Raw genomic sequence first — 56204 nt, forward strand, 5'->3', positions numbered from 1 at the left:
CCGCCTCCCATCTTCACCCCGGCGTCTACTGGACGCACAACGACAGCGACGACGGGCCGTACATCTACGCCGTCGACAGCCGCACGGGGAAGACCGTCGCCACCGTCACCCTGCGGGGGGTCGGGACGCCGCGGGATGTGGAGGCCATCTCCATCGGGCCCGGCAATCAGATCTACGTCGGGGACATCGGGGACAATCTCGGGGGCTCATGGCCGTACGTGTGGATCTACAAGCTGCCCGAGCCCAAGGTGCTCGAGGATCAGACGATCCGTGCCACGCAGTACGTCGTGAAGTACTCCGACGGCGCCCGCGACGCCGAGTCGCTCGTCGTGCACCCGAAGACCGGGCGCGTCTACATCATCGACAAGAAGGAGAACGGCGGGCATTTGTACGAGGGGCCGGCCCGACTGTCCGCCTCCGGGACCAATGTGTTCAAGCCCGTCGCACCCGTCGACCTGTGGGCCACCGACGCCGCCTTCTCGCCCGACGGCACGCAACTCGCCGTACGGGGGTACTTCGGTGGGATCTACTACGACTGGAGCGGCGGCCACATCGAGCGTCGCGGGCGGCTCAACGTGCCCTTGCAGGGCCAGGGCGAGTCCGTCAGCTACTCCGCCGACGGGACCAAGCTGATGTTCGGCAGCGAGGGTGCCGGCAGTGCCGTGGAGGCTCAGGACGCGCCAGGAGGGGCCGGCAACAGCCCCAAGTCGCCTTCCGGAGGTGGGAGTTCCGCCGTGATTGGGGGCGGGGACAGCAGCGATCGGTTCAAGGTCGGTGCGGTCGCCGTCGCCGTTGCCGCCGTCGCCCTGTTCGGGCTGCGCCGGCGGCGGAGACGGGACTGAACCGGGTCACCGCTCCGGCGTCTTCGGCCTCGTTCGTGACCCGCACGGCCAGATGAGAGAAGGGCGCCCGGTGAGCACCGGGCGCCCTTCACCGTCGTACGGCGACGAACGCGGTCAGAGCTTCTCGATCACGAAGTCGACGCACTTGGTCAGGGCCTCGACGTCGGCCGGGTCGATCGCCGGGAACATCGCGATGCGCAGCTGGTTGCGGCCGAGCTTGCGGTACGGCTCGGTGTCGACGATGCCGTTGGCGCGCAGCACCTTTGCGACGGCCGCCGCGTCGATGTCGTCGGCGAAGTCGATCGTGCCGATGACCTGCGAACGCTTCGCCGGGTCGGTGACGAACGGGGTGGCGTACTTCGACTCTTCCGCCCAGGAGTACAGACGGGTCGAGGAGTCCTTGGTACGGGCCGTCGACCACGCCAGACCGCCCTGGCCGTTGAGCCACTCCAGCTGCTGGTTCAGCAGGAAGAGGGTGGCGAGGGCCGGGGTGTTGTACGTCTGGTTCTTGCGGGAGTTGTCGATCGCCGTCGGGAGGCTGAAGAACTCCGGGACGTGGCGGCCGGACGCGTGGATCCGCTCGGCCCGCTCGATCGCGGCCGGGGAGAAGACGCCGATCCACAGGCCGCCGTCGGAGGCGAAGGACTTCTGCGGGGCGAAGTAGTAGACGTCCGTCTCGGCGACGTCGACCGGGAGGCCGCCCGCGCCGGAGGTGGCGTCGACCAGGACGAGGGCGCCCTCGTCGGCGCCGGCCACGCGCTTGATCGGCATGGCGACACCGGTCGAGGTCTCGTTGTGCGTGAAGGCGTAGACGTCGACGCCCGCCTCGGCCTGCGCCTCCGGGTGGGTGCCCGGGTCGGTGGCGATGACGGTCGGCTCGGCCAGCCAGGGGGCGAGCTTGGCCGCCTTGGCGAACTTGGAGGAGAACTCGCCGAAGCTGAGGTGCTGCGACTTGTTCTCGATCAGGCCGTGGGTGGCGATGTCCCAGAACGCGGTGGAGCCGCCGTTGCCGAGGATCACCTCGTAGCCGTCCGGGAGGGAGAACAGGGAGGCGATGCCCTCGCGGACCTGGCCGACCAGGTTCTTCACCGGGGCCTGCCGGTGGGAGGTGCCGATGAGGGACGTACCGGTCGCGGCGAGGGCGTCCAGCGCCTCCGTCCGCACCTTGGAGGGACCCGCGCCGAAACGTCCGTCCGCGGGCTTGATGTCAGAGGGAATCCGGATCTCAGCCACGACTGGAGACTAGCCGTTGGGGGAAATCTGGGCGAAACCTCGTCCGGCGGGTGAGACGGCGTTTGGGTGACTGTCCCTGGGGGGCCGCGGCTCCCGGACCCCCGCGTCGGCCTGAACGGTCTCGTCCTGGAACGCCGACGGGCTGTTGAGTGGACCCACGGACGGGTTGTTGAGTGGACGTATGTCGGAAATCAATGCGGAACTGCGCGCGGCCGTCCGGGGCGAGGTCGCGTTCGACGTGACCTCCCGGGCACTTGTCACCATGGACGCGTCCAACTACCGGCGTGTCCCGGCGGGGGTGGTCGCGCCCCGCGATGCCGACGACGTGGCCGCCGTACTGGAGATCTGCCGCAGACACGGCGTACCGGTGGTCGCGCGGGGCGGGGGGACGTCGATCGCCGGGCAGGCCACCGGCACAGGCGTGGTGCTCGACTTCACGCGGCACATGAACCGGCTCCTGGAGATCGACCCCGGCACGCGTACGGCCGTCGTCCAGCCGGGGCTGGTCCTCGACCGGCTCCAGGAGGCGGCCGCCCCGCACGGGCTGCGGTTCGGCCCCGACCCCTCCACCCACGGCCGGTGCACGCTCGGCGGGATGATCGGCAACAACTCGTGCGGGTCGCACTCGGTTGCCTGGGGTACCACGGCCGACAGCGTGCGGGAGCTGGCCGTGGTGACCGCGCGCGGACAGCGGCTGTGGCTCGGGCAGGACTGGGCCGGGGCTCCGGAAGGGCTGCGGGCGCTTGTGGAAGGCGAGTTGGCGCTCCTGCGCACCGGCTTCCCGGAGCTGCCGCGCCGTATCTCCGGGTACGCGCTGGACGCCCTGCTCCCCGAGAAGGGCGCCGACGTCGCCCGCTCGTTCTGCGGCTCGGAGGGCACCCTGGGCGTGCTCACCGAAGCGGTCGTACGGCTCGTCGAGGCGCCACGCGCGCGTGCGCTCGCCGTGCTCGGGTACGCCGACGAGAGCGCGGCCGCCGACGCCGCGGCCGGTCTGCTCCCGCACGGACCGCTGACCGTGGAGGGCATGGCGGCCGACCTGGTGCCGTCCGCCGCCGGGCTGCCCCGGGGCGGGGCCTGGCTGTTCGTGGAGACCGGTGGGGAGACGGCGGACGAGGCACGCGCGGGTGCGGAGGCGATCGTCCGCGCGGCCGACGTCGTGGACGCGGCGATCGTGACCGACCGCGCCGCCCAGCGCACCCTGTGGCGCGTCCGGGAGGACGCGAGCGGTACGGCGACCCGGATGCCGGACGGCAGCGAGGCCTGGCCCGGCTGGGAGGACTGCGCCGTCCCGCCGGCCCGGCTCGGCGCGTATCTGCGAGACTTCCGGGCCCTGTTGTCGGCGCACGACCTGCGCGGAACGCCGTACGGCCACTTCGGTGACGGCTGCATCCACGTCCGCATCGACTTCGACCTGCTCACGGAGGCGGGGATCGGCCGGTTCCGGCGTTTCTCCGAGGAACTGGCCGACGTGGTGGTGGCGCACGGCGGTTCGCTGTCCGGGGAGCACGGGGACGGACAGGCCCGCGCCGAGCTGCTGCCGAAGATGTACGGCCCCGAGCTGGTCGCCCTGTTCGAGCGGGCCAAGCGGATCTGGGACCCGGACGACCTGCTCAACCCCGGCATGCTCGTCCGCCCGGCGCCCCTGGACACGAACCTCCGCTTCTCGGTCCTGCCCCGGGAGCCCGTGCCGGTCACCTTCGGCTACCCGGCCGACGGCGGCGACTTCTCGGCGGCGGTGCGCCGGTGCGTGGGGGTCGCCAAGTGCCGTACGCCATCGGCGGCCGGCTCCTCCGTCATGTGCCCCTCCTTCCGGGCGACCGGCGAGGAGGAGCACTCCACGCGCGGGCGGGCCCGGCTGCTGCACGAGATGCTCGCGGGCGAACTGGTCACGGACGGCTGGCGCTCGCCCGAGGTCCGGGACGCGCTGGACCTGTGCCTGTCCTGCAAGGGCTGCCGCTCGGACTGCCCGGTCGGCGTCGACATGGCCACGTACAAGGCCGAGTTCCTGCACCACCACTACGCCGGCCGACGACGGCCCGCCGCGCACTACGCGATGGGCCGGCTGCCGCTGTGGCTGCGCTGGGTGGCCCGGACCCGTACGGCGTCCCTGGTCAACGCTCTTGCCTCCGTACGGCCGTTGGCATCCCTGGCGAAGCGACTGGGCGGGATCGCACCCGAACGGGAGATTCCCAGGCTGGCGCGGGAGACGTTCAGCCGCTGGTGGCGCAGGCGCCGCCCGGCCCCGTCCGAGGGCGACCTGGTCGTGCTGTGGCCGGATACCTTCACCGAGCACCTCTCACCAGCGGTGGGCCGGGCGGCCGTACAGGTACTGGAAGCGGCGGGCCTGAAGGTGGCGCTGCCGCCGACCCTGCGCCTGTCCGCACCGCCGATCGGCGGCGGCAGGTCGGCTGCCAGGGATCCGCTGCGGGCCCTGGCCCGCCGGGACCGGGTCTGCTGCGGACTGACGTACCTCTCCACGGGCCAGCTCACCCACGCCCGCGCGGTGTTGCGCCGCACCCTCGACCTGATGGAGCCGGTACTGGAGGCCGGTGCACCGGTCGTCGTCCTGGAACCCAGCTGCGCGGCTGCCCTGCGCACCGACCTGCCCGAGCTGCTGCACGACGATCCCCGGGCCGCCCGGCTGGCGTCGGCCGTCGTCACCTTCGCCGAGGCACTCGAGCGGTACGCCCCCGGCTGGACCCCGCCCGCCGTGAACCGCCCCGTCGCCGGCCAGACCCACTGCCACCAGCACGCGGTCCTCGGCGACGACCCCGACCGCCGCCTGCGCCGAGCGGCGGGCCTGACCGGCGACCTGACCGGCGGCTGCTGCGGCCTCGCGGGCAACTTCGGCTTCGAGAAGGGGCACTACGAGGTCTCTACGGCCTGCGCGGAGGAACAGCTCCTGCCGTCGGTACGGGAGGCGGCGGAGGGGACGGTGGTCCTGGCGGACGGCTTCTCGTGCCGTACGCAGCTGGAGCAACTGGCCGGGATGCGTGGGCGGCACCTGGCGGAGGTACTGGCCGAGGCATTGGAACCGCAAAGGGACGGGCGCCTTTCCTGAGGAATCTCTCAGGTTTTTCGAGCAATTCCCAGTCATTCTCAGGGGATTCACAGTGGTTCTTTGCTCTTTTCGCGCTGTGTACGGGTGAACGGTGTGTACGTTTCTTGGTGTCGGGTTCCGGAAAAGGAATTCGGCACCACAGGAAAAACACGCGTACAGTGCGAACGAAGGAGAAGGAAATGAGCCTCAAGAAGCTCGCCCCGCTGCCCCCCAAGGCCAAGTCCAAGCAGCTTCCCCCGCCGCCGAAGCCGAAGGCGAAGAAGAAGCACCAGCCGAAGCCGCTGCCCGGCCAGCACCGCTGATCCGGCTGAGCGGGACGATCGGGGAGATCGGGACATGAAGGGGGCCGGCGGCGCGCCGCCGGCCCCCTTTCCGTCGGCCCGTTGGTGAATTCAGAGAATACCTGAGGAGAGAATGCGGGCATGTCGCACATGAATGAAGACGAAGAACCGGAACACGAGGGCGAGGATACGCCCACCATTCCCGCCCGTACCGCCTTCCGTCGTTTCTGGCCGCTGACCAGAGGCCTGCGCGGTTGGCTGCTGATCGTCTGGCTGTGCACGGTGATCGCCGCGCTCGCCGAGACCGGGGCGATTCTCCTCTTCAGCGAACTCACCGACAACGCCCTGCAGAAGGGCTCCCTGGCCGCCTTCTGGACCCCGGCCGCGCAGTGGCTGGGCATCGCGATCGTCGGCGCGCTCGTCGCGTACGCGGGCAACTCGCTCGCCGCGTGGACGACGGAACGCTTTGTGATGCGGCTGCGCGAGCACGTCTTCGACCACGTACAGCGGTTGCCGCCGCACTTCTTCCAACGGCACCGGCAGGGCGACCTGCTGTCCCGCCTGACCGGCGATGTCGAGGCGATCGAGACGATGGTCGTGTCCGGGCTGGTCGGCGCGGCGTCGGCCGCCTTCTCCGCCCTCTTCTACGCGGCCGCCGCGTTCTGGCTGCGCTGGGACCTGGCCGCCGCCACCTTCGTCCTCGCGCCCCTGTTCTGGCTGGCGGCCCGCCGCTTCTCCGGTTCCATCAGGGACGTCTCCCGCGCGGGCCGGGTCGCCGACGGTGCGATCACGTCGGTGGTCGAGGAGTCGCTGGGCAACATCGTGCTGACGCAGGCGTACGACCGGCGGGACGCGGAACGCCGGCGGCTCGGCGACGAGGCGAGGGCCTGGTTCCGCGCCTCGGTGCGCTCGTCCCGGCTGGGCGAGGCGTACGAGCAGCTCGTGCAGGTCATCGAGACGGTGTGCGTCCTCGCGGTGATCGGCATCGGTGCCTGGGAGATCTCCGCCGGCCGCATGACCCTCGGCCAACTCCTCGCCTTCGCCGCGTTCCTCGGCTACCTCTACCCGCCCGTGCGCGGCCTGGCCCAGCTCGGCCTCACGGTCACGGCGGCGACGGCGGGCGCCGAGCGGCTCATCGAGATCATGGACGCGCAGCCTTCGGTCACCGACCCGAGGCACCCGTCCGACACCGGCCGCCCCGACGGCACGGTCGAGGTGAGGGACGCCGGTTTCGCCTACCCCGGCGCGGACAGGGCAGCGGCCCCGGCCCTGCAGGGCCTGTCCTTCACGGTCGGTCCCGGCGAGCTGGCGATCGTCACCGGGCCGAGCGGCGCGGGCAAGTCCACGCTCTCCAAGCTCCTGCTCCGCTTCTACGACCCCGACTCCGGCGACATCCTCCTGGACGGCGTCCCACTGAGGGAGCTGCCGCTGGCCCGGCTGCGCGAGTACGTCACGCTGCTGCCCCAGGAGACCCTGGTCCTGCACGACACCGTCCGCGCGAACATCGCCTGCGGGCGGCCCGGTGCCGGCGAGCGGGCGATCGAGGAGGCGGCGCGGGCGGCGGACGCGCACGACTTCATCACGCGATTGCCGCAGGGCTACGACACCGGGGTCGACCCCAACTCGGCTCGCCTGTCCGGCGGCCAGCTCCAGCGGCTGGCCATCGCCCGCGCGCTGCTGCGCGACTCCCCGGTCCTGGTCCTGGACGAGCCGACGACGGGACTGGACGCGATGGCCGCGCGCCGGGTCGTCAAGCCGCTGCGCCGCCTGATGGCGGGCCGTACGACCGTCATGATCACCCACGACCTCAATCTCGCCCCCGACGCCGACCGCATCCTGGTCATCGACCGGGGCCGGGTCGTGGAGACGGGCCGGCACGAGGAACTGCTGACGAGGGGCGGCGCATACGCCAGGCTGCACCGGTCGCAGAACAACGCGGTGATGGACACGGGGGAGCTGCGGCTGCCGCTGACGTACGAGTCGTCGTACAGCTCGTAGTGGTGTGGGTCGTAGTGGTTCGGGTCGTGGTACGGCTCGATCTCAGCATCTAGGACAGTGGTGTAAAGGGTTCACACTCCTGACGAGGGTCTATTACCCTGGACTTGACAGTGCACTGAGATGCACGCTGACCCAAGCCGGCCCCAGGACGACCAGTGACGACCTCCACCAGTACGACCCCGACCAGTTCCACCCCGACCTCGCTCTCCCCGGCGCCGGTGGGTACACCGCGCCGTTTCGGCTCGCTGGGCCCGGTCGGGCTGGTGCTGGCCGGTGGGGTCTCCGTCCAGTTCGGCGGGGCGCTCGCCGTGACGCTGATGCCGCGCGCCGGTGCGCTCGGGGTGGTGACCCTGCGACTGCTCGCGGCGGCGGTGATCCTGCTGGTGGTCTGCCGGCCCCGGCTGCGCGGGCACTCGCGCATCGACTGGGGCACCGTGATCGTCTTCGGCGTCACGATGGGTGTGATGAACGGCCTCTTCTACGAGGCGGTCGCCCGCATCCCGCTCGGTCCCGCGGTGACCCTGGAGGTCCTGGGCCCGCTGGCCCTCTCGGTCCTGGCGTCCCGGCGAGCGGTCAATGCGGTGTGGGCGGGCCTCGCCCTGGCCGGCGTCTTCCTCCTGGGTGGCGGGGGCTTCGGCGAGCTGGACATGACGGGCGTGGGCTTCGCGCTCGGCGCGGGGGCGATGTGGGCGACGTACATCGTCTTCAGCGCCCGTACGGGCCGACGGTTCCCGCAGGCCGACGGGCTGGCGCTGGCCATGGCGGTGGCGGCGCTGCTGTTCCTGCCGCTGGGCATCGCGGAGGCGGGCGGCAAGCTCCTCAACCCCACGACCATCGCCCTGGGTTCATCGGTGGCGCTGCTGTCCTCGGTCCTCCCCTACACGCTCGAACTCCTCGCCCTACGCCGCCTCCCCGCGTCCACCTTCGCGATCCTGATGAGCCTGGAACCGGCGATTGCGGCGACGGCGGGCTTCCTGATCCTGGGACAGTCCCTTTCGGCCACGCAGGCAGCCGCGATCGCTCTGGTCATCGCGGCGAGCATGGGGGCGGTGCGGACTCAGGTGGGGCGGGGGAAAGCGGCCGGCTGAGGGGGTCCGCCGGTGGGGATGTGGCCTCGACCCGGGTGATTGGTGGTTTTGTGCCGCCCGGCCGGGGCGCCGGCCCGGCTGAGGTGGTTCTGGGGTGGCACAAACGCACCGATCACCGGTGCTGAGCCGTGGTGGCTCAGGCGAACTGGCCCACCTGGTAGTCGCCTGCGGGCTGCTGGACGATGACGTTCATGCGGTTGTAGGTGTTGATGAGGGCGATGAGGGAGACGAGGGCGGCGAGCTGGTCCTCGTCGTAGTGCTTGGCGGCGTCTGCCCAGGCCTCGTCCGTGACGCCGCCGGCCGCGTCGGCGATGCGGGTGCCCTGTTCGGCCAGTTCGAGGGCGGCGCGCTCGGCGTCGGTGAAGACCTTGGCTTCGCGCCAGGCGGCGATGAGGTTGAGGCGCTGCTGGGTCTCTCCGGCGTGGGCGGCGTCCTTGGTGTGCATGTCGGTGCAGAAACCGCAGCCGTTGATCTGGCTGGCGCGGATCTTCACTAGTTCCTGTGTGGCCGCGGGGAGGGTCGAGTCCGACACAGCCTTGCCGGCCGAGTTGATGTACTTCGCGAACTTGGCACCGACCTGGCTGCCGTACAGGTTGAGACGAGCGTCCATGGTGATCTCTCCTGGTCGTATCGACTGCTACACCCCCCTGACGAACCGACCGCCGAAGATGTGACAGCGCCGGCACCAGCAGTTCGGCACCGACCAAGAAGCAGGCGGCCCCACGGTCACTTCCCGGCGCGCGTAAGGCGGCCCACCCCCACGTCTCGTCCCACGTGAGGGTCGGCCCACCGCTAATTCATGCAAGCGCGCTTGATTGTTTCTGTCGGCGCTGCCATGCTCCCCCCCATGGCCGACCCGACGCCCGTGATCGACGACCTGCGTGTGGAAGGTGACGAACTCGATGCGCTCGTCGCCGATGTGAGCTCGGATCACTGGGTGCTGCCCACACCAGCACCCCGCTGGACCGTAGCCCACCAGATCGCTCACCTGGTCTGGACCGACCGCTCCGCCCTGCTGGCGGTCACCGATGCCGACGCGTTCCGTGAGCTGGTCGAGAAGGCGATCACCGCTCCCGACTCGTTCGTCGACGACGGCGCCGGGGAGGGCGCCCGACTCCCACCCCGGGAGCTGCTGTTGCGCTGGCGTACGGGGCGTGCCCGGCTCGAAGCCGCCCTGCGCTCCGCTCCACCCGGCGCTCGTTTCCCCTGGTACGGGCCGCCCATGTCCGCGGCCTCCATGGCCACCGCCCGCCTGATGGAGACCTGGGCGCACGGACTCGACATCGCGGACGCCCTCGGCGTGACCCGGCCCGTCACCGATCGCATCCGGCACATCGCCTGGCTCGGCGTCCGTACCCGTGACTTCGCCTTCGGGGTGCATGGCGAGCCGGTACCCGCCGAGCCGTTCCGGGTCGAACTGACCAGTCCCGTCGGCGCGTTGTGGGCCTATGGTCCCGAAGGCGCCCCCCAACGCGTCACCGGCCCCGCCCTCGACTTCTGTCTCCTCGTCACCCAGCGTGCCCATCGCGCCGACCTCGGTCTGCACGCCGAAGGGCCCGAAGCCGACCGGTGGCTCGACATCGCCCAGGCCTTCGCCGGGCCGCCCGGCAGTGGGCGTCCGCGGAAGCACAAGCAGCAGGAGAGCGGCGCATGAGCGGTCCGGCCGTGAGCCCCCTCCGCATAGGCAACGCCTCCGGTTTCTACGGCGATCGCTTCGACGCCCTCAGCGAGATGCTCACCGGCGGTGAACTCGACGTCCTCACCGGTGACTACCTCGCCGAGCTCACCATGCTGATCCTCGGACGGGACCGGCTGAAGGACCCGGGTGCCGGGTACGCCCGTACCTTTCTGCGGCAGTTGGAGGACTGTCTGGGGCTGGCCCAGGAACGGTCCGTCAAGATCGTGACCAACGCCGGCGGCCTCAACCCCGCCGGACTCGCCGATGCCGTAAGGAAGTTGGCCGAGCGGCTCGGCATACCCGTGCGGGTCGCCCATGTCGAGGGCGACGACCTCACCGCCGCTCACCCCGGCAGCCTCGCCGCGCACGCCTACCTCGGCGGGTTCGGGATCGCCGCCTGTCTGCGGGAGGGCGCCGAGGTCGTGGTCACCGGGCGCGTCACCGACGCCGCGCTCGTCACCGGGCCCGCCGCCGCCCACTTCGGCTGGGGGCCGGGGGAGTACGACCGGCTCGCGGGCGCCGTCGTCGCCGGGCACGTGCTGGAGTGCGGGACTCAGGCCACCGGCGGGAACTACGCGTTCTTCGCCGAGCACGGCATCCAGCAGCTGCGTCGGCCCGGGTTTCCGCTCGCCGAGATCCATGAGGACGGCAGCTCCGTCATCACCAAGCACGACGGAAGCGGCGGGTTCGTGGATGTCGGCACGGTCACCGCGCAGTTGTTGTACGAGACCGGCGGTGCGCGCTACGCCGGGCCCGATGTCACCGCCCGGCTCGACACGGTCCGGCTCAGCCGGGCCGGGGACGACCGGGTGCGGATCGAGGGGGTGCGCGGGGAAGCCCCGCCGCCCACTCTCAAGGTCGGACTCAACTGGCTCGGCGGTTTCCGTAACGAGGTCGTGTTCGTGCTCACCGGGCTCGACATCGAGGCCAAGGCCGCGCTCGTGAGGGACCAGATGAGCGACGCGCTCGCCAAGTCGGCGGCCGGCGAGGTGCGGTGGGATCTCGTTCGTTCCGATCGAGCCGACGCGGGCACCGAGGAGACGGCCAGTGCGCTGCTGCGGCTCGTCGTGCGGGATCCGGACCAGGAGGTCGTGGGGCGTGCGCTGAGCGGTGCCGCCATCGAGCTGGCGCTGGCCAGCTACCCCGGGTTCCATGTGCTCGCACCACCGGGGAAGAGCGCGCCGTACGGGGTCTTCGAGGATGTGTACGTCCCCCATGGTGCCGTCGGCCATGTGGCCGTCCTCCACGACGGGCGGAGGATTCCTGTGCCCCCTCCCCACGAATCCCGTCCGCTGGAGGCCGTCTCCGACGAGCCTTCCGCGCTCCCCGAGCCCTTGCCTTCCGGGTCCACCCGCCGTGCCCCCCTCGGCCTCGTCGCCGGCGCCCGCAGCGGGGACAAGGGCGGGAACGCCAACGTGGGGGTGTGGGTCCGGTCCGACGACGCCTGGCGGTGGCTCGTCCATGAGCTGACCGTCGAGCGGTTTCAGCAACTGCTCCCCGAGACCCGCTCGTTGGACGTCACCCGGCACGTCCTGCCCAACCTGCGCGCCCTCAACTTCGTCGCCGAGGGAATCCTCGGCGCCGGAGTCGCCGCCCAGCACCGTTTCGACCCGCAGGCCAAGGCCCTCGGCGAATGGCTGCGCTCCCGCCACCTGGAGATCCCGGAGACCCTGCTGTGACGGTTCTTTCGTCCGCCCTGGACACCGCGAGCCCCGAATACGCGACCCACCGCGAGGCCATGCTCGCCAAGCTCGCCGATCTCGACGCCGAGCACGTGAAGGCCCTCGCGGGCGGCGGCGAGAAGTACGTCGCCCGGCACCGGGGGCGCGGCAAGCTGCTCGCCCGTGAGCGCATCGAGTTGCTCCTCGACCCGGACACGCCGTTCCTCGAGCTGTCGCCGCTGGCCGCCTGGGGCAGCGAGTACACCGTCGGCGCCTCCGTCGTCACCGGCATCGGTGTCGTCGAGGGTGTGGAGTGCCTGATCACCGCCAACGATCCGACCGTGCGCGGCGGTGCCAGCAACCCCTGGACCCTGAAGAAGTCGCTGCGCGCCAACGACATCGCCCTCGCCAACCGGCTGCCCTGCATCAGCCTGGTGGAGTCGGGTGGCGCCGATCTGCCGTCGCAGAAGGAGATCTTCATCCCCGGCGGGGCGATCTTCCGTGACATCACCCGGCTGTCCGCCGCCGGGATTCCCACCGTCGCCGTCGTCTTCGGGAACTCCACCGCCGGCGGCGCCTACATCCCGGGCATGTCCGACCACGTGATCATGGTCAAGGAACGCGCCAAGGTGTTCCTCGGCGGGCCGCCGCTGGTGAAGATGGCGACCGGTGAGGAGAGCGACGACGAGTCGCTGGGCGGTGCCGAGATGCACGCGCGCGTGTCGGGGCTCGCGGACTACTTCGCCGTCGACGAGCCGGACGCGCTGCGGCAGGCCCGGCGGGTCGTCGCCCGGCTCAATCACCGCAAGGCGTACGACGATCCGGGGCCGGCCGAGCCTCCCAAGTACGACCCGGACGAACTGCTCGGCATCGTCCCCGGCGATCTCAAGATCCCCTTCGATCCGCGCGAGGTCGTCGCCCGGATCGTCGACGGCTCCGACTTCGACGAGTTCAAGCCGCTGTACGGAACCAGCCTGGTGACCGGCTGGGCGTCCCTGCACGGCCGTCCCGTCGGCATCCTCGCCAACGCGCAGGGCGTGCTGTTCAGCGAGGAGTCGCAGAAGGCCGCCCAGTTCATCCAGCTCGCCAACCAGCGCGACATCCCGCTGCTGTTCCTGCACAACACCACCGGCTACATGGTCGGCAAGGAGTACGAGCAGGGCGGGATCATCAAGCACGGCGCGATGATGATCAACGCGGTCAGCAACAGCCGTGTGCCGCATCTGTCCGTGCTCATGGGGGCCTCGTACGGCGCCGGGCACTACGGCATGTGCGGGCGGGCCTACGACCCGCGTTTCCTGTTCGCCTGGCCCAGCGCCAAGTCCGCCGTGATGGGCCCGCAGCAGCTCGCCGGCGTGCTGTCGATCGTCGCCCGCCAGTCGGCCGCCGCGAAGGGGCAACCGTACGACGAGGACGCCGACGCGGCGCTGCGCGCCATGGTGGAGCAGCAGATCGAGTCCGAGTCGCTGCCGATGTTCCTGTCCGGGCGGCTCTACGACGACGGCGTCATCGACCCGCGCGACACCCGCACCGTCCTCGGCCTGTGCCTGTCCGCCATCCACACGGCTCCCTACGAGGGCGCGCGTGGTGGCTTCGGCGTCTTCCGGATGTGAGGCTCATGATGTCGACCCTGCTCGTCGCCAACCGCGGCGAGATCGCCTGCCGGATCTTCCGCACCTGTGGTGAGTTGGGAATCCGGACGGTCGCCGTGTACTCGGACGCCGACGAGAACGCCCTCCACACGCGCGTGGCCGACACGGCGGTACGGCTGCCGGGTGCGACGCCCGCCGAGACGTATCTGCGCGGTGATCTGATCGTGAAGGCGGCCGTCGTCGCGGGTGCGGACGCCGTGCATCCCGGCTACGGGTTCCTGTCGGAGAACGCCGGCTTCGCTCGTGCCGTCCTCGACGCCGGACTGGTGTGGATCGGGCCGCCCCCGGAGGCCATCGAGGCCATGGCGTCCAAGACGCGCGCCAAGGAGCTGATGGGGATCGCACCGCTCGGCGAGGTCACCGGGGCCGATCTGCCGGTGCTCGTGAAGGCGGCCGCGGGCGGCGGCGGGCGCGGGATGCGGATCGTGCGCCGGCTCGAGGAGCTCGACGGCGCCCTGGAGGGCGCGCGGGCCGAGGCCGCGAGCGCCTTCGGGGACGGTGAGGTGTTCGTCGAGCCATACCTCGGCGGCGACGCGCACGGCAGGCACGTCGAGGTGCAGGTCCTCGCCGACACGCACGGCACCGTGTGGACGCTCGGCACCCGTGACTGCTCGCTCCAGCGCCGCCACCAGAAGGTGATCGAGGAGGCGCCCGCACCGGGGCTCGATTCCCGAATCACCTCCGAGCTGTACGAGATGGCCGAGCGCGCCGCCCGTGCCGTCGACTACGTGGGCGCCGGCACCGTCGAGTTCCTCGTCTCCGACGGCACCGCCCACTTCCTGGAGATGAACACCCGTCTTCAGGTCGAACACCCCGTCACGGAGGCCGTGTTCGGCGTCGATCTGGTCGCGCTCCAGTTGCGCGTCGCCGAAGGCCACGCGCTCGAGAAGGAGCCGCCACGCGCGCGTGGCCACGCGATCGAGGCCCGCCTCTACGCCGAGGACCCGGCCCGCGACTGGGCCCCGCAGACCGGCACCCTGCACCGGCTCGCCGTACCGGACGGGGTTCGTCTCGACACCGGCTACACCGACGGCGACGACATCGGCATCCACTACGACCCGATGCTCGCCAAGGCGGTCGCCCACGCGCCCACGCGCGCGGAGGCGGCCCGCAAGCTGTCGGGCGCGCTGGAGCGGGCTGCGGTGCACGGCCCGGTCACGAACCGGGATCTGCTCGTGCGGTCCCTGCGGCACGAGGAGTTCACGGCGGCCCGCATGGACACGGGCTTCTACGACCGCCACCTCGCCGGCCTCACCGCGCCCGCCCCGGACCCGTACGCCCCTCTGGCCGCCGCCCTCGCCGACGCGCACGGCCGCTCCCGCTTCGGCGGCTGGCGCAACCTGCCGTCGCAGCCGCAGGTCAAGCGGTACGCGAGCGCGGGTGAGGAACACGAGGTCCGCTACCGGCACACCAGGGACGGCCTGGCCGCCGACGGGGTGCGTGTCGTGCACGCCGACGGGCGTCTCGTCGTACTCGAAGTGGACGGTGTGCGGCGGACGTTCGACGTGGCGCGGTACGGCGACCAGGTGTACGTCAACGCGACCGCCCTCACCGCCCTGCCGCGCTTCCCAGATCCGGCCGCACAGCTCGCCCCCGGCTCCCTGCTCGCCCCGATGCCCGGCACGGTCGTCCGTATCGCCGAAGGCCTGACGGACGGAGCCTTCGTCGAGGCCGGCCGGCCGCTCATCTGGCTGGAGGCGATGAAGATGCAGCACCAGATCACCGCCCCGGCCACCGGCACGCTCACCGCCCTGCACGTCAAGCCGGGCCAGCAGGTCGAGCCGGGCATGTTGCTCGCCGTAGTGCAGGAAAACCGTTCCTAGGAGCCCTCATGACCAGCGTCATCGAATCCGACGAGCACAAGGCACTCCGCGAGGCCGTCTCCGCCCTCGGCAAGCGTTACGGCCGTGACTACATCCTGCGCACCATCGCCGAGGGCCGCCCGCCCACCGAACTCTGGGCGGACGCGGGCAAGCTCGGCTATCTGGGCGTCAACCTTCCCGAGGAGTACGGGGGCGGCGGCGGCGGTGTCGCAGAACTCTCCATTGTGCTTGAGGAGTTGGGAGCGGCGGGCTCTCCGCTCCTCATGCTCGTCGTCTCCCCGGCGATCTGCGGCACGGTGATCTCCCGTTTCGGCACCGAGGAGCAGAAGCGCGCCTGGCTGCCCGGACTCGCCGACGGCACCCGTCTGATGGCCTTCGGCATCACCGAGCCCGACGCCGGTTCCAACTCGCACCGCATCACCACCACCGCGCGCAAGGACGGCGCCGACTGGCTGCTGACCGGCCGCAAGGTGTTCATCTCCGGTGTCGACATCGCCGACGCCGTGCTGATCGTCGGCCGTACCGAGGACGCCCGCACCGGACGGCTCAAGCCGTGCCTGTTCATCGTCCCGCGCGACGCCGAGGGCTTCTCGCGACGGCAGATCGACATGGAACTCAACGCCGCCGAGAAGCAGTTCGAGCTGGTACTCGACGACGTACGGCTGCCGGCCGACGCGCTTGTAGGCGACGAGGACGCGGGACTGCTGCAGCTGTTCGCCGGGCTCAACCCCGAGCGGATCATGACGGCCGCGTTCGCCATCGGAATGGGGCGCTACGCGCTGTCCCGGGCCCTCGAGTACGCCCGCGACCGCACCGTCTGGAAGGCCCCCATCGGCGCCCACCAGGCCATCGCGCACCCCCTCGCGCAGGCGCACATCGACCTCGAACTGGCCCGCCTGATGATGCAGAAGGCCGCCCATCTGTACGACGCCGGGGACGACATCGGCGCAGGCGAGGCCGCCAACATGGCCAAGTACGCGGCCGGCGAGGCCTGTGTGAGGGCGGTCGACCAGGCCGTGCACACCCTCGGCGGCAACGGGCTCACCCGCGAGTTCGGTCTCGCCTCGCTGATAACGGCCGCGCGCGTGGCTCGTATTGCGCCGGTGAGCCGGGAGATGATTCTCAACTACGTCTCCCACCAGTCCCTGGGCCTGCCCAAGTCGTACTGAGCCGATCTCTTGCACCCGCCGCGCGCGAGGAGGAACCGATGTTCCGGAGCGAGTACGCAGACGTCCCACCCGTCGAACTGCCGATCCACGACGCCGTCCTGGGCCATGCCGCCGAGTACGGCGACCGCCCCGCACTGATCGACGGCACCGACGGCACCACTCTCACGTACGCGCAGGTGGACCGGTTCCACCGGCGGATCGCCGCCGCCCTCGCCGAGGCCGGCGTCGGCAAGGGCGACGTGCTGGCCCTGCACAGCCCCAACACCGTCGCCTTCCCGACCGCCTTCTACGCGGCCACGCGCGCGGGTGCCGCGGTCACCACCGTGCACCCGCTCGCCACGCCGGAGGAGTTCGCCAAGCAGCTGCGCGACTCCGGCGCCCGCTGGATCATCACCGTCTCCCCGCTGCTCGAACCGGCCCGCAGGGCGGCCGAACTCGCCGGGGGTGTACGGGAGATATTCGTGTGCGACAGCGCGCCCGGACACCGTTCGCTGATCGACATGGTGGCCTCCACCGCGCCCGAACCGCAGGTCCCCGTCGACCCGGTCGAGGACGTCGCCGCGCTGCCGTACTCCTCCGGCACCACCGGCGTCCCCAAGGGCGTGATGCTCACCCACCGCCAGATCGCCACCAACCTGGCCCAGCTCGAACCGCTGATCTCGGCCGGACCCGGCGACCGCATCCTCGCCGTCCTGCCGTTCTTCCACATCTACGGCCTGACCGCTCTGATGAACGCGCCCCTCAGGAAGGGCGCCACCGTCGTCGTCCTGCCCCGCTTCGAGCTGGAGACGTTCCTCGCGGCCATCGAGACCCACCGCATCACCGGCCTGTACGTCGCGCCGCCGATCGTCCTCGCCCTCGCCAAGCACCCGGCCGTCGCCCGCTACGACCTGTCGTCCCTGCGGTACGTCCTCAGCGCCGCCGCACCCCTGGACGCCCAGCTCGCCGCAGCCTGCTCCGAGCGCCTGGGTCTGCCGCCGGTCGGCCAGGCCTACGGCATGACCGAACTCTCGCCCGGCACCCACGTCGTTCCCCTCGACGCCATGGACCCGCCGCCCGGCACCGTCGGCAAGCTCATCGCCGGCACCGAGATGCGCATCGTCTCCCTCGACGACCCCGGCAAGGACCTCGGCCCCGGCGAGACGGGCGAGATCCTCATCCGCGGCCCCCAGGTCATGAAGGGCTACCTGGGCCGCCCCGAAGCCACCGACGCGATGATCGACGCGGAGGGCTGGCTGCACACCGGGGACGTCGGACACGTCGACGCCGACGGCTGGCTGTTCGTCGTCGACCGGGTCAAGGAACTCATCAAGTACAAGGGCTTCCAGGTCGCGCCCGCCGAGCTGGAGGCGCTGCTGCTCACCCACCCGGGCATCGCCGACGCGGCCGTCATCGGCGTGTACAACGACGACCACAACGAGGTCCCGCACGCCTATGTCGTCCGCCAGCCCACGGCCGACGGCCTCACCGAGGACGAGGTCATGACGTACGTCGCCGAGCGCGTCGCGCCGTACAAGCGCGTCCGCCAGGTCACCTTCACCGACGGCGTGCCCCGCGCCGCGTCCGGGAAGATCCTGCGCCGCCGGCTGCGGGGGCGGGCGTGACCCTGATCGGACGCGCACGCGCGCGTGGCATCGAGACCCTCAGCCTCGACGCGACCGGCACCCGCAACGCCCTCTCGGCCGCGCTCGTGGCCGGACTCGCCGACGCCCTCACCGACTGCGCCAAGGACCCGGGCGTCCGCGCGATCGTCCTCACCCACACCGGCAACACCTTCTGCGCGGGCGCCGACCTGCGCGACCCGCCCCACCCCGACGCACTCGTCCAGCTGCTGCGGCAGATCGTCGAGCTGCACAAACCCGTCGTGGCCCGGGTCACCGGACACGTCCGCGCGGGCGGCCTCGGCCTGCTCGCCGCCTGCGACATCGCTGCCGCGTCCACGGAGGCCACCTTCGCGTTCACCGAGGTGCGGATCGGGGTGGCGCCGGCGGTGATCTCGATGCCGGTGCTGCCCCGCACCGACCCACGCGCAGTAGCCCGCTACTACCTCACCGGCGAACGCCTCGACGCGGTGGAGGCCGCCCGCATCGGCCTGCTGACCCTCGCCGGGGACGACGTCGACGAGGCACTCTCCCCGATCCTGGACGGTCTGCGCAGATCCTCGCCCCAGGGGCTGGCCGAGACGAAGGCGCTGCTCACGGCTAGGGTGCTGGAGACCTTGGACCGGGACGCGGCCGACCTGACCGCGCTCTCGGCCCGGCTGTTCGACTCCGCCCAGGCCCGGGAGGGGATGACGGCCTTCCTGGAACGACGGGATCCCACATGGGTGCTGTGACATGGGTGCTGTGACTCCGACGGCAGTGGAGCGCGTGGAGCGCGTCCCCAAGCAGGACCGCAGCCGGGCCACCCGGCAGCGGCTCCTGGAGGCCGCCGTGGCCTGCCTCGCCGAGCACGGCTGGGCGGGCTCCACGGTCTCCGTCGTCGCGGAACGCGCCGGCGTCTCCCGCGGCGCCGCCCAGCACCACTTCCGCACCCGTGAGGACCTGTTCACCGCGGCCGTCGAGTACGTCGCCGAGGAACGCTCCACGGCCCTGCGCGCCCTGTTCCCGGACGGCCCCGCCGACCGCCGCGCGGTCGTCTCGGCCCTGGTCGACCTCTTCACCGGCCCGCTGTTCCGCGCGGCCCTGCACCTGTGGGTGGCCGCGTCCAACGAGGACCAGCTGCGGCCCCGGGTCACCGAGCTGGAGGCCCGCGTGGGCCGCGAAACCCACCGGATAGCGGTCGAGCTCCTCGGCGCCGACGAGTCCCGCCCGGGAGCCCGGGAAACGGTCCAGGGCTTCCTCGACCTGGCCCGCGGCCTGGGCCTCGCCAACCTCCTCACGGACGACAGGGCCCGCCGCGAGCGCGTGGTCGCGCAGTGGGCGACGCTGCTGGAGAGCGCGCTGGGCTGAGGGGACTCCTTATGGAAACAGGGCGCGAAGCACCCGTGTTTTCAGGGGGGGCGGGGCTGTGCCGATGTGCGGCTCCGCCGCGTGGGTGCGACGAGCCACAACGCACCGCAGTCGCCCGCGCCCCCAAGACACCCCTCTACTGGGCGATATCTGCGTACCCTTCGACCTCGCGAGGACTGCGTACCCCAGGCCCCACGTACCGAGCTGAAGGCCGCACCAAGCGACCCGTCCGCTTCTGCTCGAGAATGTGCGCCGACCACCCAGCCGTACGCGCACACGTGAACATCGACGTGAACATCTGCGCCGGCACCTCGGCGAAGTCCAGCATGATCGCGGCCCAGAACTCCACGTTGGTGGCGAGCACCCGATCCGGCCGACGGTCGTGCAGCTCCTCCAGCGCCGCCTTCTCCAACGCCTCCGCGATCTCGAACCGCGGCGCCCCCAACTCCCGTGCCGTACGCCGCAGCACTCGCGCCCGCGGGTCCTCGGCGCGGTACACCCGGTGCCCGAAGCCCATCAGCCGCTCGCCCCGGTCCAGGGCCTGCTTGACGTACCCCTCCGCGTCCCCGGTCCGCTCGATCTCCTCGATCATCCCGAGCACACGGGAGGGCGCACCGCCGTGCAGCGGCCCGGACATCGCACCGACGGCACCGGACAGGGCGGCGGCGACATCCGCGCCGGTCGAGGCGATCACCCGGGCGGTGAACGTGGACGCGTTCATGCCGTGCTCGGCGGCGGACGTCCAGTAGGCGTCCACGGCGGCGACGTGCTTGGGGTCCGGCTCGCCGCGCCACCGGATCATGAACCGCTCGACGACGGAGTTCGCCTTGTCGATCTCCCGCTGCGGCACCATCGGCAGGCCCTGCCCGCGCGCGGACTGGGCGACGTACGACAGCGCCATGACGGCCGCGCGCGCCAGGTCGTCGCGGGCCTCCTCCTCGTCGATGTCGAGGAGCGGTTTCAGGCCCCACACCGGGGCGAGCATGGCGAGCGCGGACTGGACGTCCACCCGGATGTCACCGGAGTGGACGGGGATCGGGAACGGCTCGGCGGGCGGCAGGCCGGGATTGAAGGCGCCGTCGACGAGCAGCCCCCACACATTGCCGAACGAGACGTGGCCGACCAGCTCCTCGATGTCGACGCCCCGGTACCGCAGGGCCCCGCCCTCCTTGTCCGGTTCGGCGATCTCCGTCTCGAACGCGACGACTCCCTCGAGCCCGGGTACGAAGTCGGACATCAGGCGGCTCCTAATGATGAGTGCGGCGAAATGCCGGACGCGGGTGCGGGCCCGCCGCGATTCCACGGTCACTCTCAGGACTCGCGGTCCACGACGGTCACCCCGGTGATGCCCCGATCGGCCGGTGGTCACCCCGACCGTAAGGGCATCAGCACCATATCTCCGGGTGCCATCTTTGGGGAGTGTGCGCGGCACTGAGTGCCACACGCGGCCGTACGCGCGAGCCTCACACGCATACGGCAAGATGACCGCGTGACCGACCTCGACCCCATCCTCGACCCGGCCGCCATGCGCAAGCACTACCGGGTGGAGGGCTTCGACGAGAACGACCTGGCCGCGCACCCGATGGACCAGTTCAGGCACTGGTTCGAGCACGCCGCCCTGGCCGCGGCGCACGGCACGCTCTACGAACCGAACGCGATGGTCGTCGCCACGGCGGACCCGGAGGGACGTCCCAGCTCGCGAACGGTCCTGATGAAGCAGTACGACGAGCAGGGCTTCGTCTTCTACACGAACTACGAGTCCCGCAAGGCCCGCGAGCTGGCCGGGAACCCGTACGTCTCGCTGCTCTTCCCGTGGCACCCCATCGCCCGCCAGGTGGTCGTCACCGGCATCGCCCGCCGCACCGGCCGCGACGAGACGGCCGCCTACTTCCGCACCCGCCCGCACGGCTCCCAGCTCGGCGCCTGGGCCAGCGCCCAGTCGACGGTGACCACGCGCGCGGAACTCGACGCGCACTACGCCGAGCTGAACGCGCGCTACCCCGAGGGCGAACAGGTGCCGGTACCGCCGCACTGGGGCGGCTTCCGCGTGGCGCCGGAGACGGTCGAGTTCTGGCAGGGCCGCGAGAACCGCCTCCACGACCGCCTGCGATACGTAGCCGAGCCGGACGGCACCTGGCGGGTGGAGCGCCTCAACCCGTGAAGGGCCTCGCTCGCCCCGTGAACGCAGACGACCCGCGAGCTCTGGTCCCTCCGCCTTGCGGCGGGGGAGCCGGCCGGACGTACCGGCGAGCTCGCGGGTCGGGTGACTGCGTTGGATTAGGCCGGCCGCGTGCAACTGACACACGCTGGTCCGGCACCGCACTGTGTGTGGTGGCGGGCCGCTAGCCCGCAGCCACCTCGCGCGTCCGGTTTTCACTCATTTAACCGACCACCTCCTTTCTCACGTGGAACCCACCCTAAGAAGCTGCTGGGGGCGGGCTCAACTGTTTTTTGGAGAAGTTGGCGGAACGGCCTCCCCCACCTAACGTTCCGTGCATGACTGGTCTCCGGATCGTGGCCGTGGACGGCGACGACATGCTCGAACAGTGGCGGCACGTGCACAACGTGGTGGTGCCGCCCGCGGCCATGTCCCCGGGTGAGGCACGGGAGCGACGCGGGCGGTACCGGCTGGAGAACGCCTATGCCGGGGACGTCCTCGTCGGCTGCTCCACCGTGCGGCCGCCGCGGGCGGAGGACGGGGCGGCGACCGTGATCGCGCGCGTGCTGCCCGCACACCGGCGGCGGGGGTACGGCGCCGAGCTGTACGAGCACTGCCTCGCCCACGCGCGCGTGCTCGGCGCCGACGTCGTCGAGACGTGTGGGCTGGCGGCCAACGAGGACGGGCTGAGCTTCGCGCTGAAGCGGGGGTTCGTCGAGGCCGAACGGTATGTGCTGGACGGGGAGAGCGATCTCTGGGTCGACCTCAGGCTGGCGTACGGCGCTTGATGCAGGGCGAGCGCGGCGGCGTCGTACAACGATTCCTTCAATCTTGCGGGAACTGAGTGTGTGCTGTGTCACGTTCGAGTTGAATGAAGGGCAGTGAGTGAACCTTCGCGCCTTACACGCGGACGCAGCCTGCAGGGGGTCCAGGTGAGTGCTTCCAGGCGTAGTGGGACCACCGACGAGCTGGGGCCGGACGAGCCCGAGCGGGCCGGCGGTTCGGCCTCGGCCGGTCCGGAGGAGGCGGGCGGCTCCGTTCTGCTCGCCGCGCTGCTGGACGGCATGGACGCCGCCCTGTGCGCCTTCGACGCGGACGGTGTCGTCACGCACTGGAACCGGGAGGCGGAACGCATCCTGGGCTGGACCGCCGCCGAGGCCGTGGGGCGACACGGGTTCGCCGGGTGGGCCGTACGACGTGCGGACGCCCAGGAGGTCGAGGCGCGGCTGCTGTCCGCCATGCACGCCCCGGTGCGGCAGGTGCATGAGTTCGCGCTGGTCACGAAGGACGGAGGGCGGGTTCTCGTACGGACCCAGTCGGCCGCCGTGCGCGGGCCGGACGGGAAGCCCGCGGGGGTGTACTGCGCCTTCAGCGAGGTGCACGCACAGATCGACCTCGAGCGGTCCATAGCGCTGAGCGAGGCGTTGTTCGAGGACGCATCGTGGGGCGTCGTCCTGGTCGACGCGGACCTCCGGCCCGCCGTCGTCAACGCGCATGCGGCGCGGGCGCTGGGCGTCGGGCGTACGTCCGTGCTGGGGCGGCCGCTCGGTGAGCTGCTGGCCCAGGGTGTCGAGGAGCTGGAGAGCGCGCTCACACACGTACTGGCCGAGGGCGCGCCGCCCGCGCCCGCCGAGATGTGGGTGAGCGTGCGCACGCCCGAGGGCGAGAAGCGGCGTTGCTGGCGCAGCGGCTTCGTGCGGCTGGCCTCGCCGCTGGCCGAGGAACCGGTGCCGCTCGGGGTCGGCTGGCTGTTCCTGGACGTGACCGAGGCCAAGCAGGGCGAGCAGGAGGCGGCGCTGATGCGCTTCCGCGCCAACCAGTTGCACCGGGCGGCGCGGGCGGCGGCCGAGTGCGAGGACCCGGCGGAGGCGGTCACGGTCCACCTGGACTTCGCGCTCGCCGGCTTCGCCGACCACGCGCTGATCGACCGGGTGGCGGGGGGCTCGCTGACCGACGGGGCGGAGGGCCCCGTACGGCTGGTGCGGGTCGCCGCGACGCCGGCCGGGGCACCGGGACCGAGTCTGCTCACGGGGGCGGCGGGGCTGCCGGTGCGATACGAGGAAGGCCACCCCGCCCTGACGTGCGTCGACCGGGCCGGCTCGGTACGGGCGGACGCGGGGAACGTGTCGGGGGAGCGCGCTCGGACGTGGGCGCTGTCCCGCCAGTGGCCCGCGGACTCGGTACACGCGCTGTGCGCGGTGCTGCGGAGCCGGGGGCGGACGCTGGGGGTGGTGACGTTTCTGCGGGGGGCGGGGCGGAGCCGGTTCGAGCGTCCGGATGCGACGTATGCGGAGGATGTGGCGGTACGGATCGCTTCCGCGTTGGATCTGGCGGGGGCGGTGGGGGAACGGCCGTAGTGGGTCCGGCGCCCGGTGCCGGTGCTGGGCGGGGGTGGGTTCCGCTCGCACGCAGCCGTGGGGTGGCCGTGACCGTCTAGTGCTGTGACCGGCCGGCTCGCGACGCCCGGCACGGCACCTCGCGGCGTTGTCGCCTCACCCGAGTACATCCAGTACGCGGGTGACGCTCCGCCTTGCGATGCACCGCACCGGACGCCGCGAGCTTCCCGGCAAACCTTCCCGGCCACAGCACTAGCGGCGGTAGAAGATCCGGTCCCGGTAGTCGTTCATGATGCGGTCGTTCCACTCATGGCCCCCGTCGACGTTGCCCGAGCGCAGGAGCGGGGGTTCGATGCCGCGGTCGGCCAGGGTCGCGGCCGTCGTGGCCATCACCGCCTGGAGGAGCGCCGTGGTCACCACCGTGGACGCGGGAGCGAACGGCGCCGGGATCGTGTCCAGCGTCAGCTCCGCGTCGCCGATCGCGATCTTCGAGTCGAGGACGACGTCGCAGTGGTCCTTGAGATACGTCCCCGAGACATGCCGGGACGACGTCTCCGAGGCGTACGCCACCGACGTCACGCCGATGACCTTGAGGCCGAGCGTGCGGGCGTTCATGGCCATCTCCACGGGCAGGGCGTTGCGCCCGGACAGCGAGATGATCACCAGGGCGTCGCCGGCCCGCAGCGGCGAGGTGTCCAGGACGGCACCGGCGAGCCCTTCGACGCGTTCGAGGGCGGAGCCCAGCGTCGCCGGGACGACGTCCACGCCGACGACACCGGGGACGGCGAGCAGGTTCATCAGGGCGAGACCACCCGCGCGGTACACGATGTCCTGCGCGGCGAGCGACGAGTGCCCGGCGCCGAAGGCGAACAGCCGCCCGCCCGCCGCCACGGTGTCGGCGAGAAGCGTTCCGGCCGCCGTGATGGTCGCGGACTCCTCGTCGCGCACTCGTTGCAGCAGCCCGATGGCGGCGTCGAAGAACTGGTCGGCCGGCGTCCCGTCGCTCATACGGTTCCCCCTTCGCAACGTCTGTGTCGCGGATCACCGTGCGGTCTGGACCAGTGCGCTGTCAATACGGGAAGTGGGGCGCCGGCGTGTCGGCGCCCGGGCCTCAGTGGCCGGTCACGTCCCCGCGCCGGCCGTTGATCGCGGTGGCGAGCGCGAGGAGCGCCTCGACCTCGGCCATCGCGATCCGCTGGTCGTCGCTCAGCCGCCCCCTCGAACGCTCCACCGATTCCAGGTGCTCCGCGGCCTGGGCGGTATGCGTGGCGTAGTCCGCCATGAGTTCCCCCTCGCGTGTGATCGTCCGACCGGCAGCCGGGCGATGTGCGCGGCATCGTAACCCCGCGGTTTCGGCGGCGCGGCACGGTTGTCGGTGGTATCCGGCAGAATTGAATCCAGGGCCAGCGCACGCCGAAGCGGCGAGCTTCCGGCAGAGGTAATCGAGGGGCACGTATGTCCGGACTGATCGACACCACGGAGATGTATCTCCGCACCATCCTCGAGCTCGAAGAGGAAGGCGTGGTCCCCATGCGCGCCCGCATCGCCGAGCGGCTGGACCAGAGCGGGCCGACGGTGAGCCAGACGGTGGCGCGCATGGAGCGCGACGGGCTCGTGTCGGTGGCGACCGACCGGCATCTGGAGCTGACCGACGAGGGCCGCCGCCTGGCCACGCGCGTGATGCGCAAGCACCGTCTGGCGGAGTGCCTGCTCGTCGATGTGATCGGCCTGGAGTGGGAGCAGGTGCACGCGGAGGCGTGCCGCTGGGAGCACGTGATGAGCGAGGCCGTCGAGCGGCGGGTCCTCGAGCTGCTGCGGCACCCGACCGAGTCGCCGTACGGCAACCCGATCCCGGGCCTGGAGGAGCTGGGCGAGAAGGACGGCGCGGACCCGTTCCTCGACGAGGGCATGGTGTCGCTGACCGACCTGGACCCGGGGTCCGACGGCAAGACGGTCGTCGTCCGCCGGATCGGCGAGCCCATCCAGACGGACGCGCAGCTGATGTACACGCTGCGCCGGGCCGGCGTGCAGCCCGGTTCGGTGGTGAGCGTCACGGAGTCGGCGGGCGGTGTGCTCGTGGGCAGCGGCGGCGAGGCGGCCGAGCTGGAGGCGGACGTCGCCTCCCATGTGTTCGTCGCCAAGCGCTGACCGGCTCCTCGTCAACTTACGGGACTTCAGTGGCAGTTGGGGCTCCCGGCCGGACGCGTCGAATCCAAGATCCAGTGTGCCGAATCGCAGCGCTTCGACGTTTTGCGTGCGACGCTGTCGCGAGAGGCATATGACCTGAGGGGGCGGGGAGTATGTGCCGCAGACATGTGGATGGCCCCGGCGCCTTACGGCGCCGGGGCCTGTCCTCCCCTGTGCTGACCCGGAGCCCCGAGCTCCCAGGGTCATCCCCCGCGGACCGTTTTCCCCGAGCGGTCCGCCTCTCGCGTAAGAACTCCCCTCGACGCCGACGATCATTCCTGGTCCGGGGTCACACGAACGAGGGGTGTTGGCCACGGAAAGAGTATTTTCGAATGTGAGTTCGATAATCTGGGGTCGGATCAACGGCAACGCAGCGGTACGACGGCAGGACACAGCGGTACGGTCCGAGCGGAGCTAGGGGGGGTGCCAGGCCCATGGCACGGCGCATCGACGTGGTGGGAGCGGGCGGCGTGAGCCTCGCCGCCTGGGAGTTCGCCGACCCTCCCAAGACGGACCCGGAGAAGGATCCCGGGGTGTTGTTACTGCACGGCCTGATGGGCCGCGCCTCGCACTGGGCGTCCACCGCCCGCTGGCTCTCCGAGCGGTACCGGGCGGTCGCCCTCGACCAGCGCGGCCACGGCCAGAGCGACAAGCCCCCGCAGGCCGCGTACACACGTGAGGCGTACGTCGAGGACGCGGCCGCCGCGATCGAACAGCTCGGCCTCGCGCCAGCCGTCCTCGTCGGCCACGCCATGGGCGCGCTGACCGCGTGGCAGCTCGCCGCGGCCCGCCCCGACCTGGTGCGCGGCCTGGTCATCAGCGACATGCGGGCGTCCGCCCTCGGCGCGGCGTCGCAGCGCGAGTGGGCCGACTGGTTCAAGTCCTGGCCCGTCCCCTTCGCCACGCTCGCGGACGTACGCAAGTGGTTCGGCGAGGACGACCCGTGGGTCGAGCGGCCCAACCCCGCCCGCGGCGAGTTCTACGCCGAGGTCATGCACGAGTCTCCCGACGGCTGGCGTCCCGTCTTCGAGCCGGAGCAGATGCTCAAGTCACGGGAGACGTGGGTGTTCGACGCGCACTGGGAGGAACTGGCGCAGGTGCGGTGCCCTTCGCTCGTCGTACGGGGTCTTGACGGGGAGCTGGGGCGGGCCGAGGCGCAGGAGATGGTGCGGGTGCTGCCGTTCGGCGAGTATGCCGAGGTGGTTGATGCGGGGCACCTTGTCCACTATGACCAGCCGGAGGCTTGGCGGGGTGTTGTCGAGCCGTTTCTCCAGGGGCTGGGGGCGTGAGTTCGTGGTGGCTTGTCGCGCACTCGCGGCGGAGCGTCGTTTCCCCTACCCCTTGCTCACCGCCGTGAGGATCTCCGGGACGTGGGCCGCCGTGCGGGGCGCTGCCATGCGTAGGCCCAGGTACGTGATCGTCGCGCCGTAGGCCGCGCCCACCGGGAACAGGAGCCAGGTCCATGCGTCGCCGTTCGCGCTCACGTTCAGCCAGATCGTCAGGGCGATGACCGGGGCGCACAGGAGGGCCGCCGCCACCATGCCGCCGAAGATCGCGATCCAGGCGAGGCCCGCCTGGCCGGGGGCCACGTTCTTGTAGCCCTCCTGGGGGATGGAGTAGGGGAAGCGGGCCGAGGTCCACGCGCCGGTCGCGAGCATCGCGCCGAGGAGGGCGAAGGACAGGCCGAGGACGTCGGGGAGCCGTGGCCAGTCGCCGAGCATGGCCGTCGTCAGGACGGTCACCAGCGTGGCGTACGGCAGCGTGATCACCAGGAGCGCGAGCGCGCGGCCCCGGAGTTCGACGTAGGCGTCCCGGGCCGAGGAGATGGTCATGGCCACCGTCCAGAAGGCGGACGTGTCCTGCCCGAACTGGTTGTACATCTGGATGCCGAGCATCCCCGAGGCGAAGCACGCGAAGTAGAGGGAGCCGGTGCCCCGGATCGCGTTGAACACCGGCACGATCAGCCCGATCGCCAGCGACGTCACCCAGGCGGCCTTGGTCTTGGGGTCGCGCCAGACGTAGCGCAGGGAGCGTTCCATGACCGTGCCGGTGCGGCCGGCGGGGAGGAGCCGGCCGAGTCCGGTCGACGAGCGGCCGCGCACGCCCGAGGGTTCGGCGGCCTGGAGCGTGGAACCGTCCGGCGAGGTCATCAGCTGGGTCAGGCTGCGTGCCCACACCGCCACCAGCAGCACCAACGCGCCCGCGGTGAGCAGCAGTTGGGCGGTCGCCATGCCGTACGACCCCTCGCTCACCGAGTGCACCGCGCCCACCGCCGACGCGGGCGGCAGCCAGCGCAGCACATCGGCCACGGGGGCGAGCTGGCCGAGTCCGGCCGCACCGAGGCGCTGCGCGCCGAAGTTGACCAGCTGCGCCCCGATCGCGATGACCAGACCGCTGAGCACGGCCAGGTCGCGGCCCTTGCGGCTGGTCAGCAGCCGTACGTTGGCCGCGGCCACGGCCCGCGCGAGCGCCACGCAGACCAGCAGGGCGAGGACGACAGCGACGGCGGCGGTGACGTAGGCCGCCGCGTCGTGCGCGACCGACAGGACGCAGCCGAGCAGCAGGAGCAGCGTGAACAGCGGCCCGATACCGACCAGTGAGGCCGCGAGCAGGGCCCGTACCAGGGGGCGGGGGCGCAGCGGCAGCATGACGAGCCGGGTGGGGTCGAGGGTCTCGTCGCCGCTCGGGAAGAACAGCGGCATCACCGCCCAGCCGAGCGCAAGCACGGCCGTGCCGATGACGGCGACGGCGTCGATGTGGGCGTGGCCGCGCAGCGCGATCAGGCCGAGCAGCTGCGACGCGGCGAAGAGCAGGGCGATGACGGCCGACGCGACGAACGCGGCCCGCCGCCCGCCGGACTGCCGCAGCCCGTTGCGCAGCAGGGACAGCTTCAGCCGTACGACGGTGGGGGTGACGTTCGTCATCGGGCCCCGCCGCCCAGCCAGTCCAGATCGGCCCCGGCGTCGCGCCCCTGTGCGCCCACGAGTTCCAGGAACGCCCCCTGGAGGGTGGTGTGCGTCCCGCGCACCTCGGCCAGCGGGCCGGTCGCACGGATGCGGCCCGCGGCCAGCACGGCGACCCAGTCGCACAGCGACTCCACGAGTTCCATCACGTGGGAGGAGAAGACGACGGTCGCGCCGGACGCCGTGAACCGCTCGAGGACACCGCGGATGGTCTGCGCGGAGACCGGGTCGACGCCCTCGAAGGGCTCGTCCAGGAACAGGACTTCGGGATTGTGGAGGAGCGCGGCCGCCAGCCCGATCTTCTTGCGCATGCCGGTCGAGTAGTCGACGACGAGCTTGTGCTGGGCGCCGGCCAGGTCGAGCACCTCGAGCAGCTGCGTGGCCCGCTTGTCCACCTCGGCCCCCGGCAGCCCGCGCAACCGCCCGGAGTAGGCGAGGAGTTCGCGTCCGGAAAGCCGCTCGAACAGCCGGAGCCCCTCGGGCAGCACCCCGATGCGCGCCTTGACCGCAACGGGGTCCCGCCACACGTCGTGCCCCACGACCTCGACGGACCCCTGATCGGGCCGCAGCAGCCCGGTCACCATGGAGAGGGTGGTGGTCTTCCCGGCCCCGTTGGGCCCGACGAGCCCGATGAATTTCCCCGCGGGCAACTCGAGATCGATCCCGGCAACAGCGACCTGCTGCCCGAACCGCTTCCACAGCCCGCGCACCCGAACGGCGGCGGTATCAACACCCACAAGCTCCGTCATGGGAGAACCCTACGGTGGAACAAGCGTCCCGAAAGGGGCGCGGGGAACTGCGCGACGAGCCACACCTGACCCGCACGCGCCGTGGGAACCGAAACCATGCGGACGAGCAGGCGAACGGCTACCGATCCCGCCCGCACGCATAGGCGAGCGAAGACACCAGTTCCTCCGCATCCGGCAACCACCGATTCACCGCGGTCGGTCGGCGGACCCACTGCACCGCCCCCTGGGACCCGATCCGCGTGGGCGGCGCAGCCACATACGTCCCCTCACCCAGCCCCACGAGATCCAGTGAGCCCGGCGACCAGCCGAGCCACCGCACAAGGTCCGGCACCTTCACCGACGCCCCGGGCGCCACGATGAAGTGCATCCGACGGTCAGGCGTGAGCGTCACCGGCCCCAGCGTCAGCTCCATCCGCTCAGTACGGGCCAGAGCGAGGAACCCGGCCGACTCCGGGACGGACAGCGCGTCGAACGACCGCCCCGTCGGCAGCAGGATCGACGCCCTGGGCTGCTTCTGCCACATCCGCCGGGCGACGGTCGCGCTGCCTGTCGCCTGGGCCGCCCAGTCCGCGCGCGCCGGGTGCGCGCCGGGTGCGGCGCAGCGGGCGTCTCCGCACGAGCAGCGGTGCCCCCCTTCCACGGCTTCCAGCCAGGTGCCGGGGAACACGTCCCAGTGACGTTCCCCGGCGTAGCGAACAGCGGTCTCGAGCAGGGAATCCCCGCGCTGCTTCGGGATCTGAGCGGCTTCGGTGCCCGCGATCGTCTCTTCCACGCTCCACTCAACTCCCGCGCTCACCTGGAGTTACGGCCGTAGCGCGCGCGGGGGAGGGGCATCGATTCCGCACTTGGGGCGCATGGGTGCACGGGTGGGGGCGCGCGGGGGGAAGCGGGCGGGAGGTGGGTAGCCAGGAGGGGGGTCGGCATCAGCCTTTACCCCGGCAATCCTCACATGTGCCGCATTGTTGTCCCGGCAGCGGGGCATTGATCTTCAAGGATCTTCAGGGCCGGATCAGTTCGCATCAGGGATTCGCAGGGGGTAGCGCTCATGGCGGCAAGGCCTCTCGTCGCGCGGCAGCCGAACGAACGGTTGCAGGCGCTCATCCAGGAGGCAGGTTGCTCGAACGCCGGGCTCGCCCGCCGCGTCAACATGTGCGGCGCCGAGCACGGACTCGACCTGCGCTACGACAAGACGTCCGTGGCCCGCTGGTTGCGCGGTCAGCAACCGAGGGGGCGCGCGCCGGCGATCATCGCCGAGGCGCTGGGCCGGAAGCTCGGCCGCACGGTCACGATCGACGAGATCGGGATGGCCAACGGCAAGAACCTCGCCTCGGGGGTGGGTCTCCAGTTCTCGCCGACGGTACTGGGGGCCATCGAGCAGGTCTGCGAGCTGTGGCGCAGCGACGTGGGGCGGCGGGACTTCCTGTCCGGTTCGTCCGTCGCCGCGTCCGCGCTCGTCGAGCCCAGCCGTGACTGGCTGATCTCGGCGCCGGACCCGCAGGTGGCGCGGCAGGCGGGGCCTCGGGTGGGGCAGTCCGACGTGGCGGCCGTGCGCGCGATGACGCAGGCGCTGACCGACCTGGACCACCAGTACGGCAGCGGGCATGTGCGCCCGGTCGTCGTGCACTACCTCAACAGCGTGGTCTCCGGGCTCCTGGCCGGCTCCTACCGGGAGGCGGTGGGCCGCGACTTGTTCGCCGCGGTGGCCCGGCTGACCGAACTCGCCGGGTACATGGCCGTCGACACCGGTCAACCCGGCCTCGCCCAGCGGTACTACATCCAGTCGCTGCGCCTCGCGCAGGCGGCGGGCGACCGCGGGTACGGCGGTTACGTCCTCGCCGCGTCCATGAGCCATCTCGCCGCGCAGCTCGGAAACCCGCGGGAGATCGCGCAGCTGGCGCGGGCGGCGCAGGAGGGGGCGCGCGGGCGGGTGACGCCGCGCGCGGAGGCGATGTTCTTCGCGGCCGAGGCGCGCGGGCACGCCCTGCTCGGGGACGTGCGGGCGGCCGAGGTGGCGTCCGGGCGGGCGATCACGGCCATGGAGGGCGCCGACGCGGTCTCCGGGGACGACCCGGCGTGGATCGCGCACTTCGACGAGGCCTATCTGGCCGACGAGTTGGCGCACTGCCACCGCGACCTGGGACAGGCCGAGGCGGCGGCGAGGGCGGCGGAGCAGTCGCTGGCCGGTCACCCCGAGACGCGGGCGCGGCGACGGGCCATCGGCTATGTGCTCCTCGCCACGGCCCAGGTCCAGCAGCGCGAGATCGAGCAGGCCTGCCACACGGGTCTGAAGGCGGTGGAGCTGCTGGAGAAGCTCCGCTCCAACCGCGGCGCCGAGTACCTGGACGACTTCCAGCAGCGGCTGGAGCCGTATCGCGAGGAGCCGGTCGTGCGTGAGTTCGGGGCGCGCCTCGACCTCCGGCAGGCCGCGTGAACGCAGGCTCGATGAGTGCGTGAACGCGCGGGAAACGTGCCGCCGGTGCGCGGGAGGTGACATTAACAGCGCCGCACGGGGTGGTTTTGTTACTGCTGTCACAGGGCAGAAGATCACGCCCTGTGCGGCGTGGCACCTGGCTCGGGGGACCCGGTAGCGTGGGCCGATGATTCCGAAGGTCCCCCATTCGTAGGAGTCCCGGTGACGCAGAGTGGACAGGGCGAGCCAGCGCGCGAAGGCATCGTGCTGCCCTCCGACGGCGGCGAGCCCCTGCTGCCGGGCATGACGAGCGGATCCGCCGCCCCGTTGCCGGCCGCCCCGGCCGCCCAGCCCCCGGCCGCGGCGCCGACCGGCGGCCAGGCCTGGGGGCAGCCGTGGGGCCCCGAGCAGCAGGCACCCCAGTCCGGCCAGGACTGGGCCCCGGCGACCGGGGACCAGTGGGGCGCGACCCCGCAGCACCCGCAGCAGCCCGACGCGTGGCACGCGCAGAACACGTCCGGCGCGGGCCCGTTGCCTCCCGAGGACCCCTCGGCATCGTCGTACGGCGCTCCGGCCCCGCAGCACCAGGCATACGGCACCAGTGGTTACACCGATCACGGTCAGGCGGACGCGCATCAGCAGCCGTACCAGCAGAGCGGCCAGGCGTACGCTGTGCCCCTGCCGCCCGCCGCCCCGGACGCCTACGCGCCCGGCGCCGGTGCGCCGCTGCCGCCTGCCGTCGACAACGCGACCACCTACCTCCCGCCCGTCGCCGCGGCCCCCGCGGGCGCCGTGGACGAAGGAGCGACGCAGTACATACCGCCCGTCGCCGCCGCGCCCGTGGACGAGGGGGCGACGCAGTACATACCGCCGGTGGCGCCCGGGGCCCTGCCGCCCGAGGCCGGCGGTGAGGAGACCAGATTCCTCGGCCGGGTGCCGCAGCCCGCCGCACCGAACCCCGACGCCGAGGCCACGCAGTACATCGCCCCGGTGCCGGGCGGGTACGGCGGGGACCGGCAGCCGCCCGCCGAGTTCGACAACCTCTTCCGCGACGGCTCCGGCGCAGAAGGCGCCACCGCGTCCACCCAGCAGATGCCACGCTTCGAGCAGCCGCAAGCTCCCTACCAGGGCACGCCGCAGCCGTCGTACACCCAGCCGCCCGGCGGTGGCAGACGCGGCGCGGACGGCGGCGGGCGCAGCGGCTCGCGAGTGCCGCTGATCGCCGCCGTGGGTATCGGCATCGTCGTCCTCGGAGTCGGCGCCGGCGCCATGCTGAGCGGAGGCGGCGGTGACGGCCAGGACAACGGCAGCAAGAACGTCGCCGCCTCGGCGCCCGCGAGCGAGCAGCAGTCGCAGTCCCCGGCGGCCGATCCCGCCAAGGCGCAGGCCGTCGCACTTGACAAGCTGCTCGCCGACAGCGGCAGCAGCCGTGCCTCGGTGATCGGGGCCGTGGCCGACGTGAAGGGCTGCAACAACCTGTCCGGCGCCGCCGCCGACCTGCGTGCCGCGGCCAAGCAGCGCAATGGCCTGGTCACCAGCCTGTCGCAGCTGCCCGTCGACAAGCTGCCGGACAACGCCGCGCTGAAGGCCTCGCTCACCAAGGCGTGGCAGGCGTCCGCCTCGGCCGACAGCCACTACGCCGCCTGGGCCGACCAGACGGGCGGCCATCACGGCTGCCACAAGGGCCAGGCCCGCCACACCGGCCAGAGCCAGGCGGGCGACAAGGCGAGCTACACGGCCAGCGCCGAGAAGACCAGGGCGGCCGGCCTGTGGAACGCGATCGCCAGGAAGTACGGCCTGACTCAGCGCCAGCCGACCCAGCTGTGAGCCCGGCTCTTCGGTGAGGAGAGCGCGGACCGGCTAGTCGATGTTCGCGTTCTCCAGGGTCTTCGTCACGTTCACGAGCCCGCCGTTCTTGGCCGAGACCAGCTGGCCCTGCTTCACGACCTGGAGGGTCACGTCCGCGTTGACCAGCCGGGAGAAGCCGACCGCGGCGAGCCTGCCCTGGTAGGGCCACTGCAGGGTCGGCGTGAGCCCGCCCGTGGTGACCTTGAAGCCGTCGTCGAGGGTCTGCCGCACGGCGCGCGCGGACACCTCACCGTCGCCGATCTTCTCCAGGACCGCCTTCAGGACGGTGTACGCGATCCACGTGGTCTGCACTCCGGCGTCCGCGGGGTCGATGCGGTTGTCGCCGAAGGCCTCCTCGTTGATGACCTTCTTCATCGGGTTCCAGCGGGAGTCGGAGGCCACCGGGTACCAGCCGGTGATGTACGACCCCTCGTAGGGCCCGCTCGCGCCGCCCGTCGTGTTGATCGTCGTCTGGTCGACGCTGCCCAGCACGGTCGCCGTGCGCACCTTCGGGTAGCCGTCGCGGGTGCGCCGGAAGGAGTCCATGAAGATGTTGGTGCTGTCGCCGAGTGCGGGAACGACGCACCCCTGCTTGTAGGGGTCCTTGGTCGCGTCCTGCAGAGCCCGGTCGGCCTGCTCGGAGTACTCGGTGGCGTCCTCGGCGGCGAGCTGGTCGACGGCCTCCGCGTGTCCTCCGGCGGTCAGGCCCGAGTCGATCAGCGCGGGCAGCTCGTCGCCGGCGATGCTGTCGGGGCGTATCAGGGTGACCGGGCCGCAGTTGCCGGCGAGCGCCTTGCCGAGACCGGCCAGCAGGGCGGGCTGGCCGCCGTTGACCGGGTAGGACGTAGTACTGGTGAACTCCTCGTTCGTCACGCCGTACCCGCCTATGTACGGGATTCCGGCGCCCTCGAGCGGGGCGAAGTAGGAGTCGCCGAACTGGCTGTAGGAGCCGACCACCGCGACGACGTCCTCGCTGGCCGCGCGCCGGGCGCACTTGGCCGCGCCCACGCTGTCGTTGTGGTCGTTGCAGGTCAGGACCCGGAGCTTGCGGCCGTTGATGCCGCCGTTCTTGTTGATCCACTTGGCATAGGCAGCGGCCATGGCCGGCATGCCCGGCTTGTCGGTGGCGTTCGTGTTCGACGGCGCCCAGGTCATCACCTTGATCGTGTCGTCCGCGCCTCCGGTGCCGGGGATCACCCCGCAGCCGGCGATGAGCGACGCAGCGGCCACCAGTGCGCCCGCGGTCAACGCTGTCGCTCTGGCGGGCCTTCTGGAAAAGTGAAGGATGGTACTGGTGATGCGTCGCCTGCCGGTCATAGACATGCACGATTCCGTCACATAGCTAACCTCTGGGTGACCCTCAGTCAACGACAGGTGACCTGCAGGTGAATTGCGGGGGGCGGTGAGACGCCAGGGGTGGAGAACGTACGATCGATGACCGTGCAAGGTTCGGAGAACTCTTCCCGTCGCGGCCGTCGCTCCTCCACCATGGGCGGCATGCCACTCAACGACATGCCGTGGTGGCGCTGGCGCAGCAATGTGCGCTCCGCGCTGCACATGCTCTCCGACCCGGTGTTCCAGCGGGACGTCTGGCTGGCAGGCGTCGACGGGTACGGCGACGTCACCGACGCCGTCTACCGGCTCGTGGAGGACACCTGGCTGGACAACTGGTCCGCCGAGAAGTACGTCGGCACGATCTTCCGCGACTCGCAGGAGGCGGCGCTCGTCGACACGGCGGTGCTGAGGGTGCTGCGGATCATGCATCAGGTGGGCCCGGACGCGCCGGTCCAGACCTACCTCGAGAACCACGCCTGGCCCGAGGCGGTGCGGGCGGCGCGCGACGCGCACGTCCGTATGGCGGCGAGCGACGGTGAGGACCCGGACGCGTCGCCGCGGACCCTCGAGGTGCTGCGCATCATGACGCGGTCCGCGTAGCGGACGTCGCCCCGCACGCCAGGGCCGGTGTGGGACCCTGTCCTGATGAACGAGCAGTCCGCCCCCGCCGTGACCCTGGCCGACCAGTACGTCCTCACCGTCACCTGTCCCGACCGGCACGGCATCGTGCACGCCGTGTCCAGCTACCTGTTCATGACCGGGTGCAACATCGAGGACAGCCAGCAGTTCGGCGACCACGACACGGGACTGTTCTTCATGCGCGTCCACTTCTCGGCGGAGGCGCCGGTGACCCTGGACAAGCTGCGGGCGAGCTTCGCGGCGATCGGCGACTCCTTCCAGATGGAGTGGCAGATCAACCGGGCCGACGAGACGATGCGGATCGTCCTGATGGTGAGCAAGTTCGGGCACTGCCTCAACGACCTGCTGTTCCGCGCCCGGATCGGCGCGCTGCCGGTGGAGATCGCGGCGGTGGTCTCCAACCACACGGAATTCGCCGAGCTGGTGGAGTCGTACCACATTCCCTTCCACCACATCCCGGTGACGAAGGACACCAAGGCGCAGGCCGAGGCACGGCTGCTCGAGATCCTTCGCGAGGAGAAGGTCGAGCTGGTCGTCCTCGCCCGCTACATGCAGGTCATCTCGGACGACCTGTGCAAGCAGCTCAGCGGCCGGATCATCAACATCCACCACTCGTTCCTGCCGAGCTTCAAGGGCGCGAAGCCGTACCACCAGGCGCACGCACGGGGTGTGAAGCTCATCGGTGCGACGGCGCACTACGTGACGGCGGACCTCGACGAGGGGCCGATCATCGAGCAGGAGGTCGAGCGGGTGGGCCACGATGTGACGCCGGACCAGCTGGTTGCCATCGGCAGGGACGTCGAGTGCCAGGCGCTGGCGCGGGCGGTCAAGTGGCATGCCGAGCGACGGATTCTTCTCAACGGGCGCCGGACTGTGGTGTTCGCGTAGGAGCTCGGTGCGGTCTTGAGCAGGTGCAGTCGACCTGCCTGAGGGGCGCGGGGCTGTATCGATTCGCGGCTCCGCCGTGTGGGCGCGACCGGCCACCGGCTGCCCACAGCCGCTCACGCACCCGGACCCACCCCTACATCCGGCTCAACCCAGCCGCAGCGAACAGAACCTCTCTGATCGCGTCCCGGTCACCGACCTGCCCCGCCGCAGCCTCCGCAGGAGACACGTGGCCCGCTGCCAGGCGGCAGAACTCCACGCCGTCCAGGGCGACATGGGCCACCTCGGCCTCCGCGGAGCCCACCGCTCCCGGGGAGTCGAGCGGGATGAACCACTGGCCGCCGCCCATGCCCTCGATCTCCAGGCGCAGGCTGCGGCCGGGTGCGCCGGCCGGGACGAGGTGCGGGGTGAGGCCCGGCGCAGCAAGCCCGTCGCGGCGGCGGGCCGCCAGCGCGACCGGGAGCATCCGGGCCGCCAAATCGATCATGCTGTGCAGGTGCCGCGGCGAGGGTGGCTCGTACGGGTAGTCCACCGCGTCCGCGATGTCCTCCGCGTGCACCCAGCACTCGAAGGCCCGGTCCAGCATCGCGTCGTGCAGCGGCAGCTCGAAGTCGCCGTACGACACCCCGAGCTTCCCGGCACCGCCGCCCGTGAACGACACGGTCCGCACGACGTTGTGGCTCTGCTCCCGCCACGGTGCCCGTACGGTGCGGGTCGGCGGGAAGTGCGAGGCCCGCCAGTACGCCTCGGTGCGCGCGGCCGGTCCCACGGCGCCCTGCGCGATCGCCTCGGGCAGCGGGTCGTCCAGGCCCAGCGCCACCGCGACCAGCCCGTCGACCGACAGCAGGTGGGCGATCACCCCGGCGACGGTCGTACGGCGGCTCGTCGGCGCGTCGGCCTCGAACCAGCGCAGCCGTACCGGTGCGTGCCACTCGGCGTCGCCGATGTCCTGCAGCAGCGCGTCGAGCCGCGCGGTCTCGGCGTCGTACGGCACCGCCCACTCGGGCACCGGGATACGCGCCGGCCTGCGCTCCAGGCAGCTCGCCAGGACGCGGGTGCGCAGGGCCGGGTCCAGGTCCAGGTTCTCGGGCTGATGCAGCAGGCCGACCGCGTCACGCAGCCGCAGCGCCTCGTCGGCGCAGGGGCCGCACTCGCCGAGGTGTTCCTCGACGGCGGCGGTCTCGGCGGCCGAGCAGGCGGCCAGCGCCCAGGCACCGAGCAGCGAGCGCAGCACACCGTGGGGCAGGGCCGGCGGGGCGGGCGTCACGTCGTCCAGGTCGGGCAGGGGCAGCCCGCTGTCCTCGACGGAGACCCGGGGCAGCGGTATGCGCGGCGTCCGCCAGGATGCCTGACCAGCACCTGCCGCATCGTCCGGGCCGCCGGGCCCGTCCGGCGCCGACGCGCCACCCTGCGGTGCATCGTGTCCCCCTTGTTCCGGCCCACCCGCGTCGCCGTTCCCGGCGCCGGTGTCCGTGTTCCGTTCCTGGTCGTCCCGCTCCCCGTCGCCGTACGAGCCGTCGTGCGGGCCCTCGAACGGACCGTCCCCCTGGTCGTCGTGCGCCCCGAAGCCTCCCGTTCCGCTCACACCGCACCTCCGTATTCCGGTGGTGTCCCGGTGTCGTGGGCGGTGGACAGGAGCTGGAGGCCCAGGCGCAGCCGGCGGCGGGCTTCGTCCTCGGTGACGCCCAGGTCGGCGGCGGTCTGGCGGTAGTCGCGGCGCTGGAAGTAGGCCAGCTCCAGGGCTATGCGCAGCGGGGTGGGCATGGAGTGGACGATGTAGTCGGCGCGGGCCGCGATCGAGGCGCGCCGGACCTTCAGCTCCAGCTCCTGGGCGGCGTCCTCGGCGCTGCCGTCCTCGCCGCGGGTCAGCGCGGCGGTCTCGGTGGCGCGCAGCCGCCGCACGGCGAGACGGTGGGTCAGATCGGCGATCCAGGAGCGCAGGGGGCCCTGCTTGGGGTCGTAGGCGTCCGGGTGCTCCCAGACATGGGTGAACACCTCGCGGGTGATCGCGTCGGCGGCCCGCTCGTCGTCGAGGACGCGGTGGGCGAGGCCGTGCACGAGCGAGGCGAAGCGGTCGTAGAGCTCACCGAGGGCGGCCGCCTCTCCGCGTGCGAGCCGCTGCTGCATCTTGCGGTCCCAGCGGGGCGGTGCGTCCTGCTTCGCCATACGGCCCCCTCCCGATGCCCGTGCCCAGCGTGTATCCACCGTCTCCTCGAATGTAGTCGGCACGTCCGGCCGCGCCGCCCCTTTGTCGCTTTGTGCGCCCCCTGCCGGGCCGCAGGTGGTAGTGGGCCCCGCGGTCCGTGCGGGCTGAGGGGACCGCCCGGGCCGGGCCCGCATCTGATCGAACAGGATCGAAGACGACTAAAACAAGCCTCTTCTGACCGTTTTCCGTTTCTGCCGTCGTGTTTCAGGGAACGGCCGGTGGGCAGCCGCGCTGCAAGGAAGTGTAGGAATTACTTCCGTTTCCGGACGGTTCATCCTCCGGGAACTCCCGGCGAGCGAAGGGCGTGGTGGTGGCGTTCAAGGTGATCGAAGTCGAGCGCGGCGACTGGGCCGTGCTCGAGGTGTCGGGCGAGCTGGACCTGATGACCTCGCCGGTGCTGCGCCAGCGGGTGCACGACGCGGTGGCCGAGGGGCATCACAGCCTCGTCGTCGACCTCTCCGACGTGTTCTTCTGCGACTCCAGCGGTGTCGGCGTGCTGATAGCCGCCCGCCGGCTGATCCGCTCCTGCCAGGGCCGGCTGCGGCTGATCCTGCCGGCTCGCGGGGCGGACGACGGCTCGCACGTCAACCGGGTCCTCGGCGCCCTCGGTGTACGCCGCCTCTTCGACGTCCATCCGGACGTCGAGTCGGCCACCGACGACGAGGCCGGCCCGCTGTCGGCGTGAGAGCACGATCGGCCCGGGACCTCCCTCACCATGAGACCGCTCCCAGCGTGCCGCTGTTGTCGCGGAATTCCCCCGGTCTTGGCACAAGCGTCGTTTTCCCGCTCCCGGACCGGCTCCGGCGTCGTACGCTCCGTGCGAGATAGACCCCACGTGACGTAAGGCGGCCCGAAGAGACATGGTCAGCACCGAGTACGGGCGCAGGATCGCGGCCCGGTTCGCCACCTTCGACCAGGACGGCAACGGCTACATCGACCGGGAGGACTTCAGCGGGGCGGCCAAGGCACTCCTCGCCGAGTTCGCGACGGCGGCCCGCTCCGACAAGGGACAGGCGCTGTACGCCGGAGCCGAGGCGTTCTGGCAGGGGATGGCCGGGATAGCGGACCGGGACGGCGACCAGCGCATCACCCGTGACGAGTTCGTCAACGGCGCCGTCAAGCGGCTGCGCGACAACCCCGACCGGTTCGCGGAGATCGCCCGCCCCTTCCTGCACGCCGCCCTGGCCGTCGCGGACACCGACGGCGACGGCGCGGCCACTGTCGAGGACACAGCGCGCGTGCTGCGCATCCTCGGTGTCGACGAGGCGGTCGCCGGACCGATCGCCGCCGCACTCGACACCGACGGCGACGGCAAGGTCGGCGAGGCGGAGATCGTGCCCGCGTTCGCCCGCTACTTCACGGTCCCGGAGTAACGCTCCCGGAGCTTGTACTTCAGCACCTTGCGCAGTGTCTCGTTACGCGGAAGGGCGTCCACCACCTCCAGCTGCTCGGGCAGCTTGTGGACGGACAGCCCTTCCGCGCGCAGATACGCGGTCAGCGCCCGAAGCGTCGGCTCCCCGGCCCCCGGCGACCGCTCCACCACGGCGCACACCCGCTCCCCGCGCTCGGCGTCCGGCAGACCCACCACCGCCACGTCCCCGACGTCCGGGTGTCCGTGCAGCAGGTCCTCGATCTCCTTTGCGGAGATGTTCCCGCCCTTGCGGATGATCACGTCCTTGCGGCGCCCGGTGAGCACCAGATGCCCGCTGCCGGAGAGGAAGCCCAGGTCACCGGTGCGCAGAAAGCCCTCCTCGTCGAAGGCCTCGGCGGTCTGCGCCGGGTCCAGATAGCCCTGACAGACGCCCTCCCCGCGCAGCAGCACCTCCCCGTCGACGATCCGTATCTCCATTCCCCTCGGGGGCCTGCCCTCGGTCGTCGCGAGGTTCTCCACGGTGTCGTCGGGAGCCCCCATCGTGATCAACGGCACCTCGGTCATGCCGTAGCCGTGGGTGAGCTGCACGCCCATCTCGCGCACGACGGCGTCATAGATCTCCGGCGGCTTCGGCGCCCCGCCGCCCGCGAGCAGCCGCAGCGTAGGGATGACCTTCTCGCCCGGCTGCCTGCGCTGCTCGGCGAGGAACATCGAGTAGAACGCCGTCGACCCGCCCGCCACCGTCACCCCGTGCGTGCGGTACGCGTCCAGCGCGTCCGGCAGCGCGAACTGCTCGAACAGCACCGCCGGGAAGCCGTACAGCAGCAGCATCACCGTGTAGTCGGGCCCGGCGATGTGCGCGTACGGGAACGCCATCGAGCCCACGTCGTCCGCAGTGAGGCGCAGCGCGTGGGCGAGGCAGGAGCCGCCCGCGATCAGTGAACGGTCCGTGTGCAGCACGCCCTTGGGATCGGAGGTGGTGCCCGAGGTCCAGTAGATCCAGCGCGCCGAGGTGCCGTCGGCGGGCGGTGCGGGAAGCAGCTCGGGATCGCCGTCGGGAAGGCCGTCGTACGCCTCGAAGATCCCCTTCGCGCCCAGCCGTCGCGCCATCTCCGTGTGGTCGTACCCCCGCCAGACGCCCGGTACGGCGAAGAACTCGGCCTTGGACTCGCGCAGCGCGAAGCCGACCTCGCGGTCCCGGTAGAACGGGATGACCGGCGACTGCACGGCGCCCAGACGGGCCAGGGTGAAGGAGAGCACGGCCGTCTCGATGCGGGTCGGCAGCTGCCAGGCCACGACCGTGCCGGGGCGTACGCCCATGCCGCACAGGCCCGCCGCCGTCCGCTCGGCCCGGTCGCGCAGCTCGCCGAAGGTCAGTCGGCGGCGGTGCTGGAGGAACACCGGGCGGTCGGGGGTGAGGTCGGCGCGGCGGGCGAGCAGGTCCCAGAGGGTGCGGGACGTGCCCAGGTCGTGTGCGGTGGCGTTCACGGCGGCCTCAAAGCTGACGGGCTGTCAGATCGTGGCAGAGCGTTGGGCCGTGCGCCTTGTCGGTCCAGGGGTGCGGGACTAGCCTGCTGGATCAAGTGGATCTGACGGTCCATCAGATAATGGCGTCTCCTGCCGCCGCGTCCTGGGCGAACCGGCCCGCGAGGCGCGCGGGAACGGCCGCTGGGACGACCCTGCGCTCAGGCGGCGGCCCGGCGCGCTGAACGCGCAGTTCCGCGCGCTGTGGCGGCTGACGCAGTGGAACGTGGGCGAGGCGGAGACCAGTGGCGGAGGTGCCCGGCCTGGCGGGTTCGGTCTTCAAACTGAGGTATTCGCACGCCCGTCAGGAGCTGTACGACACGGCCGCCGACGTCCTCGGCGACGCGTCCCTCGACCTCGACCGGCCGTGGGTCCTCGACCGGCTCTCCTCGCTGTCGTACACCATCGCCGCCGGCACCTCGCAGATCCAGCGCGACATCGTCGCCGAGCGGATCCTCGGCCTGCCGAAGGGGCGGTGACGTGCGGTTCCAACTGACGGACGACCAGCGGGCATTGCGGGACGGCGTACGGCAACTGCTCGCGCGGAGATTCGACGCTCGAGCGTTACGGGCGGCCGTCGCGGCACCAGGACTGGACCGGGCGCTGTGGGGGGAGCTGGGCGCGGCGGGCTTCTTCGCGCTGCGGCTCCCCGAGGCGGACGGCGGGGTCGGACTCGGTCTGCCGGAGGGGTGTTGGCCTTCGAGGAGGCCGGCCGGGCCCTGCTGCCCGGCCCCCTGGTCGCCACGCACCTCGCGGCCGGGAACGTGCCTGGGGCAGCCGGCGGCGAGACGGTCGTGACGGCCGTCGACGGCGGCCTCGTGGAGTGGCTGGCGGAGGCGGACGTCGTACACGGGAACGCCACCGGGGCCGTACCGCTGTGCTCGGTGGATCCGCTGACCCCGCTGCACCGGATGTCGGCACCGGACGCGCGAGACGACCTCACGTGCCTGCACCGGGCACCTGTCCCGGGCGGGCGGGGCGACCTGCCGCCCCTGCACCGAGTGCCCGCCTCGGACGCCCGCGACGACACGGCCGTACTCCTCACCGCCGCCGAACAGCTCGGCACCGCCACACGTGCGTGCGAGCTGGCCGTGCAACACGCCCGGACGAGGAAGCAGTTCGGACAGCCCGTCGGGGCCTTCCAAGCGGTCAAACACCTGTGCGCGGAGCTGCTGGTGCGTGCCGAGACGGCCCGCGCGGCGGTCTACGCGGCGGCCGTCACCGGGGACCCGGTGGACATCGCGGCGGCCCGGCTGCTCGCCGACGAGGCGGCCGTGCGCGGCGCCCGCGACTGTCTCCAGGTGCACGGCGGCATGGGCTTCACCTGGGAGTCCGAGGTGCATCTGCTGCTGAAACGGGCGTGGGTGCGGTCTCGGCGTGGCGGATGCGGTACGGAGAGTGAGGAAAAGCTCGCCGCCGAACTGGTCGCCTGAGTCACCGGAATCCGCGCCGGGCCGTGCAACCGGCGCACCACCTGCGCGGGATGTAGCGGACTGTGGTCGACCGGAATCACGGAGCGTTGATACCGGGTTGTGTCCAACGCGTGACTCGTCACGACATGGAGTCGGGTGTCCGCTCCGGTACCTTCTGTGGGATGCGAGTGGTTCCGAGCACGAGCCATGCCGGCGGCGCCCCCGGGGCGGTCCCGCATCCGGCGGTGCGCGCCGCTGCTCGCACGGTGGCCAGGGCTTTCGCCCCCGCCTGTTCGACTCCCCGACGCGAGCGTCGCACAGTATGCCGCACGCGTACTCCTTCGCGCTGGAATATGCCCGAAGCGCTTGTTGGGGTGACTGTACGTCAACCATGCTGTCTCGTAAGGGAATCACATTCCGTGACCCTTGCTCTGGCCGTTGTTCTGGCCATGCAGAAAATGGCTACGATCGTGGCCTTCGTCGTGGTATGCGTCGCGACCTCACTCGTGACGATCGCGCGGCGCGGGTTCATGTGTCCGCCGGTTCGGATGGTGTGAGCGGTGCAGGTGCTTCAAGTGCAGCTGGAGATCCGGCCCGACCCCGCGGAGGTGGGGCGGGCGAGGAGGTGGGCCCGCTCGCGGCTCGCCGGGTCCGGCATAGCGGATGACGAGCCACTCGCCGAGACCCTGATTCTGCTCGTCTCCGAGCTGGTCACGAATGCCGTGGTGCACACCGGCTGTCCGGCCGTGCTGCGGCTGTGCCTGCCCGGCACGGCGGAGGACGCGGCCACGGTGCGTCTGGAGGTGGCCGACGCCAGCACCCGTGCGCCGGTGCCGCGGTGCGTGGACGCCGCCGCGACCGGCGGGCGCGGACTCGCCCTCGTCGACGGTCTCGCCGACCGTTGGGGCTGGAGCCCCGAGGGCGCGGGCAAGCGCATCTGGTGCGAGCTGGACCGCTGCGACGAGCCCCGGGAGGCCGCCGCGGCGGCGTTCGCGGGAGGGCTCAAGGCGTACGAAGGGCTGGCGTTCGAGGCCGTGTAGGCACCTCGGGAGCACGGGCGCAGAAAGCCGCCGAGTCCCCTGTCGTGCGGCGGGCGGTGCGCCGGGGCGTGATTCCATGCGCACGCGCCGAAAAAGGGATGTAAGTCACAAACCGCAGCACGGGTGTTGACGCCTCGTGATCGGCTGATCACGCTGGAGGTCAACGATTCGCCGTGAGGGGACGGCGAGGGTCTTGGTGACGGAGACCCTCGTCGAGTGTGGGTCGAGCCGGATGGCGGCGCACCGGGCCGTGCCCGGGGTGGGCGGCCGCGCGCCGCCACCCGGAATGCAACGCGATCTACAGGACGGCCACCGGTGCGACCGGAGTGCCCGTCGCGCCGACGAACGGCTCTGGCATCGCCGACAGCAGGAACGCGTACCGGTTCACTTCTCCACAGGCTGTGGACAACTCTTCGAGATTCCAGTTCTGGCCCTGCAGCATGCCCATCTCCACCAGGTCGAGGGCGTGCACGGGCAGCCACAGATTCTCGATCTCGGGCGGAAAGACCTCAAACGTGAGCGTGTCGTTCGCGACGGCCGCGACATCGCGCGCGTGGAACCACTCCGAAGTACGCACCGACAGACCCGGCGACGGATAGCCGTACCCGTGCTTGTCCCCGGCCAGATACACCTGCACCTGCCCGGTCCGTACGAGCGCCACGTCGCCGGCACGCACGCGCGTGCCGGCGAGTTCCTCCGCCGCCTCCAGATCCTCCGGGGTGACCGCGTGGCCGCCCGTCAGTCGCTCCACGCCACGCGCGCGTGCCACGTCCAGCAGCACCCCGCGCGAGACGACGTGCCGTGGCGATACCGCTGAACGTCATCCAGGGCGCGCGGATCGCGGGTGTGCTGCGGATCGTGGCGGTGGACTCCGATCCGGCGAAGGAGGCGGTGGCCCGGCAGTTCGGGGCGACCGATTTTCTGAGGTCGGTGGAGGGGGTGCGGGAGCTGCTGCCGAGCGGTGCCGACCATGCCTTCGAATGCGTCGGGCGTGCGGAGCTGGTCCGGGCCGCCGTCGATCTCCTCGACCGGCACGGCCAGGCGGTGCTCTTCGGTGTGCCGCCCGCCACCGCCGAGGCGTCCTTCCTCGTCTCCTCCATGTATCTGGACAAGTCGATCCTCGGCTGTCGTTACGGCTCCTCGCGTCCCCAGCGCGACGTCGCCCTGTCGCCGAGCTGTACTGTCAAGGCCGGTTACTGCTCGACGAGTTGGTCACCGCGACCTATCCGGTGGAGGACTTCGAGAAGGCGCGGGCGGACGCGGAGGCGGGGCGGGTCGCGCGAGGGGTGCTCACCTTTTGAGGCCTGGTGCCCTTGAGGCGCTGAGGTCTCGGTGCCTGCGGGGCGCGGAAGTTGTCCACAGGTCTGGGGAATCTTGTCGTGCGTTGTCGGTGCCGACCCCTACGGTCGTCGCATGAGCTACCGCGAAGTCGCCTCCAAACAGGTCCTGACCTGGGCCTGCGTGGCCATCGGTGCCCGGATGCCGGTCGCCATGGCCCCGCTGGCCCTGGTCTTCCTGGTCCGCGAACGCCCCGGCGGCTATTCGCTGGGCGCTGCCCTGGCCGCCGCCTATGTGATCGGCGAGATCGTCGGCGCGCCGGTGCTCGGTGTGCGGCTGAGACCCGAGCGTGCCCGGCCGCAACTGGCCGCCGGGCTCACTGCGGGGGCCTTCGGGTTCGCGGGACTCGGTGTGTTTCCCGACGCGCATCCCGTGATGCTCGGCGCCTTCGCCTTCCTCGCCGGTGCCGGGCCGGCCGCGGCACCCGGCGGGCTGCGCACGCTGCTCACTTCGCTGGTTCCGGAGGGTGCGGCGGCGCAGGCGCTGTCGGTCGAATCGATGCTCACGTTCGCCGTGTGGGCCGTCTCCCCGGCCACCGTCACCGGCCTCGCCCTCGGTGTCGCCCCGGGCGTCCCGCTGCTGCTCGAGGCCGGCCTGATGGCGTCGGCGGCCGCGGGGATGTGGCTGCTGCCCGTGGGGTGGGAGGCCGACGAGCCCGAGCGGGAAGGGACGTCGAGGCTTCGTGTCCTCTCCCGCGCCTGGCCGGTGTACGTGACGGGCGCCGCGAGCCTTTCCCTGCTGGCCCTCGCCGAACTGGTCCTGCCCGCCCTGCTCGAACAGCGCGGCATAGGCGTCGGCTGGGCCGGACCGCTGCTCACCGCGATGTCGGTGGCCGCCGCCGTGGGTGCGTTCGCATACGGTGCGCGGTCCTGGCCGGGGCTGCTGCGCACCCGAAGTGCCGTGCTGATGTGCGGGATGGCGGCGGCGGTGGCCCTGGTCGCCTTGATACCGGGCGCGGGCGGCATCGCCGTCGCGCTGGCCCTGGCGGGCCTGCTCCAGTCGGGTGCGATGCTCACCCGCAACCTCTCCCTGCGCGAGGCTCTTCCGCCGGGCGCGCTGGCCGCCGGCTACTCGGTGATGTACGCGGCCGTGGGCGCCGGATACGCGGGCACGGGCTCCCTGGCCGGCGCCCTGCTCCAGGTCGCCGCGCCGTCCACGGCGATCCTGGCGGGCGTCGCGCTGACCGTCGCGCTCACGGCGGTCGGCTGGTGGGGCGAGAGACGCACCGACCTGTCAGCGCATGCTGCCGACCCGGTCGTGGCACTCGCTCCCGACGGTCGCGGCCCGGAAGGTCCGCCGGTAGGCGGTGGGCGTGACCCCGAGCGCCGCCTGTAGGTGCTGGCGCATCGACTGGGCCGCGCCGAACCCCGCGTCCCGGGCCACCCGGTCCACGGACAGGTCGGTGGACTCCAGCAGGTGCCGGGCGCGTTCCACCCGCTGCTGGGTGAGCCACTGGCCGGCGCTGACGCCGACCTCCTCGCGGAAGCGGCGGGTGAAGGTGCGCACCGACATGGCCTCCTGCTCGGCCATGTCGCGCAGCTGGATCGGCTCATGGAGGCGGCCCAGCGCCCAGGCGCGGGCGGCGGTCGTGGTGGACAACTGCGGGTCCGGCACCGGGCGGTGGATGTACTGCGCCTGGCCGCCGTCGCGGTGCGGGGGCACGACCATGCGGCGGGCGACCTCGTTGGCGATCGCCGTGCCGTGGTCGCGACGGACCATGTGCAGGCACAGGTCGATCCCGGCGGCGACACCGGCCGAGGTCAGCACGTCGCCGTCGTCGATGAACAGCACGTCGGCGTCCACCTTGATCTTCGGGAACATCCGCTGGAAGTGCTCGGCCTCGGCCCAGTGCGTGGTCGCGGGACGGCCGTCGAGGTAACCCGCGGCGGCGAGGACGTACACGCCGGTGCAGATGGAGGCGAGCCGGGTGCCGGGGCGGATGTGGGCCAGGGCGGCGGCCAGTTCGTCCGTGAGCCTGCCCGCTTCGAAGACCGGGCCCAGCTCGTACGACGCCGGGATCACGACCGTGTCGGCGGTGGCCAGCGCCTCGGGGCCGTGTTCCACCTGGATGGCGAAGTCGGCGTCCGTGCGGACCGGGCCGGGTGGCCGGATCGAGCAGGTCACGACCTCGTACAGATGCCGATCCCGCTCGTCCTTGGGGCGGCCGAAGATCCGGTGCGGGATGCCCAGCTCGAAGGGCAGCAGACCGTCCAGGGCGAGGACGACGACGCGGTGCGGGCGGAACTCCGGTTCACTGCTCGGCTCACTGCTCATGACCCGATCCTAACGAATGCTGTCCTTCGGGCCACTCGATGGAGAGGGTCCCGTATCGGAAGCTCTATGACGTGACTCAGACAACGGAAGCCGCGTTCGACGTGCAGCAGCCGAAACAGAACCCGAACCGCGTGCACCGCGCGTGGTTCGTCGCCGCCGTCACGTTCGTCACGATCATCGGCGCGGCGGCCTTCCGCTCGCTGCCCGGCCTGCTCGTCGACCCGCTGCATCAGGAGTTCCACTGGTCGCGCGGCACGATCGGCGCCGCGGTCTCCATCAACCTCGCGCTGTACGGGCTCACCGCGCCGTTCGCCGCCGCGCTGATGGACCGGTTCGGCATCCGCCGGGTGGTCGCGGTCGCGCTGACCGTCATCGCCGTCGGCTCGGGCCTGACGGTGTGGATGACGGCGGCCTGGCAACTGCTGCTGTGCTGGGGTCTGCTGGTCGGCCTGGGCACCGGCTCCATGGCGCTCGCCTTCGCGGCGACGGTCACCAACCGCTGGTTCACCGAGCGCCGGGGCCTGGTCAGCGGCATCCTCACGGCGGCCTCCGCCTCCGGCCAGCTGATCTTCCTGCCGGTGCTGTCGTGGATGGTCGAGTCGTACGACTGGCGTCCGGCCGCCGTCACCGTCGCCCTGGCCGCCCTCGCGGTCGTCCCCTTCGTCTGGCTGCTGTTGCGCGACCACCCGGCCGACGTGGGAGTGAAGCCGTACGGGGCCAAGGAGTTCGTGCCCAAGCCGCCCCCGGTCACCGGCGCCGCCCGCCGCACGCTCGGCACCCTCTTCTCGGCCGTCCGCACCGGCCCCTTCTGGCTGCTGGCCGGCACCTTCGCGATCTGCGGCGCCTCCACCAACGGCCTGATCCAGACCCACTTCGTGCCCGCGGCCCACGACCACGGCATGCCCATCACGGCGGCGGCCTCGCTGCTCGCCGTCATCGGCGTGTTCGACGTGGTCGGCACGATCGCCTCCGGCTGGTTCACCGACCGCTTCGAACCACGCCGCCTGCTCGCGGTCTACTACGCCCTGCGCGGCATCTCGCTCCTGTTTCTCCCGATGCTCCTGGCGCCGTCCGTCCACCCACCGATGATCTTCTTCATCGTCTTCTACGGCCTCGACTGGGTCGCCACCGTCCCGCCCACCCTGGCCCTGTGCCGCGAGCACTACGGCGAGGACAGCGCCATCGTCTTCGGCTGGGTCCTGGCCTCCCACCAGGTCGGCGCGGCCCTGGTCGCCTTCCTCGGCGGCGTGGCCCGGGACGTCTTCGGCTCGTACGACATGGTCTGGTACGCCTCCGGCACCCTGTGCGCGGCGGCAGCCCTGATGGCCCTGGTCATCCGGCGTCGGCCGGTGGTCACGGTCCCGGTACCGGTGGCGGGCTAGACGAAGCGCCCCCTGTGGAACAGCAGGGGGTCCGCGTCCTCGTCGGCCGTCCCCAGCGCGTCCACCCGCCCCACGACGATGAGATGGTCGCCGCCGGTATGCACCGCGTGGACGGTGCAGTCGACCCACGCGAGCGTGCCGGCCAGGCGAGGTGAGCCGGAGACGGGCGCCGCGTCGTACGCGACCCCCGCGAACTTCTCCGCGCCGCGCACGGCGAAGCCCCGGCACAACTCGCCCTGGTGGGCGGCCAGGACATTGACGCAGAAGACGCCGGCGCGGGCGAGCCGCGGCCAGGTCGTGGACGTACGCCCCACCATGAAGGCGACGAGGGGCGGGTCCAGGGACAAGGACGAGAAGGACTGACAGGCGAACCCGGCGGGACGGTCCTCGCCCCCACCTGCGGGTGCCGTGACGACGGTCACACCGGTTGCGAAGCTCCCCAGTACACGCCGGAACTCGTCCTGCCCCACCGGCGCCCGTTCGTCCTCCCGAACGCACCGCAGCTCGGGGCGCGGAAGGGGCTCGACGCCGACGGGCAGGTGCTCCGCCCTGAGGTAACGGACGGCGGCGGCCGACATCCCCGCATGTCCCATCACGCCCCCATAAGCTGACGATGCGTCAGATAGGAAGGGGGGCGGCGCCCTCGAGAACCACCCGCAGGCGGGACGGCGTGCTCCTGAGGTTCGGCAGCGGCTGCGGCAAGGACACGCACTGATCGATCGGCGGTACCGAGCAGCACCCGGAACGGTTCGTGCTCTTCGGCGACCCGGACGCGGGCGGCCTGCGGATCCTGAAGCGGGCCGCCTGACCCTCACCGTCCTCCGAAACCGGGACTCCGGCGTTCGGCGAAGGCCCGGAGGCCTTCGCGGGCGTCCGCCGGGAGGCGGCGGTGCGGGCGCCGACCTGAACTGACGCAGCGTCAGATATTTCCAGATTACTGAGCTGACGCTGTGTCAGGAACGGGTCTGCAGGCAAAGTCCGCGAACAGGCGGAACTCCTCACCTACTGCACGGGAAGCCGGGATACCCGCCCCGTCGCCCTCCGTCCGACGGCCTTCGCGATCTTCTCCGCGTCGATCGCCAGCTCGCGGAACATGCCACTGATGGGGTTGGTGAAGCCGGTGAAGTACAGGCCGGGGGCGTCCGCCGGCGTGCGGGCGCCGTGCACCACCGGCTTGCCGCGCGCGTCGAGCACGCCGAGGTGGCCGACGAGGCCCTCCAGGGCGCGGACGTACCCGGTGGCGGCGATCACCGCGTCGGGCGAGATACGGCTGCCGTCGGCGAGGACGGCCTTCCCGTCCTCGAACGAGTCGACGGCGGCCACGACCTCGACCCGCCCCTTGCGCACGGCGTCGATGAGACCGACGTCCTGGACGGGGATCGAGCCGTCCTTGACCCGGCTGTACAGCCCGGTCTCGGGGCGCGGCAGCCCGTGCTCGGCCAGGTCGGGCACGCTGAGCTTCGCCATCGGCCGGGCGAGCCGGTCGACGAGCCCGACGGGCAGGCGCCGTACCAGCACACCCGTGTACTGGGCGGCCCACCCGGCGGTCGACCGGCGCACGATGTGCGGGGCGGTGCGCACGGACAGCCGTACCCGGGACGCGCCTCCTTCCACCAGGTCCACGGCGATCTCGGCGCCGGTGTTGCCGACCCCGACGACGAGGACGTCCCGCCCGGCGTAGGGCTCGGCGTTGCGGTACGCGCCGGCGTGCAGCAATTCCCCGGTGTACGCGTCGCGTCCGGCCCACTCGGGTACGCGCGGGGTGTGGTTGTACCCGGTGGCGACGACGACGCCGCCCCCGGTCAGCTCACGCCCGCCGGTGGCATGCAGCAGCCACCCCGTGCCGTCGGCCGTGCGCTCGACGCGCGACACCTCGACACCGGTGACGATCTCCAGCTCATGGAACTCGGCGTACTTCTCGAGGTAGCGCACCACGTCGTCCCGCGACACCCACCGCCCGAACCGGCGCGGCATGGGCAGCCCCGGCAGGCCGGACAGCCGACGGGTGGTGTGCAGATGGAGCCGGTCGTAATGCCGCCGCCAGGAGGACGCGACCCCGTCGGCCTTCTCCAGCACCACGGCCCGTATGCCCCGGGCGCGCAGCGCGTACGCCACGGCGAGACCGCCCGGCCCGGCCCCTATGACGTATACGGGACGGTCGGTGGGATTCGCGGACACAGCGGAGGCGGTCATGAGCGCGAGCGTAATCACGCACTCCGTTGATGGGTCTCGGTCAAGACCGGAATTGGTTGCGGATTGATCACGCATGTAGGAGGAGTGGGTGGGAATGGTGGCGTAGGGCACTCGGATGTGTCCCTCCGGTCTTGACGAGCACCTTTCGTCCGCTGAACTGACGTACCGTCAGATAGAACAATGGCGGGGAGAGCCCATGGACACGATCTGGCTCACCGGTGCGGAGTGGCTGGCCGTGCTGCGCATGGGCCTCGGGCTGTGGTGGCTGGAGAGCTGGCGGCACAAGGACAAGAAGGCGTGGTTCGAGCGGGGGAGCGGCATCGCCTGGGCAGCGGACGTGGCGGCGAAACACCGCTGGGCGCCGGTCCGTTCGGGCTTCGCTACGGTGGTCCGGCCCCGGCCGAGGGTGATGTCGTACGTCGTGGTCTACGCGGAACTGTCCCTGGGGGCGGGCCTGATCCTGGGCTTCCTGACTCCGGTCGCCCTGATCGGCGGCCTGCTTCTGAACCTCCTCTACTTCACGCTCATGATCCACGAGTGGGCCGAGCAGGGGCAGAACGCGATGATGACGCTGATCTCGGTGGTGGGGTTGTTCGGGATGGCGTGGCAGACCTGGTCGGTGGACGCTGCGCTGGGGTGGTTCGGATGACGGCGGCGCGCTACGACGTACCTGAGCCGGACGCCTTCACCCGCCCGTACTGGGACGCGGCGGTGGAGGGCCGACTGCTCCTGCGCAGATGCGCGGCGTGCGGCCGGGCACACCACTACCCACGGGAGTTCTGCCCGCACTGCTGGAGCGAGGACGTGCACTGGGAGCAGGCGAGCGGCAGGGCGACCCTCTACACCTGGTCGACGGTCCACCGGAACGACCTCCCACCGTTCCCGGAGCGCACACCGTACGTGGCCGCCGTGGTCGACCTCGCAGAAGGGCCACGGATGATGACGGAGCTGGTGGGGTGCGAGCCGGGGAAGCTGAGGGCGGGGGCGGAACTGGATGTGGCGTTCCGGGAGGGCGTGCCGGTGTTCGCCCCGGCGGGCGGGTGACGCGGGGCCCGGGGTCCGGTGACACGGGCTCCGGGATTCACTGGGAGCATGACTTCCGCGCATGAACGGCCCGCCGTCCAACCCGGTCCCGAACTCCACGGTCACGGTCTGCGCCTGCGTCACTGGGACGCGGACGCGGAAGCCGACGTGGCGGCCTGGCTGCGCGGCCGGACGGACCCGGAATTCCGGCGGTGGAACTCTCCGCTGCGGCCGGTCACCGACCTCGACAGCGCGCGCGACTCCCTGCGCGCGATGGCGGCGAACGCGGCGGACGGCGGCTGCGCGCACTTCTGTGTCACGGACGCGGACAGCGGTATGCCGCTCGGTCACGTCGGCCTCAACGCGATCGACCACGTCGCCCGAGTCACCCGCATCGGCTACTGGGTCCTCCCGGAGGCCAGGGGACGGCGGGTGGCGACACGGGCGCTCACCCTCGCCGCCCGCTGGACGTTCACGGAGCTCGGACTGCACCGGCTGGAGTTGGGGCATGCCGTAGGTCACGAGGCGTCCTGCCGGACAGCGCAGAAGTGCGGATTCCCGTACGAGGGGACACTGCGCGGAGCGATGTTCGAGGCGGAGCGGCTGGACGCGTTCCGGGACGTGCACCTGCACGCACGGCTCGTCACGGACCCCGATCCACTCGAGCGCTGATCAACCGACGTGGCAGGGGTTCGGGCGAGACCATGAGGCATGAGCATCGACCACACCTGGTACCTCACCGAAGACCTGGACGACTTCCTTTCCCGGGCGGGCGGCTTCCTGCGGTCGCGTCCCGCTCTGCACACGGTCCCGCTGACAGTGACCGAAGCGCTGCGCACGCGCGGACTGTATGTCTACGGCCCACAAGCGCCCCTCTTCGGCGTGCTGGAGGACGGCGACACGGGCAAGGTCCGGGCGACGCTGCTGCAGACGCCGCCGTACCCGCTGGGCGTGACGGCGCTGACGGCGCGGGAGGCGGAGGCGCTGGCGACTCACCTCCACGTACTCGGCCATCCGCTGTCCGGGGTGTCGGCGGTGCGTGACACGGCGGAGGCGTTCGCGGGGGCCTGGGAGCGGTTGACCGGGGAGCCGGTGAACGTCCACCAGCAGCAACGGCTCTACCGCCTGGGAGGGTTGACGACCCCCGAGCCGGCACCGGAGGGACGTGCGAGGCTGGCCGAAGACCGTGACCGAGGCCTGCTGGTGCGCTGGATCGAGGAGTTCTGCACAGCCGTGGGACAGCCGGGCCTGCTGTCCCCCACCGAGTGGACCGACGCCCGCCTGGCCCACGACGGCGTCACGCTCTGGGAGACCTCCGACGGCACCCCGACGGCCATGGCGAGCCTGACCCCGAGCGTCGGGGGACAGGTCAGGGTGGCCGCGGTCTACACCCCGGCGGGCCTGCGCGGCAGGGGCTACGCGGGGGCGGTCACGGCGGAGGTGAGCCGGAGGGCCCGGAACGCCGGGACGGACGAGGTACTTCTCTTCACGGACCTGGCCAACCCGACGAGCAACGGCCTGTACCAGCGGATCGGGTACCGGGGCGTCGCGGACTTCACGATGTACGACTTCGGAGGCGGTGGGAGTTGAGAGCCGGCCGTCGGCTGGTGGCGGCCGCCCGCTTCTTGGCCGGTGTCGTGCTTCCACCCGCCGGGGTCGAATCCGTGGGGAAAGTCAGGTGCAACGTCTCCTGGGTCCCGGCGCACTGAGTGAGTGAAAGGCATTTCCTTCACGATGAGGAGACTCACGGATGCGTTCGTGGACAAGCGCGGCGGTGGCGACGGCGATGGTGCTCGCCGGCCTGACGACGGTCGGTACGGCTACGGCGGCCACCGCCGAACCTCAGGGCTCGGTCCTCACGGCGGAGCCCCTGCCCACCATCGGCGGCGATCTGCTCGACTCCTACCAGGTGAACGACCACACCACCTGGGCCTTCGGCATGCACCGGGGCGTCGAGCAGTCAGACACGCCGCTGCTGCTGAGCAAGGACGACCGGGACGGACAGGGCTGGCGCGAGGTGCCGTTGCCTGCCTACTCCGGTGACCCCAACGAACTCCACGGCGCCTCCGCGGTGCCGGGGTCGGACGGCGACGACGCCTGGCTGGTCGGCATGTCCGACAGTGTCAACCTGCACGGGCTGCTCACCGAGCACTGGGACGGGCAGGCCTGGCAGACAGTCACCGCGCCGCTGCCGGAGTCGAGCCACTTCGGCAACCTCACGTCGGTCTCGGCGATTGCCAGTGACGACGTGTGGGCGGTCGGCTGGGCCGACGTCGTCGACGGCAAGGTGCCCGACCCGGACAAGCCGGGCGCGTGGATCACCACCGAGCACCGGGAGGGTCTGGCAGAACGCTGGGACGGTTCGGCCTGGCAGCGCGTGGCACTTCCGGACGCGGCGGACTTCTACGCGATCAGCGTGGTCAGCCGGGGAGCGGACGACATCTGGGTGGGCGGGTACACCGGCGAGGACACCCCCGCGCTGAAGCACTTCGACGGACAGAAGTGGTCGTCCGTCGACCTGCCCTCGACCGGGGTGAACGGCGAGATCTACGACATGGCGGTCGACCAGGACGGGTCGCTGTGGGCCGCGGGGCGGACTTTGCTGAAGGAGTCGGACACCGGGCATGCGCTGCTGTTGCATCAGGTGGGCGGGGTGTGGAGCAAGGTGGGCACTCCGCCCGTGCTGCGGCTGATCAAGAAGCTCGTGCCCACGCCGGGCGGGGTGGCCGTCGCCGCGGAGAACCGTAACTCCGGTGACTCCTATGCGATGCGGCTGGACGCCGGCCGGTGGGGCCGGCCTGCCCTTCCGTCGGCCGACGGGCAGGTCCGTTGGATCAACGGGCTCTCTGTCGCCCCCGGCGGGCGGCTGGATGTGGTCGGGGCGGTTGCCGACGCCGGCGGGGACCCTGACACCCAAAAGCCGCTCGGATACTCCGGGAAGCTCTGACGGCTGCGCCGGCTGGGTGGGTCCTTGCGTGCCTCCGCGGCTCGGTCGGACCCACCCAGCCGCGCGGTTCCCCGCGTCCCGCCGGAAGCGAAGTGCGAACGCGCCCTGCCGGAAGTGGTGACGGTGCGGCGGCCGTAGCCGAAGGTGAGCTCGTCGATCTGCGGACCTTCCGGCTCACGGCCACAGCAACGATCGACGCCAGCCCTCCGCCATTCTCCGGTACAGCACCCGTACGTGCCTGCGATCCGGGTCGCCCTGGAAGAACTCCACCTCCTCCGGGGCAAGTCGGTACAAGGTCCACGTCGGGGACGGCGTCGCCGGGTTCGCCCTCGCCCTCTCCCACGCCGCCTCCGACTCCCGCCTCAGCTCCTCCACCGAACCCAGCACTCCGCTCTGTCGCCCCGTCAGCGCCGCCGCCAACGCCCCCGTCGACCGCGCGTGCAGGTCCGCCTGGCTCTCCGCCGACGGCGCCGACGTCACCGGCCCCCGCACCCGCACCTGACGGCCCAGCACCGGCCAGTAGAACCCCAGCGCCGCGTACGGGTG

48 protein-coding genes and 4 pseudogenes (2 of these 52 cut by a window edge) are annotated in these 56204 nt (G+C 71.5%); 35 read left to right on the forward strand and 17 right to left on the reverse strand.

The annotated features are described in order from the left end of the window. A protein-coding gene (locus IEZ19_RS24095; protein WP_189313360.1) for a TolB-like translocation protein crosses the window boundary here: on the forward strand, window positions 1–842 show its 3' portion. It extends 130 nt beyond the left edge of the window; 842 of the gene's 972 nt are visible here — the last part of the coding sequence; the start codon falls outside the window, past its left edge; the stop codon is at window positions 840–842. A gap of 114 nt (window positions 843–956) precedes the next feature. Here IEZ19_RS24095 and serC read toward each other — a convergent pair whose 3' ends face one another. After that, window positions 957–2075 (reverse strand): phosphoserine transaminase, encoded by a 1119-nt coding sequence (gene serC / locus IEZ19_RS24100; protein WP_189313361.1) that lies wholly within the window; start codon window positions 2073–2075, stop codon window positions 957–959. Window positions 2076–2256: 181 nt separating this feature from the next. Here serC and IEZ19_RS24105 point away from each other — a divergent pair, with 181 nt between their 5' ends. From IEZ19_RS24105 to IEZ19_RS24115, 4 genes are all read left to right on the forward strand, one after another. Continuing rightward, window positions 2257–5136, forward strand: coding sequence for an FAD-binding and (Fe-S)-binding domain-containing protein (locus IEZ19_RS24105; protein WP_189313362.1), 2880 nt, complete (start codon window positions 2257–2259; stop codon window positions 5134–5136). Window positions 5137–5315: 179 nt separating this feature from the next. Further along, the gene (locus IEZ19_RS52630) at window positions 5316–5438 is read left to right on the forward strand and encodes a hypothetical protein (RefSeq protein WP_268248660.1); all 123 of its coding nucleotides are present in this window, start codon (window positions 5316–5318) and stop codon (window positions 5436–5438) included. 129 nt (window positions 5439–5567) lie between these two features. Then, a complete protein-coding gene (locus tag IEZ19_RS24110; RefSeq protein ID WP_229840679.1) occupies window positions 5568–7415 on the forward strand; it encodes an ABC transporter ATP-binding protein in 1848 nt (615 codons plus the stop codon). 155 nt (window positions 7416–7570) lie between these two features. Further along, window positions 7571–8503, forward strand: coding sequence for an EamA family transporter (locus IEZ19_RS24115; RefSeq protein ID WP_189313364.1), 933 nt, complete (start codon window positions 7571–7573; stop codon window positions 8501–8503). Between the two features lie 136 nt (window positions 8504–8639). Here the strand turns inward: IEZ19_RS24115 and IEZ19_RS24120 are convergent, their stop codons facing one another. After that, entirely contained in the window at window positions 8640–9113 is a 474-nt protein-coding gene (locus IEZ19_RS24120; protein ID WP_189313365.1) for a carboxymuconolactone decarboxylase family protein, read from the reverse strand. Window positions 9114–9350: 237 nt separating this feature from the next. Between IEZ19_RS24120 and IEZ19_RS24125 the strand changes: the two genes are divergently transcribed. The 8 genes from IEZ19_RS24125 to IEZ19_RS24160 are packed head-to-tail and all read left to right on the forward strand — an operon-like array spanning window position 9351 to window position 19437. Further along, entirely contained in the window at window positions 9351–10157 is an 807-nt protein-coding gene (locus tag IEZ19_RS24125) for a TIGR03084 family metal-binding protein (protein ID WP_189313366.1), read from the forward strand. Next, the gene (locus IEZ19_RS24130) at window positions 10154–11860 is read left to right on the forward strand and encodes an acyclic terpene utilization AtuA family protein (protein WP_189313367.1); all 1707 of its coding nucleotides are present in this window, start codon (window positions 10154–10156) and stop codon (window positions 11858–11860) included. The genes IEZ19_RS24125 and IEZ19_RS24130 overlap by 4 nt, the downstream gene beginning before the upstream one ends. After that, window positions 11857–13455 carry an acyl-CoA carboxylase subunit beta gene (locus tag IEZ19_RS24135; RefSeq protein ID WP_189313368.1) on the forward strand — a complete coding sequence of 533 codons (1599 nt, stop codon included), beginning with the start codon at window positions 11857–11859 and terminating at the stop codon, window positions 13453–13455. Before IEZ19_RS24130 ends, IEZ19_RS24135 begins: the two co-directional genes overlap by 4 nt. Before the next feature lie 5 nt (window positions 13456–13460). Next, window positions 13461–15317, forward strand: a complete 1857-nt coding sequence (locus tag IEZ19_RS24140; protein WP_189313369.1) for an acetyl/propionyl/methylcrotonyl-CoA carboxylase subunit alpha — start codon at window positions 13461–13463, stop codon at window positions 15315–15317. 8 nt (window positions 15318–15325) lie between these two features. Then, window positions 15326–16486, forward strand: coding sequence for an acyl-CoA dehydrogenase family protein (locus tag IEZ19_RS24145; RefSeq protein ID WP_189313370.1), 1161 nt, complete (start codon window positions 15326–15328; stop codon window positions 16484–16486). A gap of 38 nt (window positions 16487–16524) precedes the next feature. Beyond that, complete coding sequence (locus IEZ19_RS24150) at window positions 16525–18090, forward strand: 4-coumarate--CoA ligase family protein (RefSeq protein ID WP_189313371.1); 1566 nt, start codon at window positions 16525–16527, stop codon at window positions 18088–18090. After that, complete coding sequence (locus IEZ19_RS24155) at window positions 18087–18821, forward strand: enoyl-CoA hydratase family protein (protein ID WP_189313372.1); 735 nt, start codon at window positions 18087–18089, stop codon at window positions 18819–18821. Before IEZ19_RS24150 ends, IEZ19_RS24155 begins: the two co-directional genes overlap by 4 nt. Before the next feature lies 1 nt (window position 18822). After that, window positions 18823–19437, forward strand: coding sequence for a TetR/AcrR family transcriptional regulator (locus tag IEZ19_RS24160; RefSeq protein WP_189313373.1), 615 nt, complete (start codon window positions 18823–18825; stop codon window positions 19435–19437). A 136-nt stretch (window positions 19438–19573) separates the two neighbouring features. On the opposite strand, the gene IEZ19_RS24165 is transcribed toward IEZ19_RS24160, so the two are convergent. Beyond that, the gene (locus IEZ19_RS24165; protein WP_189313374.1) at window positions 19574–20674 is read right to left on the reverse strand and encodes a citrate synthase 2; all 1101 of its coding nucleotides are present in this window, start codon (window positions 20672–20674) and stop codon (window positions 19574–19576) included. 288 nt (window positions 20675–20962) lie between these two features. Between IEZ19_RS24165 and pdxH the strand changes: the two genes are divergently transcribed. The 3 genes from pdxH to IEZ19_RS24180 all read left to right on the forward strand — a co-directional run bounded on the left by pdxH (window position 20963) and on the right by IEZ19_RS24180 (window position 23952). After that, on the forward strand, window positions 20963–21598 hold the full coding sequence (gene pdxH, locus IEZ19_RS24170; protein ID WP_189313419.1) for a pyridoxamine 5'-phosphate oxidase: 636 nt from the start codon (window positions 20963–20965) through the stop codon (window positions 21596–21598). Between the two features lie 335 nt (window positions 21599–21933). Beyond that, window positions 21934–22383 carry a GNAT family N-acetyltransferase gene (locus tag IEZ19_RS24175; protein ID WP_189313375.1) on the forward strand — a complete coding sequence of 150 codons (450 nt, stop codon included), beginning with the start codon at window positions 21934–21936 and terminating at the stop codon, window positions 22381–22383. Between the two features lie 144 nt (window positions 22384–22527). After that, window positions 22528–23952, forward strand: coding sequence for a PAS domain-containing protein (locus IEZ19_RS24180; protein WP_189313376.1), 1425 nt, complete (start codon window positions 22528–22530; stop codon window positions 23950–23952). A gap of 231 nt (window positions 23953–24183) precedes the next feature. Here IEZ19_RS24180 and IEZ19_RS24185 read toward each other — a convergent pair whose 3' ends face one another. Both IEZ19_RS24185 and IEZ19_RS24190 read right to left on the reverse strand, forming a co-directional pair. Beyond that, window positions 24184–24939 (reverse strand): SIS domain-containing protein, encoded by a 756-nt coding sequence (locus IEZ19_RS24185; protein ID WP_189313377.1) that lies wholly within the window; start codon window positions 24937–24939, stop codon window positions 24184–24186. 103 nt (window positions 24940–25042) lie between these two features. Then, window positions 25043–25213: a hypothetical protein gene (locus IEZ19_RS24190; protein WP_189313378.1), complete on the reverse strand. Its 171-nt coding sequence runs from the start codon at window positions 25211–25213 to the stop codon at window positions 25043–25045. Window positions 25214–25386: 173 nt separating this feature from the next. On the opposite strand from IEZ19_RS24190, the gene IEZ19_RS24195 reads away from it, so the two are divergent. Together IEZ19_RS24195 and IEZ19_RS24200 are read left to right on the forward strand one after the other, a co-directional pair. Beyond that, window positions 25387–26079, forward strand: a complete 693-nt coding sequence (locus IEZ19_RS24195) for an iron-dependent transcriptional repressor DtxR (RefSeq protein ID WP_189313379.1) — start codon at window positions 25387–25389, stop codon at window positions 26077–26079. Window positions 26080–26552: 473 nt separating this feature from the next. Continuing rightward, window positions 26553–27407, forward strand: coding sequence for an alpha/beta fold hydrolase (locus tag IEZ19_RS24200; protein WP_189313380.1), 855 nt, complete (start codon window positions 26553–26555; stop codon window positions 27405–27407). Between the two features lie 45 nt (window positions 27408–27452). Here the strand turns inward: IEZ19_RS24200 and IEZ19_RS24205 are convergent, their stop codons facing one another. The 3 genes from IEZ19_RS24205 to IEZ19_RS24215 all read right to left on the reverse strand — a co-directional run bounded on the left by IEZ19_RS24205 (window position 27453) and on the right by IEZ19_RS24215 (window position 30602). Beyond that, window positions 27453–29042, reverse strand: coding sequence for a transporter (locus IEZ19_RS24205; RefSeq protein ID WP_189313381.1), 1590 nt, complete (start codon window positions 29040–29042; stop codon window positions 27453–27455). After that, window positions 29039–29830 (reverse strand): ABC transporter ATP-binding protein, encoded by a 792-nt coding sequence (locus IEZ19_RS24210; protein WP_189313382.1) that lies wholly within the window; start codon window positions 29828–29830, stop codon window positions 29039–29041. The genes IEZ19_RS24205 and IEZ19_RS24210 overlap by 4 nt, the downstream gene beginning before the upstream one ends. A 118-nt stretch (window positions 29831–29948) precedes the next feature. Next, entirely contained in the window at window positions 29949–30602 is a 654-nt protein-coding gene (locus IEZ19_RS24215) for a bifunctional DNA primase/polymerase (protein ID WP_189313383.1), read from the reverse strand. A gap of 273 nt (window positions 30603–30875) precedes the next feature. Between IEZ19_RS24215 and IEZ19_RS24220 the strand changes: the two genes are divergently transcribed. Both IEZ19_RS24220 and IEZ19_RS24225 read left to right on the forward strand, forming a co-directional pair. Further along, a complete protein-coding gene (locus IEZ19_RS24220; protein WP_189313384.1) occupies window positions 30876–32261 on the forward strand; it encodes an NsdA family TPR-like regulatory protein in 1386 nt (461 codons plus the stop codon). 201 nt (window positions 32262–32462) lie between these two features. Continuing rightward, window positions 32463–34067, forward strand: coding sequence for a hypothetical protein (locus tag IEZ19_RS24225; protein WP_189313385.1), 1605 nt, complete (start codon window positions 32463–32465; stop codon window positions 34065–34067). Between the two features lie 33 nt (window positions 34068–34100). Here IEZ19_RS24225 and IEZ19_RS24230 read toward each other — a convergent pair whose 3' ends face one another. Beyond that, window positions 34101–35405, reverse strand: a complete 1305-nt coding sequence (locus IEZ19_RS24230) for an ABC transporter substrate-binding protein (RefSeq protein ID WP_189313386.1) — start codon at window positions 35403–35405, stop codon at window positions 34101–34103. Window positions 35406–35522: 117 nt separating this feature from the next. On the opposite strand from IEZ19_RS24230, the gene IEZ19_RS24235 reads away from it, so the two are divergent. Both IEZ19_RS24235 and purU read left to right on the forward strand, forming a co-directional pair. Next, entirely contained in the window at window positions 35523–36023 is a 501-nt protein-coding gene (locus IEZ19_RS24235; protein WP_189313387.1) for an SCO4402 family protein, read from the forward strand. A 45-nt stretch (window positions 36024–36068) separates the two neighbouring features. Then, the gene (purU, locus tag IEZ19_RS24240) at window positions 36069–36950 is read left to right on the forward strand and encodes a formyltetrahydrofolate deformylase (RefSeq protein WP_189313388.1); all 882 of its coding nucleotides are present in this window, start codon (window positions 36069–36071) and stop codon (window positions 36948–36950) included. Between the two features lie 133 nt (window positions 36951–37083). Here purU and IEZ19_RS24245 read toward each other — a convergent pair whose 3' ends face one another. After that, the gene (locus tag IEZ19_RS24245; RefSeq protein ID WP_229840672.1) at window positions 37084–38532 is read right to left on the reverse strand and encodes a zf-HC2 domain-containing protein; all 1449 of its coding nucleotides are present in this window, start codon (window positions 38530–38532) and stop codon (window positions 37084–37086) included. Then, window positions 38529–39113 (reverse strand): sigma-70 family RNA polymerase sigma factor, encoded by a 585-nt coding sequence (locus tag IEZ19_RS24250; protein WP_189313389.1) that lies wholly within the window; start codon window positions 39111–39113, stop codon window positions 38529–38531. The genes IEZ19_RS24245 and IEZ19_RS24250 overlap by 4 nt, the downstream gene beginning before the upstream one ends. Window positions 39114–39457: 344 nt before the next feature. On the opposite strand from IEZ19_RS24250, the gene IEZ19_RS24255 reads away from it, so the two are divergent. After that, the gene (locus IEZ19_RS24255) at window positions 39458–39838 is read left to right on the forward strand and encodes an STAS domain-containing protein (RefSeq protein WP_189313390.1); all 381 of its coding nucleotides are present in this window, start codon (window positions 39458–39460) and stop codon (window positions 39836–39838) included. Window positions 39839–40013: 175 nt separating this feature from the next. Then, window positions 40014–40526, forward strand: a complete 513-nt coding sequence (locus IEZ19_RS24260) for an EF-hand domain-containing protein (protein WP_189313391.1) — start codon at window positions 40014–40016, stop codon at window positions 40524–40526. On the opposite strand, the gene IEZ19_RS24265 is transcribed toward IEZ19_RS24260, so the two are convergent. Then, entirely contained in the window at window positions 40505–42013 is a 1509-nt protein-coding gene (locus tag IEZ19_RS24265; RefSeq protein ID WP_189313392.1) for a class I adenylate-forming enzyme family protein, read from the reverse strand. The genes IEZ19_RS24260 and IEZ19_RS24265 overlap by 22 nt on opposite strands. Before the next feature lie 124 nt (window positions 42014–42137). Here IEZ19_RS24265 and IEZ19_RS24270 point away from each other — a divergent pair. The 3 genes and pseudogenes from IEZ19_RS24270 to IEZ19_RS24280 all read left to right on the forward strand — a co-directional run. Then, window positions 42138–42528: pseudogene (locus tag IEZ19_RS24270) on the forward strand (acyl-CoA dehydrogenase family protein); the annotation flags it as partial. Window position 42529: 1 nt separating this feature from the next. Further along, window positions 42530–43482 (forward strand): annotated as a pseudogene (locus tag IEZ19_RS24275) (acyl-CoA dehydrogenase family protein). 554 nt (window positions 43483–44036) lie between these two features. Beyond that, window positions 44037–44501 (forward strand): ATP-binding protein, encoded by a 465-nt coding sequence (locus tag IEZ19_RS24280; RefSeq protein ID WP_189313421.1) that lies wholly within the window; start codon window positions 44037–44039, stop codon window positions 44499–44501. A 298-nt stretch (window positions 44502–44799) separates the two neighbouring features. Here the strand turns inward: IEZ19_RS24280 and IEZ19_RS24285 are convergent. Continuing rightward, window positions 44800–45303 (reverse strand): annotated as a pseudogene (locus IEZ19_RS24285) (cyclase family protein); the annotation flags it as partial. Window positions 45304–45308: 5 nt separating this feature from the next. On the opposite strand from IEZ19_RS24285, the pseudogene IEZ19_RS24290 reads away from it, so the two are divergent. Together IEZ19_RS24290 and IEZ19_RS24295 are read left to right on the forward strand one after the other, a co-directional pair. Further along, window positions 45309–45802 (forward strand): annotated as a pseudogene (locus IEZ19_RS24290) (zinc-binding dehydrogenase); the annotation flags it as partial. 112 nt (window positions 45803–45914) lie between these two features. After that, the gene (locus IEZ19_RS24295; protein WP_189313393.1) at window positions 45915–47174 is read left to right on the forward strand and encodes an MFS transporter; all 1260 of its coding nucleotides are present in this window, start codon (window positions 45915–45917) and stop codon (window positions 47172–47174) included. On the opposite strand, the gene IEZ19_RS24300 is transcribed toward IEZ19_RS24295, so the two are convergent. Beyond that, on the reverse strand, window positions 47073–48113 hold the full coding sequence (locus tag IEZ19_RS24300; RefSeq protein WP_189313394.1) for a GlxA family transcriptional regulator: 1041 nt from the start codon (window positions 48111–48113) through the stop codon (window positions 47073–47075). The two genes, IEZ19_RS24295 and IEZ19_RS24300, sit on opposite strands and share 102 nt — an antisense overlap. 71 nt (window positions 48114–48184) lie before the next feature. Between IEZ19_RS24300 and IEZ19_RS24305 the strand changes: the two genes are divergently transcribed. Then, the gene (locus IEZ19_RS24305) at window positions 48185–49495 is read left to right on the forward strand and encodes an MFS transporter (protein WP_189313395.1); all 1311 of its coding nucleotides are present in this window, start codon (window positions 48185–48187) and stop codon (window positions 49493–49495) included. On the opposite strand, the gene IEZ19_RS24310 is transcribed toward IEZ19_RS24305, so the two are convergent. Continuing rightward, window positions 49492–50088 carry a flavin reductase family protein gene (locus IEZ19_RS24310; protein ID WP_189313396.1) on the reverse strand — a complete coding sequence of 199 codons (597 nt, stop codon included), beginning with the start codon at window positions 50086–50088 and terminating at the stop codon, window positions 49492–49494. The two genes, IEZ19_RS24305 and IEZ19_RS24310, sit on opposite strands and share 4 nt — an antisense overlap. Before the next feature lie 409 nt (window positions 50089–50497). Continuing rightward, window positions 50498–51688 carry a flavin-containing monooxygenase gene (locus IEZ19_RS24315; protein WP_189313397.1) on the reverse strand — a complete coding sequence of 397 codons (1191 nt, stop codon included), beginning with the start codon at window positions 51686–51688 and terminating at the stop codon, window positions 50498–50500. A gap of 196 nt (window positions 51689–51884) precedes the next feature. Here IEZ19_RS24315 and IEZ19_RS24320 point away from each other — a divergent pair, with 196 nt between their 5' ends. The 5 genes from IEZ19_RS24320 (at window position 51885) to IEZ19_RS24340 (ending at window position 55658) form a co-directional block, all read left to right on the forward strand. Then, window positions 51885–52337 carry a DoxX family protein gene (locus IEZ19_RS24320; RefSeq protein WP_189313398.1) on the forward strand — a complete coding sequence of 151 codons (453 nt, stop codon included), beginning with the start codon at window positions 51885–51887 and terminating at the stop codon, window positions 52335–52337. Continuing rightward, window positions 52334–52732 (forward strand): Zn-ribbon domain-containing OB-fold protein, encoded by a 399-nt coding sequence (locus tag IEZ19_RS24325; protein ID WP_189313399.1) that lies wholly within the window; start codon window positions 52334–52336, stop codon window positions 52730–52732. The genes IEZ19_RS24320 and IEZ19_RS24325 overlap by 4 nt, the downstream gene beginning before the upstream one ends. A gap of 48 nt (window positions 52733–52780) precedes the next feature. After that, window positions 52781–53383 carry a GNAT family N-acetyltransferase gene (locus IEZ19_RS24330; RefSeq protein WP_189313400.1) on the forward strand — a complete coding sequence of 201 codons (603 nt, stop codon included), beginning with the start codon at window positions 52781–52783 and terminating at the stop codon, window positions 53381–53383. A gap of 39 nt (window positions 53384–53422) precedes the next feature. Next, window positions 53423–54301 (forward strand): GNAT family N-acetyltransferase, encoded by an 879-nt coding sequence (locus IEZ19_RS24335; protein ID WP_189313401.1) that lies wholly within the window; start codon window positions 53423–53425, stop codon window positions 54299–54301. A gap of 160 nt (window positions 54302–54461) precedes the next feature. Beyond that, window positions 54462–55658 (forward strand): hypothetical protein, encoded by a 1197-nt coding sequence (locus IEZ19_RS24340; RefSeq protein ID WP_189313402.1) that lies wholly within the window; start codon window positions 54462–54464, stop codon window positions 55656–55658. A 174-nt stretch (window positions 55659–55832) separates the two neighbouring features. Here IEZ19_RS24340 and IEZ19_RS24345 read toward each other — a convergent pair whose 3' ends face one another. Next, window positions 55833–56204, reverse strand: the 3' portion of a protein-coding gene (locus tag IEZ19_RS24345) for a pyridoxine/pyridoxamine 5'-phosphate oxidase (protein ID WP_189313403.1). It continues 297 nt past the right edge of the window; only the last 372 of its 669 coding nucleotides appear in the window; the start codon falls outside the window, past its right edge; the stop codon is at window positions 55833–55835.

It is taken from the genome of Streptomyces brasiliensis (genome assembly GCF_014647875.1).
Lineage (GTDB): Bacteria > Actinomycetota > Actinomycetes > Streptomycetales > Streptomycetaceae > Streptomyces > Streptomyces brasiliensis.

Excerpts from the sequence above, each read along its gene's own strand:
- IEZ19_RS24105 (WP_189313362.1), top strand. The coding sequence starts at position 2,257 with ATGTCGGAAATCAATGCGGAACTGCGCGCGGCCGTCCGGGGCGAGGTC.
- IEZ19_RS52630 (WP_268248660.1), top strand. The coding sequence starts at position 5,316 with ATGAGCCTCAAGAAGCTCGCCCCGCTGCCCCCCAAGGCCAAGTCCAAG.
- IEZ19_RS24110 (WP_229840679.1), top strand. The coding sequence starts at position 5,568 with ATGAATGAAGACGAAGAACCGGAACACGAGGGCGAGGATACGCCCACC.
- IEZ19_RS24120 (WP_189313365.1), bottom strand. The coding sequence starts at position 9,113 with ATGGACGCTCGTCTCAACCTGTACGGCAGCCAGGTCGGTGCCAAGTTC.
- IEZ19_RS24125 (WP_189313366.1), top strand. The coding sequence starts at position 9,351 with ATGGCCGACCCGACGCCCGTGATCGACGACCTGCGTGTGGAAGGTGAC.
- IEZ19_RS24130 (WP_189313367.1), top strand. The coding sequence starts at position 10,154 with ATGAGCGGTCCGGCCGTGAGCCCCCTCCGCATAGGCAACGCCTCCGGT.
- IEZ19_RS24140 (WP_189313369.1), top strand. The coding sequence starts at position 13,461 with ATGATGTCGACCCTGCTCGTCGCCAACCGCGGCGAGATCGCCTGCCGG.
- IEZ19_RS24145 (WP_189313370.1), top strand. The coding sequence starts at position 15,326 with ATGACCAGCGTCATCGAATCCGACGAGCACAAGGCACTCCGCGAGGCC.
- IEZ19_RS24150 (WP_189313371.1), top strand. The coding sequence starts at position 16,525 with ATGTTCCGGAGCGAGTACGCAGACGTCCCACCCGTCGAACTGCCGATC.
- IEZ19_RS24160 (WP_189313373.1), top strand. The coding sequence starts at position 18,823 with ATGGGTGCTGTGACTCCGACGGCAGTGGAGCGCGTGGAGCGCGTCCCC.
- IEZ19_RS24165 (WP_189313374.1), bottom strand. The coding sequence starts at position 20,674 with ATGTCCGACTTCGTACCCGGGCTCGAGGGAGTCGTCGCGTTCGAGACG.
- pdxH (WP_189313419.1), top strand. The coding sequence starts at position 20,963 with ATGCGCAAGCACTACCGGGTGGAGGGCTTCGACGAGAACGACCTGGCC.
- IEZ19_RS24175 (WP_189313375.1), top strand. The coding sequence starts at position 21,934 with ATGACTGGTCTCCGGATCGTGGCCGTGGACGGCGACGACATGCTCGAA.
- IEZ19_RS24185 (WP_189313377.1), bottom strand. The coding sequence starts at position 24,939 with ATGAGCGACGGGACGCCGGCCGACCAGTTCTTCGACGCCGCCATCGGG.
- IEZ19_RS24190 (WP_189313378.1), bottom strand. The coding sequence starts at position 25,213 with ATGGCGGACTACGCCACGCATACCGCCCAGGCCGCGGAGCACCTGGAA.
- IEZ19_RS24195 (WP_189313379.1), top strand. The coding sequence starts at position 25,387 with ATGTCCGGACTGATCGACACCACGGAGATGTATCTCCGCACCATCCTC.
- IEZ19_RS24200 (WP_189313380.1), top strand. The coding sequence starts at position 26,553 with ATGGCACGGCGCATCGACGTGGTGGGAGCGGGCGGCGTGAGCCTCGCC.
- IEZ19_RS24205 (WP_189313381.1), bottom strand. The coding sequence starts at position 29,042 with ATGACGAACGTCACCCCCACCGTCGTACGGCTGAAGCTGTCCCTGCTG.
- IEZ19_RS24210 (WP_189313382.1), bottom strand. The coding sequence starts at position 29,830 with ATGACGGAGCTTGTGGGTGTTGATACCGCCGCCGTTCGGGTGCGCGGG.
- IEZ19_RS24220 (WP_189313384.1), top strand. The coding sequence starts at position 30,876 with ATGGCGGCAAGGCCTCTCGTCGCGCGGCAGCCGAACGAACGGTTGCAG.
- IEZ19_RS24230 (WP_189313386.1), bottom strand. The coding sequence starts at position 35,405 with ATGACCGGCAGGCGACGCATCACCAGTACCATCCTTCACTTTTCCAGA.
- IEZ19_RS24235 (WP_189313387.1), top strand. The coding sequence starts at position 35,523 with ATGACCGTGCAAGGTTCGGAGAACTCTTCCCGTCGCGGCCGTCGCTCC.
- purU (WP_189313388.1), top strand. The coding sequence starts at position 36,069 with ATGAACGAGCAGTCCGCCCCCGCCGTGACCCTGGCCGACCAGTACGTC.
- IEZ19_RS24250 (WP_189313389.1), bottom strand. The coding sequence starts at position 39,113 with ATGGCGAAGCAGGACGCACCGCCCCGCTGGGACCGCAAGATGCAGCAG.
- IEZ19_RS24260 (WP_189313391.1), top strand. The coding sequence starts at position 40,014 with ATGGTCAGCACCGAGTACGGGCGCAGGATCGCGGCCCGGTTCGCCACC.
- IEZ19_RS24295 (WP_189313393.1), top strand. The coding sequence starts at position 45,915 with ATGAGCTACCGCGAAGTCGCCTCCAAACAGGTCCTGACCTGGGCCTGC.
- IEZ19_RS24300 (WP_189313394.1), bottom strand. The coding sequence starts at position 48,113 with ATGAGCAGTGAGCCGAGCAGTGAACCGGAGTTCCGCCCGCACCGCGTC.
- IEZ19_RS24310 (WP_189313396.1), bottom strand. The coding sequence starts at position 50,088 with ATGGGACATGCGGGGATGTCGGCCGCCGCCGTCCGTTACCTCAGGGCG.
- IEZ19_RS24315 (WP_189313397.1), bottom strand. The coding sequence starts at position 51,688 with ATGACCGCCTCCGCTGTGTCCGCGAATCCCACCGACCGTCCCGTATAC.
- IEZ19_RS24320 (WP_189313398.1), top strand. The coding sequence starts at position 51,885 with ATGGACACGATCTGGCTCACCGGTGCGGAGTGGCTGGCCGTGCTGCGC.
- IEZ19_RS24325 (WP_189313399.1), top strand. The coding sequence starts at position 52,334 with ATGACGGCGGCGCGCTACGACGTACCTGAGCCGGACGCCTTCACCCGC.
- IEZ19_RS24330 (WP_189313400.1), top strand. The coding sequence starts at position 52,781 with ATGACTTCCGCGCATGAACGGCCCGCCGTCCAACCCGGTCCCGAACTC.
- IEZ19_RS24335 (WP_189313401.1), top strand. The coding sequence starts at position 53,423 with ATGAGCATCGACCACACCTGGTACCTCACCGAAGACCTGGACGACTTC.
- IEZ19_RS24340 (WP_189313402.1), top strand. The coding sequence starts at position 54,462 with ATGCGTTCGTGGACAAGCGCGGCGGTGGCGACGGCGATGGTGCTCGCC.